We start from the raw sequence: 57,671 nt of genomic DNA on the forward strand, positions 1-57,671 counted from the left end.
AACCGAGCCCAGCCGGTTGGTGGTAGATGTATTCGGGGCTACTTCCAACACCAACTGGATAACCCAGCGCGACGGTTTGCGTGAGCTGGGCGACGTGACCTATGAGCAGGTGCAGCCCGACGTGTTCCGGCTGGTGTTGCACTTGCGCCACCGCCAGAGCTGGGGCTACCACATCGGGTACCGGGGCAATACGCTGGAAATCCGGGTGAAGCGCCCGCCGCAGAAGCTGCGCCTGCGGGGTCTCACGGTGGCTGTGGATGCCGGCCACGGCGGCTCCAACGTGGGGGCCGTGGGGGCCAGCGGAGCCCGCGAGAAAGACCTGACGCTGGCTATTGCCCTGAGGCTACAGCAGGAGTTGGAGCAGGCCGGAGCCCGCGTGCTGATGACCCGCACCACCGACGCCACCGTGGACAACGGCGACCGGGTGCTGCAGCTGCGCCGCCGCAACCCCGATGTGCTGGTGAGCATCCACGTCAACTCGGCGGGCAGCCCGGCTACCCACGGCACCAGCACGTTCTACCGCTACGTGGCGTTCCGGCCCCTGTCGGTAGCGCTGTACGAGCAGATGCGCGGCACCGGGCTGGCGGGCTTCGGCAACGTGGGCAGCTTCAACTTCGGGCTGAACGGCCCCACCGAATACCCCAACGCCCTGGTGGAAACGGCCTTCGTGTCGAACCCCGAAGATGAAAAGCGGCTGATTGACCCGCAGTTTCAGCAGCGGATGGCCGAAGCCATGCGGCAGGGGCTGGCGGAGTTTCTGAAACGCACCCGCGCCAAAGGTCCGCGCGGCTGGCTGCTGAAGCAACCTGCCTTATAACCGCCCCGTAGCTGCCATAAAAGCCGAAACCCCTACCAGGGCTTCGGCTTTTGCTTTTTGGTGGCTAGCTGACGCAAAAGGACGGGCTATATTTTTTTAGCAAAAAATAGTTCGGCGCTAGACTACAAAGCGCAGCAGCAGCTTCTACCTTATTGGCGGTCAACTCGTACAGATGTGCTGCATGTAGACTGCTCGTTCTCATTCTCTCCCCAAACACCCACTTCGCATTTATGGCAAACGACTCTTTACTGGACCGGAGCCGCACCGTGGCCGGGCCGGGCTACAACCGGTGGCTGGTACCACCGGCGGCCTTGGCCATTCACCTCGCCATTGGGCAGGCCTACGCCTTCAGCGTGTTCAACAAGCCGCTGGGCGCGCTCATCAGCGGCGACGTAAACGCCCCGGCTCCCGATGACTGGACGCCCACCCAAATCGGCATTACCTTTTCCATTGCCATTGTGCTGCTGGGCCTTTCGGCGGCCATTTTTGGCAAGTGGCTGGAGCGCGTGGGGCCCCGCAAGGCCATGCTGGCTTCGTCGCTGTGCTTTGGCGGGGGCTTTCTGATTGCCTCGCTGGGCGTGCACCTGCACAACCTCTGGCTGGTGTATTTCGGCTATGGGTTTGTGGGCGGCATCGGGCTGGGCATTGGCTACATCTCGCCGGTGAGTACGCTCATCAAGTGGTTCCCCGACCGCAAAGGCGTGGCCACCGGCATGGCCATCATGGGGTTTGGGGGCGGGGCCATGATTGGCTCGCCGCTGGCCAACAACCTCATGAACCATTTCAAGGATTCGGCTCCGCAGGGCGTGGCCCCCACGTTTATTGTGATGGGCATCGTGTACCTGCTGTTTATGCAGTTTGGGGTGTGGACCATCCGGGTGCCCGCCGACGACTGGAAGCCGGCCGGCTACGTGCCCAGCACCGAGCACAACGACCTTATCACCACCGGCAACGTTTCGGCCGATAACGCCATCAAAACCCCGCAGTTCTGGCTGCTGTGGGTGGTGCTACTCACCAACGTGACTGCCGGTATCGGGGTGCTGGAAACGGCCTCGCCGCTGGTGCAGGAAACGTTTTCGGATGCCGCAATGGGCGCGGGCCGGGGCGTAACGGCCGCCGCCGCCGCAGGCTTCGTGGGCCTGATTAGCCTGTTTAACCTGCTGGGGCGCTTCTTCTGGTCGTCGGCTTCGGATAAGCTGGGGCGCAAAATGACCTACGCCATCTATTTCGGCCTGGGCATTCTGCTGTACGCCCTCATTCCAACGCTGGGGCAGAGCCTGCAGCTCACGCTGTTTGTGGCCGTTACCTGCGTTATTATCAGCATGTACGGCGGGGGCTTCGCCACCATTCCGGCCTACCTCTCCGATTTGTTTGGCAAGTACCAGGTGGGGGCTATCCACGGCCGCCTGCTTACGGCCTGGAGCACAGCCGGCGTACTGGGCCCGCTGATTGTGCACCTGCTGCACGAGCACGCCAAGGAGCAGGGCCTGAAGGGGGCCGCCGCCTACCAGAACGTGTTTTACACCATGGCCGGTGTGCTGGTGCTGGGCCTGCTGGCCAACCTGGCCGTGCGCCCCGTGAAAGAAGAATACTACGAAAAGGGCCCGGTGACCATCGAAGCCGGAGGCCACTAATAACAATTTCTAGTTGCTGGTTTTCAATTTCTGGTTGCAATCCAACAGTTGAAACCAGAAGCCAACGCCATAACCTCCGAAATCATCATGGATAAGAACCCTTCAATTACTCCTGCGCTCGAAGCCCCTTCTATAGGAGCATCGGCAGTATTAGCTTGGCTGTACGTGGGCATTCCGTTGCTGTGGGGCGTGTCGCAGACGTTCATCAAAGCGCTGGCGCTGTTCAAGTAGCCCCTGCCCAACTTTTTTCTGGCGCGGAAGCACCCATCGGGGTGCTTCCGCTGTTTATAGCCCACACGGCCGCCTGCCTCTGCCTATGCTCCCCGACTCCGATGCTCCCGCCAACATCGTCCTGCTTGAGTCGTTCACCGATTTCGTGGCCGCGCACCTAGCCAAAAACCAGCTCGACGCGGCCGGTATTCCCTGTTTCCTCAGCAACGAGAGTAGGCCCTATGGTCCGGTGCTGGGCACGGTACGCCTGTTTGTGCGCCAGCCCGACGTAGCCGCCGCCCAGGCCGCCCTGCACCCCCAGCACGCCCACCTACACGCCGTCGCCACCGACTCCGACGAGGCCCCTACCGACGCGCCCCGCTGCCCCCGCTGCCACCACCGCGACGTGGTGTGCCGCCATCAGCCCCAGCCCCAGGACAACCTGTTTGTGAAGCTACGCCTGTGGCTGCTGGCCCCCGAGCGCCCCCAGTGCCACTGCTTCCAGTGCGGGTTTGACTTTGAGGGGTGATTGAAATAAACGCCCGTGACTTAGACCTCATAGATGCTCTATGCCAAGACCTATTCCATTACCTAATTACGAAACCGTAGAAGCTCGTCAATGGGTGGCCGATCAATTAGGGCTTCCCTATCATGATGACATGCAGGATTGGCCTTGGGAGGTATCTATTCCCGAAGGTTTAGAAGATTACATTCAACTATATAGCCGTGCTTCAGACGAACAGCGTGTAGTAATTATGGAAATGATTTTAAACGCAGCAGCTTGGCAGCCGACTTCTAGTCAGGTTCATTCGGCTTGGATCAGATTAAGGCCGCTTTTAGATCAAAACGCTGATCTGCACAGTTCGACAGCACAATATTGGTGTCTCTGGAACTACAACGAACAAGACTTGTTCGAACATGGCTTTTCCATATCGCCTTATCTACGTGCATGGTGGATCGAGAACTATCCTATTCCAGTAGATTCGTCGTTGTCATAAGGCTATTGCTCGCTAACGAAACCGCCACACCGGCAGCACCGTGCCAGCCGCAAAAAACTCCTGTTCGGGGGGAAATTCCAGGAAGCCGGCTGAGGGTAGCAGGCTGGCCATGTCGCCGGAGCCGCCGGCCCGCTCGGGGGTGGCCAGCAGGCGGCCATCGGGGCCCGGGGCCAGGCTCACCAGCTTGAAGTGCGTGATGCGCGGTTTGAATACCACATCTTCGGTAAGCATGGCCGAAATGGGCCCGCCTAGGACCGCGCTGCCGAAATCGGCTCCGGCGGGTTGCTGCACGGCCAGTAGCCAGGGCCGGGCGTAGCGGTAGAAGTTCACGAACGTGGACACGGGGTTGCCGGGCAACGCAAACACCACGGCCCCGCCGGGCTGCCGCCCAAACCAGAACGGCTTGCCGGGCCGCTGCCCCACTTCGTGAAACAGCTGCTCCACGCCCAACTCCCGCAGCGTTTCGGGCAGAAAATCGGCCTTCCCCTTCGATACCCCGCCGCTCAGCACCACGGCATCAAACCCGGCCAGCAGGGCGGGCAGGCCCTGGCGCAACGCGGCGAGGTCGTCGTTGAAGTGGAAGGCTTCGGCCTCGGCCCCGGCCTGCCAGGCGGCGGCCTGCAGCATCAGCCCATTGGAGCGTCGAATCTGGTGGGACTGCGGCTGCTCGGTGATGGGCACCAGCTCGTCGCCGGTACTCACCACGGCCACCCGGGGCCGGCGGGCCACGGCCACGGTAGCGGCCCCCACGGTAGCGGCTACGGCCAGTTCAGCGGGCTCCAAGCGGGTGCCGGCGGGCACCAGCAAGTCGCCCCGGTGGCGGTCGGCAGCCTGGGTGTGCACGTTGTGGCCCGCATGGGGCGCGGGTACCTGCACGGCCGCCCAGCGCTGGCCGGCGGCATCGGTACGAAACGTGAGGTCTTCGTAGCGAATCACCGTATCGAGGTTGGGCGGCAGGGCCGCGCCGGTCATGATTTCCACGGCCGCCGTGGCATCCTGCGCCGGCACGGGTGGCTGGCCGGCAAACTGGGTGCTTTCGATGCGAAACTCCGTTTGGCCCGCTGCCAGGGCCGCGTAGCGCAGGGCAATACCATCCATAGCCACCCGGTTGAAGGGCGGGAAGTCCCGGTCGGCCCGCAGGTCTTCGCGCAGTACGCGGCCGGCTGCCAACGGCAGCGAGAGATACTCGGAGGGCAGCGGCTGTACGGTGGAGGCCACTAGCCGGGTTGCTTCGTCAACTGAAATCATAGGCACGAATGTAGGGCAAGCCGTAGCTTGCGCTGTTACCCAACGGGGAAACCGGTAGGTTGTTTGGATGAGAAGTGGCCGATGTAGAGACGCGACACTTCGCGTCTCGGCGCGTTGACGATCTAAAACCGCGTCTATGAAACGAACCTGATTCAGAAGCCTTTATATGTCATGCTTCGGCTGCGCCTCTGCATGACGTTCATACGTGGCCAGACAACTTCCTGCACCACTCCAACGTCAGCAACGAGGAGACGCGAAGTGTCGCGTCTCTACACGGGCTGTTACCTTCGTACAGCCTGCTTATTCCTCACCTTTCCTCAACCGGCGCAAGCTAACGCTTACGCTACCGTGTATGCCCGACTCTGCTAAACTCACCCACCTCAACGACGCCGGCCAGCCGGCCATGGTGGACGTGGGCGCCAAACAACCCACCCGCCGCGTGGCGCGGGCCCGCAGCCGCGTGGTACTCGGCCCCGAAATTATGGCGCTGGTGAAGGAAGGCGACCTGCCCACCCGCAAGGGCCCGGTGTTTCAGACAGCTATTCTGGCCGGCATCATGGGAGCCAAGCGCACCTCCGAGCTGATTCCGCTGTGCCACCCGCTGGGCCTGGATAACTGCCAGGTAACCATTGAGGTGGATGGCCCCGACGCCGTGCTGATTGAATGCACGGCCACCGTGACGGGCAAAACCGGGGTGGAAATGGAGGCTCTCACCGGGGCTTCGGTTGCGGCCCTCACCATCTACGACATGTGCAAGGCCCTCTCGCACGACATTCTCATTCAGGAAACCCGCCTCATCAGCAAAACCGGCGGCAAACAGGATTTTCACCATGCCGGATAACGCCCCCGCCGACAAATCCCGCAGCAAGCACGCCCAGCTGGCCCGCCCCCACGGCGGCGAGTTTGGCCGCCACGAGCTGGCCATTCTGGGGGCCCCCTGCGGCCGCATTAAGGAGCTGGCCGCCCGCCTGACGCCGCTGCTTTCCGACACGCTGCGCGTGGCCTACGTGGACGCCGACCACGCCGCCGGCGACGACGCGGCCCAGGGCGGCAGCGGCGGCCAGGATGCCCTGCTGCAGGCCGGCGCGGCCGCCGAGCTGACTGATAAAATCACCTTCACCCGCCTCGACGTGAAGCGGCCCCTTGACCGGTTCAGTCAGCCCGAACTGCTGCAGCACCAGAGCTTGGTGCTGGTGAACGGCAACCACTTCCGGGCCGCTCAGCAGCTAGTCATTTTGGACCCTGCCAAACCGGTGGAGAAAAAGCTGGACCGCCTCACCAACGTGCGGGCCCTGCTGCTGCCCGAAGGCGTAACGGAAATACCCGCCTATCTGCAGGCGCACCTGGGCGAAACCAGCGTGCCGGTGCTGCCGCTGCACGATACTGACGCCATTGCCCAACTGATTCTGGATGAATGGCGCGCCGCCGCGCCGCCGCTGCGGGGCCTGGTGCTGGCTGGGGGCCGCAGCCAGCGCATGGGCCAGGATAAGGGCAAGCTGCAGTACCACGGCCAGGAGCAGCGCGCCTACGCCGCCGAGCTGCTGGCTCCCTTCTGCCAGGATGTGCACGTATCCTGCCGCCCCGACCAGGTGGTGGAGCTGGAATACGCCGGCCTGCGCCCCCTGCCCGATACCTTCGCCGACCTGGGCCCGCTCAGCGGCATCCTCTCGGCCCTACGCCTCGACCCCAACGCCGCTTGGCTGGTAGTGGCCTGCGACCTGCCTCTCCTCTCAGCCGATACGCTGGCCCACTTGGTGCAGCAGCGCCGGCCGGCCCGACTGGCCACGGCTTTCCAGAGCCCCGAAAATGAATGGCCCGAGCCGCTGATTACCATCTGGGAGCCGGCCAGCTACCCGCAGCTGCTGCGTTTCCTGAGCCTGGGCTACAGCTGCCCCCGCAAAACCCTCATTAACTCCGATGTGGCCGTGCTGCCCGCCCCCGCTCCCCAGGAGCTGCGTAACGTGAACACGCCCGAGGAGGCTGAGCAAGTGCGCCAGGAGCTGGAGTAGCGCGCAGCTCCGCTTTGCGCACAAGCGACGTGAGTAGCCACGCGTATGCACGCCCGGCATCAGAAAATAAATACGGTAGAGTCAGGGAGTTGCCGCTACTTTAGCGCCACTTCCTGACTCTATTCCGTTATATGAAACGCACGTATCCTCTTGTGGCCTTGGTGGCCGCTGGCTTTTCGGCCCAGGCCCAGCAGCCCAACGTTAATCTTAACCTCGATTTTGAACAGATAGTCCGGCAGACGCAGCAGCCGGCCCGCTGGTGGTCACCGGGCGCCAACGGTTACTCCGTGGAGGCCGATTCGGTGGTGAAGCATCAGGGCCGCTACGCACTCTGCCTACAGGGGCCGAGCCAGCCAAGCACCATCAAAGGCGCTTCGCCGGTACTTGGAGTAGCTTCGGTGCAACTGCCCATCGGGTTTCGGGGCCAGACGGTAAAACTGACCGGTTACCTGAAAACCGACAACGTGCAGAACGGCTACGCGGGTTTGTGGCTGCGCGAAGATGGCCCTAATGGCACTCTGCAACTGAATAACATGAGCAAGCAGAATCTGCGGGGCACTACCAGCTGGCAGCAGTATTCCGTTACGCTTCCGCTGGAGCCAGACGCCAAATCCCTCCTAATTGGTGGCCTGCTCACGGGCACCGGTACGGTATGGCTGGATCAGCTGGAACTGACCGTGGACGGCAAGCCCTGGTGGCAGGCCCCGGCTAAAGTGATGCAGCATTTCAAGGCCGAACAGGATACTGCCTTCCGCCAAGGTTCCGGCATCAGCCTCCAGAATCTGAGCAAACAGCAACTGGAAAACCTGGCGGTGCTGGGCCGGGTGTGGGGCTTCGCCAAATACTACCACCCGGTGGTGGCCCGGGGCGAGGTGAACATGGACGCCGAGCTGTTCCGGGTACTACCCAAGGTACTGCAGGCCTCCAACCTGGAAGCCCGCAGTCAGGTATTGAGCATCTGGCTTACCAGCCTGGGCCCGGTGCCAGCCTGCCCTACTTGCCGGGAACCGAAACCCAAAGACGTCCGGCTGCAACCCGACCTGGCCTGGCTCACCGATAAGCGGCAAGTAAGCCCGGCCCTCAGCCAGCAGTTGGTGTATCTGCGCCAAAACCGCAACCAGGGCCTGCACTACTACGTGCGCAGTGCCCCTCACGTGGAGAACCCGCTGTTTGAGCACGAGGAAACGTACCCCTCGGCTCCCGGCAGCCTACCCGACGACGGCCTGCGCGTGTTGTCCCTGTTCCGGTACTGGAACATGATTGACTATTTCTTCCCCTACCGCTACGCTATTGGGGAAGATTGGCAGCAGGTGTTACCGGAGTTTCTGCCCAAAATGGTAGAGGCCCGCACCCCAGAGCAATACCGCCTTACGGCCCTAGCCCTCATTGCCCGCCTCAACGACTCGCACGCCAGCGTCTTGTCCAATGACCAAGTGCTAACGGCGTACTGGGGCAACTACCATGCACCGGCGCAGGTTCGCTTTGTGGAGAAGCAGCCAGTTGTCACTGGTTATTTCCACCCGGAGCTGGGTCCGGCTTCGGGCCTGCAGCTGGGTGATGTGGTGCTGTCGATAGATGGGCGGAAGGTGAAGGATATTCTGACGGAGCGCAAACCCCTCACGCCTGCTTCCAACGAGCCTACCCAACTGCGCAATATGGCCCGCGACCTGCTGCGCGGCCGCACCGAGCAAGTGCAGCTCGTCGTCCGGCGCGACGGCAAGGAACTACCCCTTAGCATCACGCGCTACCCCGCCACCAAGCTGAACCTAGCCCTGAACAGCGGTACCCCCGGCCCCAAAGCGCCCGCCTGGCACCTGCTGCCGGGCAACATCGGGCACCTCTCGTTGGGCACCATCCAGACGAAAGACCTACCGGCCATTATGCAGGAAGCCCGGGGCACCAAGGGCCTCATCATCGACATCCGCAATTACCCGTCCGATTTCGTGGTGTTTTCCCTGTCCCGCTACCTGTTGGCCAAGCCCCAGGAGTTTGTGCGCTTCACCAGCCCGCAGATTGCCTACCCCGGTATGTTCCTGCTCTCGGAACCACTGCAGGTGATGCCGGGTAAAGAAGCGCCGTATGCCGGCAAGGTGGTCATTCTCGTGAATGAACTGTCGCAGAGCCAGTCAGAATACACCACCATGGCCCTGCGTACCGTGCCGGGGTCCGTGGTAATGGGCAGCACCACCGCCGGGGCCGATGGCAACGTGTCGGCCATTACGCTGCCCGGTAACCTGGGCACCCGCATTACTGGCTTGGGCGTGTACTATCCCGATGGCCGCGAAACGCAACGCATTGGGATTGTGCCGGACATTGAGGTGAAACCCACCATTACCGGCATCAAGGCCGGCCGCGACGAGGTGCTGGAACGGGCCGTAGCACACATTGAAAAAGCGTAGCCGTTAAATAATGGCATTTTCAGTAGCGCGCAGCTCCGCTTCGCGCACGAGCGAAGCGAGTATCTATGCGTGTAGACTGTGCACTCCGGAACTCGCCTGCGGCTCGTGCGCGAAGCGGAGCTGCGCACTACTTTACGGGTGCGCCGCTACCCACACGTCACCGTCCTCATAGAACTCCTTTTTCCAGATAGTAACTACCTGCTTTAGGGTGTCGATGATGTACTGGCAGGCGGCAAAGCTCTCAGCGCGGTGCGGGGTAGACACGGCTACTACCACGGCCACGTCGCCGATGTAGAGGGTGCCTTTGCGGTGCACCACGGTTACGCGCTGCAGCATGGGCCACCGCTCCACGGCCTGCTCGGCTACTTTGCGCAGCTGGTGCAGGGCCATGCTGTCGTAGGCTTCGTACTCCAGGCGCACCACGGCGCGGCCGGTGCTCCGGTTGCGCACCGTGCCAATAAACGTGTTGATGGCCCCGGCCCCATCAGCTTCCACGCTTTGTAGCGCGGCCGAAACATCAATAGGCTGGTCGGTTAGGTCGATGTGAATCAAAGGAAAGGGAATGAGGAAGTGGGGAAGGAAGAACGTCATGCTGAGCCTGCGAGGAATGACGTTCTGGTTTACTTGGCAACCGGCAACCGAAATTACCCGCCGCTCACGGGCGGAATGAGGGCTATTTCGTCCCGTTCCTGCAGCAGGGTATCGTCGGCGGCGTACTCGTTGTTGACGGCTACGGCCAGGCTGCTGAGGCGGGCCAGTTCGGGGTAGCGGGCGTGCAGGTCGCGTAGCAGCCCTTGGGCCGACTGACCTTCCGGCGCGGCTACTTCCAGCGTAGACTGCCCTACGATTTCGCGGGCAATGCCGAACAAAGCAATTTTCAGGTTCATGGGTTGTATAAGTAATGGCCTTCGGGCTTCCGTGCGTCGAAACAATCAATGACCAACACGCTTCTGTAGGAGTTGACGAAAGTATTGCTCCGAACGGAAAAGCCGGATTTACGTTGTTTGTTTGGGTGCGCCCGCCCCGCCCGAATCTTTTGCTTCCTTTGTCTATGTCTGTTGCTGTACCCTCCGTGCTGTTTGATAACCACGGCCGCCCGCTCGAATACCTGCGGCTGGCCGTTACGGACCGGTGCAACCTGCGCTGTTTCTACTGTATGCCCGAAGAGGGCATCAAGTACTTGCCCAAGCAGGAGCTGCTGACGTACGAGGAAATGGAGCGGCTGGTGGCCATTCTGGCCGGGCTGGGCGTGCGAAAAGTGCGCCTAACGGGCGGGGAGCCATTTGTGCGCCGCGACTTAGTGCCATTTATGAACCGCCTGAGCCAGATTCCGGGTATTGAGGAGCTGACTATGACCACCAACGGCGTGCTCACAGCGCCTCATGTATCGGAGCTGGCCCGCATCGGCGTAAAGGCCGTGAACCTTAGCCTCGACACCCTGGACCGGGCCCGCTTCGCCAGTATCACCCGCCGCGACGAGCTGCCCCGTGTGCTCGACACGCTGTATGCCTTGCTGGCGGCCGGCATCCGGGTCAAAATTAATGCCGTGGTGATGGACGGGCAAAATACCCAGGACCTCATTCCGCTGGCCGAGCTGACCCGCGACTTACCAGTGGACGTGCGCTTCATCGAGGAAATGCCTTTCAACGGCGGCAGCCACGACGCCGCTGCCCTACCCTGGAACCACCGCCGCATCCGGGAGCATCTGGAGCTGAACCTGGGCGAGCTGACCCCGGTGGCCGCCCGTTCCGGCGACACGGCCTCCCACTACACCGTGGCCGGCCACCAGGGCCGCCTGGGCATCATTGCGGCCTACTCGCGCACTTTCTGCGGCACCTGCAACCGCATCCGCCTTACTGCCGAGGGCGGCCTCAAAACCTGCCTCTACGACCAGGGCGTGCTCGACATCCGGGCTTTGCTGCGTGGCGGCTCCTCCAATGAGCAGATTGCTGACGCGCTGAAATCGGCCTTCCGCAACCGCGCCGCCAACGGGTTCGAGGCAGAGAGCCAGCGCCCGTTGCACCAGCTCAGCTTTGAGTCAATGAGCACGATTGGGGGGTAGCCGGCCCAAAAGTTTTTTACTCAGAGGCGGTGATAGTTGCGCATACTGCGGATTAACCAGTATATCGCCTTCTGCTATGAACTGCTCCGTCACCTCTGCGCCACCCGTTTCAGCCCCGGCCACCGAGCTGGCGGCGGCCCTGCGGGCCAATCGGGAACAAACGCTTACCCGCCTCTACGCTCAAAGTTTTCCGGCCGTGCGGCGCTATGTTCAGCAGCGGGGCGGCTCGGCGCAGGATGCCAAAGACGTATTTCAGGATGCGTTGGTACTGTTTTACGAGCAGGCCGTAAGTGGCCAGTTGCAACTCTCGGCTTCGGCCAGCACCTACCTGTTTGCCGTGAGCCGTAACCGGTGGAAGCAGGAGCTTAGCCGCCGCACCGCCCGACGGACCAGTCCGCTCACCGAGGACCACACCCAGCTACCGGAAGCTCCGGCCGCTGATGCTTCCAGCCCTGATATGACGGCGGTAGTGCTCCAGCATCTTACCCAACTCACGGCAAAATGCCGGAGCATGCTGCTGGCGTTCTACTACTTCCAGCAGCCCCTGGAGCAGATTGCCGCCGAGCACCAGTACGGCAGCGTCCGGTCGGCGACGGTGCAGAAGTTTAAGTGCCTGGAGCGCCTGCGCAATGCTGTACGCCCGCTTTTCCGCGACACCTTTGCTTCCTGACTATGCGCCCCGAATTGGAACGTTTGCGCCGCATTGAGCAGCACCTGCTGGGCACCTCCCCGGCACCCGACTGGCAGTTGCAGCAACTACTCGATACTGATGTAGCCGCCGACACTGAACTGCAACGCCAGCTGTACCAGGGGCTGTATCAGGCCGGGCAACAACAGCTGCGCCAGGAGCTCAACCAGATTCATCAGCAACTGTACCGGCGGCACGGCTGGTTACAAGCCGCTACTGGCCGGCTACGCCAGGCCTGGCACCGGCTGCGGCGGTAGGCTCCGCTCAATAATCCCAACCACTTCTTCTATAAGCAACCAGGCCTGCGGCGCGCAGTGCCCTGGCAGCGCCTTGCCTGCCTTTTTCGAATCAATTTACTCCGTACCCCATGCTTACTACCCACGAGTTCCGCAAATTTGCCGTGCACGGCCAGGGCCTGAACGGGCTGGCCGTTGACCAATACGTGCAGCACACCCAGGCCCGGGCCTGGCCCTACGTCACGGGCATGACCCGCTCGGTAATTGAGGAGCGCCCCACCCGTTTCGCCGAAATCGACGTGTTTTCGCGCCTGATTATGGACCGGATTGTGTTCCTGGGCACGGCCGTAGACGACCAGATTGCCAATATACTGACGGCCCAGATGCTGTTTCTGGAATCAGTGGATGCCCGGAAGGATATTCTGCTGTACGTGAATTCCCCGGGCGGCTCGGTGTACGCGGGCTTCGGCATTTATGACACCATGCAGTACGTGCGGCCCGATGTGGCCACCATTTGCACCGGGTTGGCGGCTTCCATGGGTGCCTTTCTGCTGAACGGCGGGGCCTTGGGCAAACGCTCGGCCCTGCCCCACGCCCGCATCATGATTCACCAGCCCTCGGGTGGAGCGCAAGGCCAGTCGTCGGACATCGAAATTACGGCCCGCGAAATTCTGAAGCTGCGCCGGGAGCTGTACGAAATCTACGCGGCCCGCACCGGCAAAACCTACGAGCAAATCCACCACGACTCCGACCGGGACTACTGGATGCGCGCCGACGAAGCCCGCGAGTATGGCCTGATTGACGAGGTGCTGGAACGTCAGCCAGCGTAGTGATGATGGATTACACCACGAAAGCCCGTATCCTTGGCCCGCACTGCCACATTCCCGGCAGCCCGCCTCCCACACCATGACCGTACTTCTGAGCTGCCTGCTGTTCTTTAATCTGCTGTGCTTTCTGCTTTTTGCCCTCGATAAGCGCAAAGCCCAACGCGGCCAGCGGCGCATCCCGGAAAAAACGCTACACCTCGCCACGCTGCCGGCCGCGGCCCCCGGTGCCTGGGCAGCCATTCTGCTGCTGCACCACAAAAACCGCAAAGCCGCCTTCTGGAGTATTACGCTGCTGCTGACGCTGCTGCAGGGGGCGGTTCTCTATTTCACGTGGCCCCACTTGCAGGCGTTGGTTTGATGTCGAGAGTAAATGCCCCGCACCAACTCAGTTTTGAGTTGGCGAATACGATTAGGGATGGAAACAACTGAATATATTAGCCTATTTATTCGGGCTATGTGTATCTGTACAAACCGCCTTGCGGGTTTTATTGGAATTTTCTTCGTGCTACTGAACAGCTCAAGTTGCCAGCAACTCAGGAGAACGTTAGGTCGGCGAAAATTTGATCAGGCCACACACATTGCTCAGGCCACGGTACGCGGTGGGCGCAAGATAGTACCAGGCAGCAGCCACGTTTTCTCTTATAGTCGACTGAAAATCTTACCATACGTAGGCTCTCACAACCGTATTTATACGCAGATTTATCTAAGCGCCCGGAATGTTGGTGATTTGCCGTTTAATCGGCCAGTAAATCTCTCGGATTCGATTGTGGCAATTTCCGGCTTTGTATCCCGGGACTGGCCCTTCGATATGGAAAATATTGTGGGCACGGTCACACGCTTGTCAACCGATACGCTTAGCCCGACGCTGCTCCTGCACCTAAAATACACAGTGCGGAGCGACCGAAGAGCTTTGCGGCGACGCCTGGAATTTCAGACTGACACAGCCTACTTTCAGGTAAAAAACTAACCCAAGCCGCGTCGACCCGATGAAGCTACTTCTCTGGATACTGGGGCTGGGGGCGGCGCTGTACGTGGCAGTATGCGTGCTCCTGTATTTTCAGCAGGAGCGGCTGTTATTCTTCCCCACCAAACTACCCGCCGATTATCGTTTCCGATTCAGCAACCGGTTTGAGGAAAGGTGGATTTCGACGGCCGACGGCACCCGCCTGCACGGCTTGCTGTTCCCGGCCGATTCAGCAGCCAAAGGGTTGATTTTCTACCTGCATGGCAATGGCGGGGCCTTGGATAGCTGGGGCGAGGTTGCAGCTACCTACACCCGATTGGGCTACTCGGTGTTTCTGCTCGACTACCGGGGCTACGGCAAAAGTGGGGGCCGCATCAGCAGCCAGGCGCAGCTACTCGCCGACGTAGACACGGCCTACCAGCAGCTCACGCGCGAGTTTCCGGAAGAGCGCACGGTGCTGCTGGGCTATTCGCTGGGCACGGGCGCGGCGGCGTGGCTGGCCGCCCGGCACCACCCGCGCCTGCTAGTGCTGCAGGCCCCCTACGCCAGCATGCGGGCTATGGCCCGGCAGCACTACCCCTGGATGCCGCCCTTCATTGTGCGCTACCCGCTGGCCACCGATGAAGTACTGCCCCACGTACAGGTCCCCATCGTCATCTTCCACGGCGACCAAGACGAGGTTATCAGCCCAGTATCCACGGCCCGGCTCCGGCAGCAGCTTAAGCCCCACGACCAGTTCATCACCCTGCCCGGCGCGGGCCACAACGGCATGACGGATAACCCCGACTATCAACGAGCTATCCGGCAAATACTGGCTCAGCATTACTAGGCACACGCGTAGAAGCTGACGGGAAAAAGCCCCAGCCCGCAAGGTTCAGGACGAGGTGTTGGCTATCTTCGGGCCGCTATGCCGCTTCGCCCTGCTCCCCTGGCTTATTGCTTGCTCCCCTTGCTTGGTAGTTTGAGTTTAGTACCCGCTGCTCAGGCCCAGACCAACGCCGTGCCCAACTCTCAATGGGGCACCTGGCACGTTGCTACGGTGGTATTGCCCGGCGGGCCCAAGCACTGGGGCGGCTACGTGGAGTTGCAGGCCCGGGCCAATGGCCTGTTTCGGCAGTACTTCTACACCGAGCTTAAAGGCGGAGTAAGCTACGATGTGGCCAAAAACTTTACCCTGATGCTGGCCGGTGGCCGGTATTCCACCGCCGACTACCGCGACCTGAGTGCTGGCCCCTTGAACGTGGAGCGGCGCTTGTGGCAGCAGCTCACACTTACGCAGTTTGCCGCCCGCCTCAAGCTAGAGCACCGCTACCGCATGGAGGAACGCTGGTACCGTTTCCGGGACGATATAGTACCAACCGGCCTCTCGCGCTACCGGACGCGCATGCGCTACCGCTTTAACGCCTTTCTGCCGCTCAACAAGCCTACGTTCACCAACAATACGGCGTTTTTGTCGGTGTATGATGAGGTCTTTTTTAATCCGCGGGGGCCGTTTTTTGAGCGAAACCGGGTATACGCCGGCGCGGGCTATCAGTTTGATGCGCACTGGACGGCGCAGGTGGGCTGGCTGAACCAGGCTAATTACTCCCCCGCCAGCTACCGGCAAAACGTATTCACCCCCCAAACCACCGTGGCCAAGAACAACGTGGTCCTCTCGGTGATATACCGTATCAGCCGCAAGGCCGCCACCGCCCCCGAGTTTGTGCCCTCTCAACCCGACTAAGCGGCGGCCGGCACGAGGTGCAGCGTGAGCGTATGGCGAGGCTCCCCGGAGTACAGCATGTGCAGTTCCAGCGTGAGGTGCTGGTCGGAGAGGGTTTTGATGAGCAGGTACAGCGCCGATTCGTTGCCGGGGTGCACAATTTTGCCGGCCTGTTTCACCCAGCCCGTAGCGGTGGGCCCGGCTTCCGGGGATTGAGTAAGCGTGCTGAAGTCGAACTCCGCCCCCTCGCCCATGCTCCAATACCCCTGAAACGGCTGCGGGCCAGCTTCAATGCGCACCGTTTTCCAGACCTGACAGAGTATTCGTTCTTCCATACGCAGTTATTTCCCGAGGCCTACCCAGCCGCGCTGCATGGCGTAGTACAGCGCCGTACCCACTAACAGGCCCACAAGGTACCCATACGGCAGCCCGCTACACAACAACCCCACCAGCAAAGCCAGCAACAATTCAGTGCGGGAGCCGGCAATATCACGCAGCAACGTGGCCAGCGTGAGGGCCTCAAACAGGAGCAGCACACCCAGAATAGGCAGCGGAAAAATTTGGACTACCTGCTGAAAACCCTGGCTGAACAGCAAGCCTAGCGTCAAGAATAACACCCCGTACAGCACCACCGAGCCGCCCGTACGCCCCCCAAACGTGTAGTGCCCTACCATGCCGCCCGAGCCGTGGCACACCGGAAATCCACCCAGGAAGGGGTTCACCAGGTTCATGAGGGCGTAGGTGAAGCTGATTTGGCGCACCGTGAGGGGCCGCTCCGGGAAATAATCCTCCACCACCTGTCGGGTAGCCAGCACCGAGTTGCCCAGGGAAAGCGGAATCTGGGGCAGGGCCAGTAGCACGGCCCCGGTGGCAATATCGGGCCACTGCGGTATGTGCCAGGAGGGCAGGTGCAGGCCGATGGCCCGGTGCGCGGTGGCTACATCCAGCTTAAACACAAGCCCGTAGGTGACACCCAGCGTTAGCACCACCAATGCCGCCGGCCAGCGCCGGTTACCCAGCAGCACTACCGTTATCAGGAACGCCGCCGCCGCCAACACAAAGCCCGCCACACCATCGGCCGGCACGTACTCTTTGAGCGCCAGGGTGGCCAGCTGCAGGGCCAGCCCAAACTGAATGCCCCGGATAACCGGCTTGGGTACCAACCGGGCCAGCGCGTCAATCAGCCTCGACACTGACAGCAAAAACATACCGATACCAATGGCCAACCCACCCCCAAAGATGATGCGGCCGGGGATTTTCTGGGCAATGACCAGAGCGGCAAAGGCCTTGAGCGGCTGCACCGGCATGGGCATACCGTACCACAGCCCCGAAAACACCTGCATCAGCCCAAACATCACCAGCACCCCGGCGCTATCTACCCCCGAGGCCGCAATGATGCCAATGAGTAGCGGCAAATCAGTACCCAAATCACCAAACGCGCCCGCCAGCTCATTTCGGTCGAAGCGGATACGGGGGCGGGATGGCGGGGTAACGGTAAGCGGCATGGGGAACTGGCAGAAGGCATAGAGACGCGTATTCGCGTCTGGTCGTTGTGTAAGCTGCTTAATTGGCACCATTTGGCGTGGTCCCAATTGATGTGGAGCGTCATGCTGAGCAAAGTCGAAGCATCTCTACCGCTTCGTTGAATTACTACCAAAATGTCAGCACGCGAGATTCCTCGGCTGCGCTCGGAATGACGTTCTTATTCCCTCAATCATCTCACCACCTCATCCCCCATAGCCGCATCCTCCCAGGCCAGAATACCGCCTTCCAGATTCACCAGGTTGGGCAGGCCAAATTCGGTTTGCAGCCGCTCGATGGCCTGGGCGCTCCGGCGGCCGGAGCGGCAGTACACCACTACCGGGTGCTGCTTGGGCAGGGCGGCTACCCCTTTGGCCAGATTGCCCAGGGGCAGCAGCGTAGCGTTGGGCAGGTGGCCCGCGGCGTACTCGTGCGGCTCCCGCACATCCAGCAAGAACGGTGGCTGGCCCGACATCAGCTGGGCCTGCAGGTCGGCAGCCGAAATACTGCGCACTGCGGCTCCACACAGGTCGGCGTAGTCGGCCGTATTGGCGGTATCCAGGTTGATGGCCGCTTGTTCTGGGCGACGGGCAAACTTGAGGGTGCGCGTCTGGAAGGTCAGCGCATCAAACAGCCACAGCCGGCCACTCAATACTTCCCCGATTCTCAGAATTACCTTCAAGGCATCCGTGGCCTGAGCCGTGCCTACTAAGCCGGGCAGCACCCCCAGCACGCCGGTTGCGTCGCAATTAGGGGCCTCAGCGGCGGTGGGAGGCTGCGGAAACAAGCAGCGGTACGAAGGCCCGCCCTGGTAGTTGAACACCGAAACCTGGCCCTCAAACTTGTAAATGGCCCCCGACACCAGCGGCTTGCCGTAGCTCACGCAGGCATCATTGAGCAGGTAGCGCGTGGGAAAGTTATCGGAGCCATCAATGATAACATCGTATTTGCTTACCAACTCCCGCACGTTGCCCAGCGTGGCCCGGCAGCCGTACACCTCCGTGTGCACCAACGGGTTGATGCGCCGCACGGCGCGGGCGGCCGTTTCGGCCTTGGGCTGCCCTAGGTCGGCGGGGCCGTACAGAATCTGCCGCTGCAGGTTGCTGCGGTCCACTTTATCAGCATCCACAATCCCCAAGGTGCCTACACCAGCCGCCGCCAGGTACTGCAGCACGGGGCAACCCAGGCCGCCGGCACCTACCACCAGCACGCGGGCCGCCTTTAGTTTCTCCTGGCCGGCCTCTCCAATTTCGGGGAGCTGCAGGTGGCGGCGGTACAGGTGGCGTTCTTCGGGGGTGAGCATAGAGAGGAAATGAAATGACCCACAGAGTGGGCAGGGTTAGCAAAGTGCATGGCCAACCAGCAGGCCTGGCCGTACAGCTTCTGAGGTTCAAACTTACTTCCGGCCCCGAAGGTTAATCCAATATACCACCACCTGCGCTGGCAGCCCGTACAGGCTGCCGGTTTCACCTGATTTTCCGCCGTGTCTGCTCCCGTTTTTCTGCCGCCCACCAGCTACGAATACGCCACCGTGCAGCGCGTGCAGGGCGCAACCGTCACGGAAGCTTCCGATGTACTGGCCGCCGAGGAGCCCCTGGAAATCAGGGTGGGTTATGGGCCGGCCGGAGAACGGCAGCACCGCCCCCTGAGCATTACTATGCGCACCCCAGGCCACGATTTTGAGCTGGCTGCCGGGTTTCTGTTTTCAGAGGGCATCATCCGCAGCCGCCAGGAGCTGCAAGGCATCATTTACTGCCCCAATGTGGAGAAGGCCGAAGAGCGGGAAAACGTGGTGCGGGCCGAGCTGGCCCCCTCTGCTCTCCCCGACCTGCCCCGGCTGGAGCGCCACTTCTACACCAGCAGCAGCTGCGGAGTATGCGGCAAAACCAGCATCGAAGCCGTGCACGCCGCCGCCTGCCCGGTGCTGCCCACGGAAGGTCCGCGTATTGCGGCCTCCGTTATTCACCAACTGCCCGAGCGGCAGCGGCAGGCCCAGGCGTTGTTTGAGCAAACCGGCGGCCTGCACGCGGCGGCCCTGTTTTCGCCGGAGGGTGAGCTGCTGCTGCTGCGCGAAGACGTGGGCCGGCACAATGCCCTGGACAAAGTGATTGGCGCGGCCCTGCTGCAGGAAATGCTGCCGCTCCATAATACCGTGCTGCTAGTGAGCGGGCGGGCTTCGTTTGAGCTGGTGCAGAAAGCGGCTGTAGCGGGTATTCCGGTGCTGGCCGCCGTGGGGGCGCCCTCGTCCCTGGCCGTGCAGGCCGCCCACAATTTTGGCATGACCATCTGCGGATTCGTGCGCCAAAACCGTTTCAATGTATACTCGCACCCCTGGCGGATTGTGAATGAGGCTACTGATAATGAATAAGCAGATAATACCGTCATGCAGAGCCGGAGGCGAAGCATCTCGCCTGCTGACGACTGAATAGTATTACAACGTCAGCACGCGAGATTCCTCGACTCCGCTCGGAATGACGTTCCTTTCCATTCAGCCTACCTCCCACCCGCTCACCCTCCTACCCCGCCATGAAACTCCGTTTCGAAGACAATACGCTCCGCCTGCGCCTTGATCCGTCTGAGGTAGAGGCTTTCCGGCAACAAGGGCGTCTGCAGACCACGGTGCCCCTGGGCCCGTCCGCCGCCCAGCAACTTACGTATAGCCTAGAGCGCAGCGCCGCGGCATTGAACCTTACTGTACAGTATGAGGCAGGCCACATTCGGGTGCTGCTGCCGGCGGCCGTCGCCGATGACTGGACTTCTACTGATGAGGTTAGTTTGCGCGGCACGGCAGAAGTTGTTGACAACCAAGTATTGCATATTTTGGTAGAGAAAGACCTGGGCTGCAAGCATTAACGCCCGTTTCGCCTACCGCACACAGCCATTCCCACACCCGCACCATGGAAGAGTCTCCCGCCCACGACCCCAGCAAAGCTGGCAAATCGGAACAGCAAAAGGCCGAAAATAAACCCAGAAGCGGGGAACGGCCCGACCAAGGGGCAGCCCCGGCCCCCGACCATTACCGCCCCGACCCCCAACACGAACGTGACGAAAGCGTGATACCAGCCCCCGACGTAGCCAACGCCAAATACCTCCACCCCATTCTGGCCCAGCCGCCGGAGGCTCTCACCGGCCTGCGCCTGGAGGAGCGCGCCAAAGTAGCCGCCGGCGTTACAGCGGTTATCAAATCCATGGAATTCAGCTGGAGCGAGGGCGGCGTGAACCGCGGCACCCGGGGCCTGCTAAACATGAACCAGAAGGACGGTTTCGACTGCTCCAGCTGCGCCTGGCCCGACCCGGACGACCACCGCTCGGTGGCCGAGTTCTGCGAGAACGGGGCCAAAGCCACCGCCTCGGATGCCGACGATAAAGCCGCCGGCCCCGAGTTCTTCGCCCGTCACAGCCTGGCTCAGCTTTCCCAGATGACCGACCGGGACCAGAACAACGCCGGCCGCCTTACACACCCCATGGTGAAGCGCCCCGGCGACAACCACTACTCGCCCATTGCCTGGCCCGACGCCTTCCAGCTGATTGCCGACAATCTGAACTCTCTGGCCTCGCCCAACGAAGCGGTGTTCTACACCTCGGGCAAGGTGCCCAACGAGCCGGCCTTCCTGTTCCAGCTGTTTGCCAAGCTCCTGGGCACCAACAACCTGCCCGACTGCTCCAACATGTGCCACGAGAGCAGCGGCGCGGCTCTAAGTCCCACGCTGGGCCTGGGCAAAGGCTCCGTCACGCTCAACGACATTCACGAGGCCGAGGTAATCCTCATCATCGGCCAGAACCCGGGCACCAACCACCCGCGCATGCTCACGGCTTTGCAAAAGGCCAAGCGCAATGGGGCCAAAATCATTTCGGTGAACCCGCTGCCGGAAGCCGGCCTGCTGGCCTTTAAAAACCCGCAGGATTTTATGAACCCCTTCAAGGCCCTGGGCGCGCTGCTGGGCGACGGCACGCAGATTACCGACCTGTTCCTGCAGGTGCGCGTGGATGGCGACATGGCCCTGCTGCGCGGCATCATGAAGCACCTGTTTGAGGCCGAGGACCGCAACCCCGGCCAGGTAATTGACCGGCCCTTCATCGACAAGTATACCACCGGTTTCGAGTCGTTCGAGCAGAACATTCGCAACACCAGTTGGGAGGATATTGAGGAACTGAGCGGTATTTCGCGCGGGCAACTGCTGGAAGCCGCCAACATCATTGCTACCAAGCAGAAGATTGTAACCTGCTGGGCTATGGGCGTTACCCAGCAGCGCCAGGGCGTGCAGACGATTCAGGAAATTGTGAACCTGCAGCTGATGAAGGGGGCCATTGGCAAGCCCGGCGCGGGCACCTGCCCGGTGCGCGGCCACTCCAATGTGCAGGGCGACCGGACGATGGGCGTGTGGGAGCAGCCCACAAAGGAATTTCAGGACTCACTGGGCAAGGAATTCAACTTCCAGCCGCCCTATGAGCATGGCTACGACACCGTGGAGGCCATCAAGGCCATGTACAAGGGCAAAACCAAGGTGTTCTTCAGCCTGGGCGGCAACCTGCTGGCCGCCGGCCCCGATACTGAGGTAATTGCCGAGGGCATGCGCAAGCAGAAACTCACGGTATTCGTAGGCACCAAGCTCAACCGGGGCCACCTCACCACCGGCGAAACCAGCCTGCTGTTGCCCTGCTTCACCCACGCCGACGTGGACATGCAGAAGTCGGGGCACCAGATGACTTCCTGCGAAAACTCCATGGGCGTGGTCAGCCAGAACAAAGGCGTATTGGTACCTCTGGAAGGCCAGATGATGAGCGAAGTAGCCATCCTCTGCGGCGTGGCCATTGCTACCCTGGGCAACAAAATCAACATCGACGACTGGGTGGCCATGACGGAGAACTACGACGTCATTCGGGACCACATCAGCCGGGTAATTCCGGGCTTCGAGAACTTCAACGAGAAGCTGCGGCGGCCCGGCGGGTTCTACCTGCCCAACGGCCCCCGCGACCGGCGCTTCACCACCAAAAACGGCAAGGCCAACTTCACCACTACTGAGTTGGAGAAGTACACCCACGAGCCCGACCAGCTGATTCTGATGACGGTGCGCAGCCACGACCAGTTCAACACCACCATCTACGACTACAACGACCGGTACCGGGGCGTGCACGGCGAGCGGCGGGTGCTGTTCATGAACGAGCAGGACATGGCCGACCGGGGCCTTAAGGCCAAGGACCTCATCGACATTACCAGCCACTTTAAAGGCGAGCAGCGCACCGTGGAGAAGTTCCTGGCCATTCCCTACGATATTCCAAAGGGCAACGTGGCCGCCTACTTCCCCGAGGCCAACCCGCTGGTGCCGGTGGGCAGCGTGGCCAAAACCAGCAACACACCCACTTCCAAATACGTGGTAGTTACCGTGGTGCCCGCTCACAAAACGGTAGGCGCGCCGGTAGAAGTGCGTATGGCGGCGGAGGCATAAGCAGCAAGTGTAGCCACAATAAAAAGCCCGACTACATTTCTGTAGTCGGGCTTTTTATTGTGGCTTGAACTATGCGCGGCTAGAACGGGTAGCCAATGGCAATATTCAGGCGGCCGGCTCCCAGGTCGGTTTTGTTGAAAGATTGGTTAAGGCTGGGTCGAACTACCTCCACGTTGTTGTAAGGCACCCGCAACGGATAGGCATAGTCGAAGCGGATAACGAAGAACTGCACGTCGATGCGGATACCGGCACCCGCGCCTACGGCCAGTTCTTTCAAAAAAGTACTGGGCGAGAACTGCCCGTTTTTACCATCGGGGTTGCCGTCCTTATCTACGGTAATGCGGCTGGGGTCTTGGTTGATAAGCCAGATATTACCAGCATCGATAAACAGAGCACCCTTCACGTACGGGAACAGGTCCTGACGGTACTCGGCGTTGGCCTCGATGCGCATGTCTCCTACCTGGTCGTAAAACGAGCTATTTTCGGAGGATACGGGGGCCCGGTAGGTACCTGGCCCTAGGCCGCGGGCGGCAAAGGCCCGTACGCTGTTAGGTCCGCCAATGCCGTACTGTTTCAGATACGGCAGTACCCGGGAGTTCTGGTAAGGCAGGCCAGCCCCGATGAGCAGGCGGGTAGCCAGCTTGTTGCCGCTGCTGGGGTTGGAGCTGGTGCGGAAATAGTTACGGAACTCCAGATCCACCTTGGTGTACTGGGCAAATTGCTGGCTGAGCAGCGTATACGCCTGGCTCCCGTCTTCATTGGTTTCGCGGGGTTGCCCGGTTCGGGAGCTAATCAGATAAGCCAGATTACCGGCCACTTCAATGCCTCCGCTAAAATATACCTGGTTGCGACGTTGCTCCAGCGCCTGCTGGTTGTAGGTGTAGCGGTAAGAGCTGGCCAGTACAAACTGCTGCCGGAAGGAATTAGCCAGAAACGGCCGGGCTTTCAGTAAGGAATCGAAAGCGGGTTTAACGTCGCTCAGACGCAGGTATTGCACATCAATCGGGCGAAGCTCGTGCTCATTAGTAAGCTTATTTTTCCAGGTATAGCCATAATTGACGTTAAAGGCCTGCTGGGTGAAGGCATCCCGGCGGGTTACGGTTTTGGCCCCTACCCCAAACGTGGTCCGGGGCTGAAAGTCAGAGTTCTTAAGGCGAATATCGAAGGGCGGGGTGATAAGGCGGGGCACCACCAGCTGGGCATTGGCCCCCAGCTCGTAACTGGTCAGACCAATAGTGTTGGTGTTGCTGCGCGTCTGGTTTTCGAAGGTACCCGTTACGTTCACCAGCAGCTGCTCGGCCCCGCGCAGTGCCGAGCGGTTGCGGAACTGTATTTGGAAGCCTGGCCCTGTAAAGCCGTTCGATTTGCTGACCAGTAGTACCTCGGCCCGCAGGCTTTTCTTGGGCAGCTGGGTCATGCGCACGTAGGAGTTCAGGAAGCCGTAGCCGGCCGAATCCGCCTTCTGACGGGCAGGCCGGAAGCCGATATCCACGTACTTGAAGGTGCCCAGGCTCATCAGGCGGCTCAGGGTCTGGTCCTGGCGGCGGCGACGGTACAGGCTATCCGGGTACAGGAACACGGCGTTGGTAATAGCCTTGGCCTTAAACACCTTTTCATCGGGGTAGTAGATGTAGCCCTGGTAGCGGATGGGCCGCTCGCTCACCGTCGTATCATTCAGGGTATAATCGGTATTCAGCCGAATACGGTCCAGAATGTACGGCTTAGCGGCCTGCTCCGGCGTTTTGGCTTTGATTTTCAGGTACACATTCACTTGGTTGTTCAGGGTGCTGTCTACCTGAAACAGGATGTAATCGGGGTTGAAATAGTGGAACCCCTGGTTCTTCACGGCTTGGTCGATGCGCAGCCGCTCGTTGGTGAAGGTTTGCAGACTATAGGGGTCACCCACTTTCAGCAGCGAGGCCGCCTGAGTGGCGCGCACGGCCCGGGGCAGCAGGGAGTCGCCCTCGGGGAAGTGAATTTCCTTGATGGTGTAGGGCCGGCCCACGATAGCAGTGTAATCCACGGAAGCAGCCTGGCCCTTTACCTGTACTTTGCTGTGCACCACCGGCTGGAAGTACCCGTTGTTGTACAGCCGGTTTATCATCAGGCCCTTTACCTTCTGGGTATCAACCTGGCTTAATAGCACGGGCTTCTCACCGTACTTATTAGCCAGCCAGTGGCCTAGGCCCTTGGTTTTGCCCTCGCCCATGTGCCAGAAATACAGCTTGGGCCGCAACCCCAGAAAGGAGGCGTTGGGCTTAGGCGTAATCACGCCTGTCAGCTCCGTGGTCAGTTCCGCTTCTTTGGGAATCGGGCTTGCGGACTTCACCTTCACCGTGCTGCCGGTATAGAGCTTGCTGCCCTCTGGAATGAACTTCGTACCCGAGCAGGCCGCCAGCAGCAGCCCGCTGCCCAGCATCAGCCACCGCCGAAGCGCCTTCCCCGGCCCATATTCCGCTGGGGAACAAGCCGGAGCCTGACGATTGGTATCGGCAGCTTGCGTGGTCGATGAAGAAGCAGGTCGGTGAAAAAGCATGCGGTACACGTTCAGAACGAAGAATCGGTAGGCTCCTGTTAGGAGCCGGAATAAGGTTATCGGCGGGTAGAATCGGGACGGGAAACCGGGCGACTGGCGCGCCGGGCCGAATCGGGCCGGGTGGCGGGGCGCTGGCGTAATGAGTCGGGCCGTGGGGCAGGGAAGGCGGCGGAAGAGTCGCGGGCGGTGCGGCGTTCCTGCCGACGCTGGCGGCGGTTCAGCTTGATGTCTTCCTTCACGTTGTCGTCAATGCCCTTGAACAGGTCGGCCAGGGTCTGGTAGTCGCGCTGGAAGATGAGCGAAGCCCCGGTGCGCACAAACTGCCCGTCAATGTCGCCGTACGCGTTGTTGCGGAAGGCCCGCAGGCGGATGCGGCCGTTGGCCAGCACGTTGTACTCCACGCTCACATCCCCGGCGAAGGCGCTTACGCCGGCCCCATTCTGGCCGGTGCTGGCCTGGTTGCCGCCGCCCAGGGGCACATCGGTACCCAAGCGTACGGTGAGGCGGTTGTTGAGTAGCTGGCGACGCACGGCCACGTTCAGGTCGGTGCGGGTTTTCTCCTGGCCACTGCTGAAGTCGGCATAGGAGTTCACGCCCAGCTCCACACCCAGGTTGGAGAGGTAGGAGCCGGTGAGGTTATTGAGCTGCTGGGTAAGCACCTGGCTAGCCGAGCCACGCAGCTGCTGGGCCACCAGGTTGCCACTGCTGCTCCGGAAGGGGTCATCGGCCAGGAAACGGCCCAACACCAGCAGGGAGAATACCTGCTTGTTCAGCTCGCTTTCCTGGGAAGGCTGGCGCAGCTGGGTGAGGCGAGCCTCAATGGGCCCGCGCAAATCGGAGCGGGCCTCCTCGGGCAGCCGGATATCAAACCCGATAACCGGCTTGAGCAGCTCGCCGGTTACTTTCAAATCCACCACAAACGGCAGCGGATTGCGGCCGATGGCGTTCAGGGTTTCGTCAGTAGTCCCCTGGGCCGAAATCAGCTCGGCGGGGGCGGCGCGTACGTTGTAGAGGGCCGTTACGTTGGCCTGCCCGTTGTAGGGGTCCCCGCTCCAGGTAATGGAGGAGCCGGGTGCAATATCAAATTCCCGCGAAGCCAGGTCGTAGAGCGACATCTGGTACTTGCCCTTGGCCACATCAAGGCGGCCGGTGAGGGTGATAGTGCCGGTAGGGTCGATGGCCGTGTTGAGCGTGCCGTTGGCCTGCACCTTCAGGTTGTCGCCGGAGGCCTCGTCCACTACAATGGTGAAAGGCGTGTTGTCGGTTACCGTTACTACGGCCTGAATATCGTAGCCGGCGGCGGTTTGGGCGGTGTCCAGGGCCAATTGCCGGGCCAGCATGGTATCAATGGGTGCGCTCTTGTCGATGAACTCCACAATGCCGTCGCGCTCCACTTTCACCGGGTCATCGGTGGGGATGCCCACGAACAGGTTAGAGCCGTCGGCCACGCGGGCCCGGGTGCGTACCACTGGCAGGTTCAGGGAGCCGGTAATGCGGGAGTCTGAATCCACAAACAGCTTGCCCCAGAACAGGTTATTCTCGCGGCGGGAGCTTTGCACGGCCAGGAAGTTGTCGGTAGTAGCCTCCAGGTTGAAGCGGAAATCCGACACGTAATCCGTAGTCAGCACCTGCCCGTTGATGAGGGCTTCACTGCCCAGCGAGTCCGTCACGGCGAAGTCATCGAACCCGATGCCCTGGTTGGTAAACGCAATTTCCTGCGACTTCAGGAAGAAGGGCGCCCCCAGCTGGCTGAGCGTGAAGGTAGCATCAGGCGTAGTGGTGAGCGTGCCGTTGATATCGGGGCGGCTTACCGTGCCCGTTACCGCCAACTGCCCGGTTACGCCCCCGCCCATCTGCTGGAGTTGGCCCAGGGAGAAGGGCTCGATGATTTTCAGGTCCAGCCGGTTCACGTTCACGTCAAACTGAATGGGCGAAGGCGGGGTGGCCAGGTAGTAGCCCACGGCGCGCACATCCATGCCCTGCTGGTTGGTGAGGCGGGCATCCACGTTGAAGCGGTCGGGGGTGGGGTTGGTAGCCTGCACGGCCACGTCGCCAATCAGGGTTTTGTTAAAGGCGAAGCCGCCCAGGGTAGCGTTGGCCGTGAAGGCCTGCTTGGGCTGGCCCAGGCTGTAGGCCACGGCCTGCCCGTTCAGCGTGCCCGCAATCAGGGAGTCCTGGAAGCCGGCGGCCCGGCCCAGGGCGTTGATTTCGAGGTTCTGCATGTTCACCTGCAGCGGGAATTGAGGCCCGGTGAGCGACTCAAGGCTGAGGCGGCGCTGGTTGCGCGAGAAGCTCACGTTGCGGGCGAAGATGGCCCCGGTACTGGTAGTGTAGCGCAGCTCGTTGTCGGCGGGCGTGTCCCACTGCTTGCGGTCCAGCATCAGCTTAGGGTCGAAGCGGAATACGTAGGCTTCGCCCTGGTTCAGCACCCGCAGCGCCCCGGCCAGGTTTAGCCGCTCGGCGCTGTCGGATTCGGCAATGCGCAGGCGAGTCCCAATTTCATTATTCTGGATGCTACCCGTCAGGCTGGGGTTCGGAATCTGTAGAGTAGTATCCTGGCTTACCTGGCGCAGGCCTAGGGCATAGTCCAGCTTCTGGGGGTCCGATTGTACAGCCAGCTTCAGCGAGTCCATAGCATAGCCCATGTACACAATGCGGCGGATGGCCGTGTTCAGGCGCAGGTCGGCCTGGCGACTGTCGTAGCTGCCGGTGAGCTTGAAGGGCGTAAGGCGCTTGAGGTCGGGCACCAGCTGCTGAATCAGGCGGGGCTGCTTCACGTTGGCCTCGAACGAGAACTGCCGGTACTCACCCCCCGGCCGGAACTGCACGCCCGGCAAATCAAAATACCGGTCGATGTGCTGCTGCAACGCCGTGGCAATGTCGCCGAGGCGGGTATTGCCGCGCAGGGTCACGTCGGCCACCGAGCTGGCAAAATCCACCTCGGTGCGGCCCGTGCGCTGCACAATGCGCCCGCTCACCGAATCCAGCGCAAACGGCTGGTTGTTGCTCACAATGACGATACGGTTGCCGGAGAACGTGCCGTTCAGGGTATTCAGGTCCGAACCGCTGAGGTTGGCCGTCAGGTCGCCCTGCACGCGCAGGTCGCCGCCGGAGTAGAAGCCCAGGGCGGTAAGGTTGGCCCCGCGCAGGTTCAGGCGGTCCACAGTGTAGGTGGGGTTAGCGGCGTTGCGCAGGTCGATGGTGGCCAGCACGTCCAGGTTCAGGTTGGGGTCGTCCTTGCTGCTGGCTTCTACCACGTAGCGGTTCCGATCAATGTCCACGTTGGCAGTAATGCCACGGTAGGTGTAGCCGTTGTAGGTAGCCTGCTGTACGTTGGCTTTCAGCTGGCCCCGCAACTGGTTGGGGTCGAGGCCGCCACGGCCGGTGAGGATGCCGTTGGCGGTTACCTTGCCAATGGTGGGGTCGTTCAGAAACTTACCCACGTCCAGGCCCTGGGTGCTGAACACGGCCCGCACCGGCTCCTGGCCCACGGGCCCCTCGCCCACGTTCACCTTGGCGGCTAGGTTGCCGTAGGTGGTGCGGGCCTTCAAATCGGTATCGAACACCAGCGCCGTGGGCCGGCCCCGGAACGTGCCGGTGGCCGAAATGCGGGGCGGCAGGTTATAGCCCGCCGGAATAGTGCCGGCCGGCAGAATCCCGCGTATATCGGCGGCGGTAGAGGTGAACTCCTTAATATTGAAATCCACGAACAACCGGCGGTCCGTGTTCGGCAGGCCTACCAGTCGACCGGTAGTCCGGATGCGGGTACCCTGCAGGCCCTGGAAGTTGATGTTGGTGAGGGCCAGGTTGCTGATGCGGCCTTTCACCTGCCCGCTCATCGTCATGGGGGCGTTGGGGTTGATGCCCAGCTCCGGCAGCGTACCCTTAGGCAGTAGGCTGCGCAGGTCGTTTTCGGTGGTGCGTACGTAGCCCAGGTTCAGGTCCAGAATCAGCCGGTCGTCGGTGTTGGGCAGGCCCTGAATCCGGCCCGAGCCCCGCACGATTGAGTTGCGGAAGCCCACGAAGTCTAGGTTCTGCACCCGCAAATCACCCAGCCGCCCACTCACCAGCCCGCTTATCAGAAACGACTGATTGGGCCCGCTGCTGAACGGGGGCGTGTCAATCAGGCTGGGCGTGATGTATAGCACGTCGCGGAAGCCCAGGCGGGCCTCGCGCAGGTCGCCGTTCATGCGCAGGTTGGGCAGGTCGTCGGGGATGCTGGCCAGGCTCTTGTAGCCAATGCCCATGCGGCGGCGCAGGTGGCTGTGGGGCGTGAGCAGGTCGAGGTTGTTGAGCTGGATGCGGTGGTCGTCGTAGTGCACATCGGCGGCGGCGCGGGTTACCACAAAGCCGCTCTGCTCCTGCCCCGCTAGCTGCGTAATGCGGCCGGTGGTGCTGTCGGCAGAGTAGCGCAGGTTTTCGGTGTTCAGCACCAGGTTCGTGAACTTCAAGTGGTTGTAGTCCATGCCCTTGATGCGCGTCTGCTGCCGGGGCTCGTTGAAGTTATCGAAGGCCACGTCCACCCCGCTGATATCCGACTGCTTGAGCGTGACTACCCAGCTGGCTTCCTGGCCGGTGGCGTTTTCCACGGAGGCGTTCAGGTCGCGCACGGCTTCGGCGGGGTTCACCACGCGCTGCTCCACCGGCACGTTTTCGTTTTGGGCGTAGGCGAAGGTGGTGTTCTTAAGCTTGAGCGTGTTCAGTGCCACCCGGCTGTTTTTCAGGTCGATGTTGTCGGCCGTCACGTCGGCCTCGCCAATTCGGGTGCTGATGAACTGGGCCGAGGGGTCGTTCTTGTAGCTCAGGCTCACGTTCTGGAGCTGGGCCCGGTTCAGTCCAAATTCCAGCTTGAGGGCGGCCGTATCCTGGGGGGTGTCCGGCGGCACTTTGGTTTGCACGATGTTGATGCCCGTGTTACGCAGGGCCGCCTGGTCTACTTTATAGGTGGAGCCATCCACATCCACTTCGTCCATGCTCACGGCCAGCTCGCCTACCCGGGTGCGCACATTCATGCCGTCCACCTGGTCGTTGTAGGTGAGCAGGATGTTGGTCAGGCGCAGGTCGCCGATATTGTACTTAAAGCCCGCCCCGGTGGTGTCGGCGGCCGTGGTTTTTACCGTGGAGGTGTCGCCGCTGGCGAAGGCCTTGATGATGAAGTCGTAGTTGCTGATGCTGTCGGGCTCGGTGCGCTTGATGGCCAGCCGCCCGTCGTTCAGTTCCAGGCTCTTCAGATTCACCTGTGAATTGAGCAAATCCCAGATGCCCAGGTCTACGCCCAGGTGCCCTACCGACAGCAAGGTGTCGCCTTTCTGGTCTTCCAGGTACACCCCATCAAAGCTGATGGCGTGCTTGAAGTCAGACCGAAACTTGCCGATGCGTACCTCGGTCTGCAGCTTGTCGCGCAGGTAGCTTTCGGCCTTGCGGGCCACAAAGTCCTGGCCCGAGGGGGTCTGGATATACACATACAGGCCGGCCACCAACAGCAGCACCAGCCCAATCAGGCCCAGCAGGCCATATAAAATACGACGTAGAGTAACTGGCAAAAGGCAGAGCGTAGAGATGAAACTCAGTGTGCCAAACGGAAAAATTCGCGCAGGGGTTGGGAGTGTTCTTTTACACCCACGGGCAAATAGTTTTTAGCAATTCTCGAAGCTCAACCGTATACCAAGGTGGTGGCATGACCGAAGAATTGTATTTTCCGAACGGCTTTGCCATTCCGCTCCATTCTTCTACTTCAACCATCTCACCTACCATGGCACTCTCCTTCTCTTCCGTTAACCTGCGCCGATTAGCCTGCCGGGCGGGGCTGCTTGTTTCCGCACTGCTGCCGTTTAGCAGCGTGGCCCAGACCACCGCCGCTACCTCTCCCTCACTGGTAGAGTTTACCGGGGCCGTGTTCAGCGACACTGGCCATCAGCTGGCCGGCGCTACCGTGGCCGTTGAGGGCAAAGCCATGCAGGCCGCCAGCGCCAACGCCGAAGGGTTTTTCCTACTACGGCTGCCCGCCGGCCAGCCCGCCCGGTTGCTCGTAGCTTTTCCCAGCCACGAGTCGCAGGTAGTGGAGCTGAAAGCACCTGAAAAGGAGAAAAACCTGGTTATTACGCTACACCAAGTGGCTAAATATCCTGCCGGAGCCAAAGCTCTGCGGGCCCGACAGAAAAAGTACCAGCGCACGGGGCAATAGGGCAGCCTCAGTGGTTGGTTATTAAGCACTCACTTCGGCCTGTGCCCAGCCACATCAACTCGGCATCAACAGTTCATCAATATGGCATTAGTGTTCAAAAAATCGGACTGTTTAGCTGCTCGAACATCTATAATCCAGGGGTTTTCCGGTGCTATTTTAGCGCATTAAGAGTTATCTTCGAGCCCCAATTTTTACTCGTCAGCACCCGATGATTCTTCGCTTTACGCTACCCTTCCGCACGGCCTGGGGCCAGCGCCTGGTAGTATGCGGTTCTTTGCCCAGCCTGGGCCAGTGGAACCTCGACCAGGCCCTGAACCTCCACTACCACCCCGATTCCGGCCTCTGGGCCCAGGAAATCAGCCTACCCGATGATCAGCTGGGCACTGTGGAGTACAAGTATGTGCTGCTGGACGAGCGGGATGGGGGCAAGCATTGGGAATGGGGCCCCAACCGGACCATCGGCTACGATGCCGGCCAGTTTACCCGCATTGTACTGGAAGACTACTGGCGAGCCCCGGCCCTGCCCGAAAACGAGTTGCACACTGCCGCTTTTACCAAGGCGCTGATGCGCCGCACCGCCACTACCACCCCAGCCGCTAAACCGGCCCGGCTGGCCAGTTCGGTGGTGCGCTTTCAGCTCTCGGCTCCACGCGTAGATTCTGACCATCAGTTCTGCGTACTGGGCTCCGACCCGGCCCTGGGCGCCTGGGACGCTAAGAAGGCGGTACTTCTCTCGGATGCTGATTACCCCACGTGGACTACCGATGTAGCCCTGGAGAACCCCGAGCGCACTGCTCAATATAAATACGGTATCTGGGACCCACGCGCCAAGCAGATTCTGCAGTTGGAAGCTGGTGAGGACCGCCTGATTACGGCCTCTCAGGATAAGCGCACCCTGCGCGTGAAGGCCGACGACCAGTTCCGGTACCCTACCGGCAACTGGCGCGGGGCGGGCGTAGCGCTGCCGGTGTTTGCCCTGCGCAGCCGCCAGGGCCTGGGCGTGGGCGAGTTCCCCGACATCAAGCTTTTGGTGGATTGGGCCGTGGCTACCGGCCTCAAGCTGGTGCAGGTGCTGCCCATCAATGATACGGTAGCCACCCACACCTGGGTGGATAGCTACCCCTACGCCGCCATTTCGGTGTTTGCCCTGCACCCGCAGTATCTGAACCTTGATGCCGTAGCCGAGTTGCAGGACGAAGCCGCCCGCGAGGAGCTGGCCCGCCTGCGCGAGGAGTTCAACGCCAAGGACTTTGTGGATTACGAGCCGGTGATGAACGCCAAGTGGAAGTTCATCAAACAGCTCTACCAGCAGGAGAAGACGGCCTTGCTGGCCGACCCGATGTACCAGCTGTTCCGCGACGAGCAGAAATCCTGGCTGCTGCCCTACGCGGCCTTCTGCGGCCTGCGCGACCGGTTTGGTACGGCCGACTTCACGCAGTGGCCCGAGGAGTTCCGCTCACCGGCCGTGGCTGCGGAGCTGGTGCGCGAGGACAACCCTGAGTTCGACGAGTTTGGCGTGCATCTGTTCACGCAGTTCCACCTTGACCGGCAGCTGCTGGACGCCGTGGACTACGCCCGCCAGCACGGCGTGGTAGTGAAGGGCGACCTGCCCATCGGCATCTACCGCCACTCAGTGGACGCCTGGACGCAGCCCGAGCTGTACCACATGCACCAGCAGGCCGGTGCCCCGCCCGACGATTTCTCGGTGACGGGCCAGAACTGGCGTTTCCCTACCTATAACTGGGAGCGGATGGCCGAGGATGGCTACCAGTGGTGGCAGCAGCGCATGGGCCACCTGGCCCGCTATTTCGATGCCCTGCGCATCGACCATATTCTGGGCTTTTTCCGCATCTGGGAAATTCCGGGGCACTCGGTAGAAGGGTTGCTCGGGCACTTCTCGCCCGCCCTGCCCCTGCACCGCCACGAAATTGAGCAGCGCGTGGGCTGGTTTGATTACGGCCGCATGTGTGAGCCGTATATCCGCTGGCACACTCTGCAAGAAATCTTCCACGGCCAGGCCCAGAGCGTGTTCGATGAGTTCATGGAAGACGCCGGCCACGGCGCTATCCGCCTGAAGGAGCACGTGCGCACCCAGCGCCAGATGGAGGCCGTGTTTGCCGAGAAAATCCAGCAGGACCCCGCCAACACCGAGCACTATACCTGGCTGCGTACCGGCCTGTATAAGCTGGCCAACGAGGTGCTGTTCGTGCCCGACGACCAGCAGCCCGATTTCTACCACCCCCGCATTACGGTGTACCTGAGCCGCTCTTTCAAAGAGCTGGACGAGCAGACCCGCCCCCGCATGCACGAGGTGTACATCGACTTCTTCTTCCGCCGCCACGAGGATTTCTGGCGTCGCCAGGGGCTTGTTAAGCTGCCCGCCGTTCGCTGGGCCACCGATATGCTCATCTGCGGCGAGGACCTGGGCATGGTGCCCGAGTCGGTGCCGGGCGTGATGAAGGCCTTGGGCATCCTGGGCCTCAACATTCAGCGCATGCCCTCCGACCCGAATGTAGAGTTCGGGCACCCCAATGCGGCCCCATACCTGAGCGTGGTAAGCCCCGGCTCGCACGATATGAGCACCGTGCGCGGCTGGTGGGAGGAAGACCGGGAGAAAACCCAGAAGTTCTTCGAAACCATTCTGGGCCATTGGGGTGAGCAGGCTCCGCAGTACTGTGAACCGTGGGTAGCCCGCGAAATAACCGTGCAACATCTGTATTCCCCAGCTATGTGGGCCATTTTCCCGCTGCAGGATTTGCTGGCTATGGACGCCCGCCTGCGCCGTCAGGACCCCTTGGCCGAGCAGATTAACGTGCCGGCCAACCCCACGCACTTCTGGAAGTACCGTTTCCACATTCCGCTGGAGGATCTGCGCCAGGAAGCCGGCTTCAACCACGAAGTGCAGCAATTGGTGAATCAGAGCGGCCGCAACCAAGTGTACTAGGCTTTCATTTACAGACTCTTCGAGGAAACAAAAGCGCCCGGCCATATGGCCGGGCGCTTTTGTTTATGCCCTGCTCAGACGAGTTCCACTGCTTCTGTATAGCTTATTGAAGCATATGCTAATAAGCCTGATATAGCTCAGCTTGCTTCCATACAGAGCATATTACGACACAATTTTTTTGTGTTTCATTTTTGGAAGCGGTAGTCATGGTGAATCAGCAAACAAGAAGCCATCAAGCTCAATAGCAGCCAGGCAATTGTGTTACTATGAGCTGATTTTCAAGTGAATAAAATAGCATATTTCGATTACTCACGCTGCGCTGTATTCTCTTCTCAATTTGATTCAAATTGGGGCGAATTCCCAATTTTAGAATGTATGTGGTTCATTATTAGATGATTGAACCAATTACCCTGGTCCCTGCGTAGGTTCACACAGCATTAATTGGCTTTTGTCGGAAACGAAGAGCTGCGCAGGTAGAATCGGGCGGTAACTGATCAGATAAATGCTCCCGAGTACCAGTATGCGTGCTCCGTCCTGCAAGGGCCGGTTGAGGCTGTTTCAGCAGCGTTTGTACCATATCTATTTACTCATGAGGAAAGCTTTACGTCTTTGGGGGGCGCTCCTGCTTAGCGCCGGCCTGATAACACCCGACGTGCAGGCTCAGCGCACAGTACCGGCCACCACCTTACCGGCTGTAATGCCCAGCATCAGTGACTTGCAGCCTCCATCGTTCCGGCAGCAGCGCCTGGAAATTGTAAACACCAAACCGGTTACTACCTCCGTTGTGGGTGGCCCGGTAGCCGGCAAGCCCACGGCAGCGCCTACGGTAGCCAGCCAAACAGTAACCATTGGGGGCACAACCAGCACGTATTACATTGCCAACCTGAACGTTACCAACAACGGTGGCTTCCCCATTACGGCGTACCGCTTTTTTACGGTACCGGACCCGGCGGTAATTGAGTTGTACGCCTATAACTCTGGCTCTGGTGCGCTGCGGCAGATTACCACGGCACCCGATGAGGTGCTGCTTTCCCAATACGACCAGATTATTTTTCGGCCTACCAACAACGCTACGGCCACTACGTCATTTCAGTGGCGAGCCCGCAACAGCAATAACGAACTGTCGACGGCTTCGGCCACGTATACTATCAACGTTCAGCAGACCCCGGTAGCGGCTTCGCTTGTGTCGCAGATTCTGCCGGCCGGGGCTCCGGCTACGCCGCTCAGCATTCCGCTTTCGGTGGAGCAGGGCAGCATTGCCGCCACTGATTTTGTCATCCTGTCGTTGCCGACTGCGGCGCAGGGCGTACTAGCCCTGAATGGTACAGCCGTAACTGTTAACCAAGTAATACCTGCTGCTCAGGCCAACCAACTCACGTTTGACCCGACTTCGGGCTTTTTCGGCACGGCGGTGTTCAACTACCGGGGGCGCAACGCCAATGGCACCAACGGCAGTCAGGCCAGCTATGGTATTCCGGTAGCCAAGGCCATTTGCGGGCAGGCCAGTACCCTCAACTTTGCTAACCTCACGGAAGGGCAGGATTTCCAAACTACCCAGTCGGTGCTGGTAGAGGGCGTGACCATTACGGCCAGCAACTACACGGCACCCAGCGGCCAGACTACCCTGCGGGTGGAGAATAACCCGTCGTTGCCCGGCAAAACGCTGGCGTGGACGGCAGATTATACTTCGTCGAGCAATGCAGCCTCGTTCGTGGATTTCTCTTTCAGCCGGCCGCTGGACAACTTCTCCATTGCCCTGGCAGATATTGACCAGGTAGACAATGTGTGGCGCGACCAACTGCAGCTGACCGGTACCACGGCCAGCGGGCAGACAGTTTCCCTATCGGCCTCGGATGTGGCGCTGGCGCCCAACAACTCCAATAACTTCTCCTCGCCCAACACCATAACCGGCCAGGGTAACTCCAACAACTTCGGCCCTAACAGCAACGTGGTGGTCACGTTTCCGCAGCCCATTGTGCGCCTGCGCCTCACCTACCGCAACGCCGAGCCCATTGCCGACCCCGGTGGGCAGCTTATCGGCATCAACTCTATATCGTGGTGCTCGGTAGTGGATGTGTACACGCGCTTTACGGCCGGACCGGTAGCAGCCAACGTGGGCAACTCGGTCAGCTACACGGTGGAGTACGGCAACAACGGCCCCGACGCCGCCCAGCAAGTAACCCGCACGGTTACGCTGCCTGCCGGCGCTACCAACGTGGTTATTCCTACCGGGGCTACTTACGATGCCGCTACCCGCACTATTGACTTCGGCACGGCGGCTTCGGTAGCCAGCGGCAGCCCCACTTCTTTCACGTTCAGCTTCACCGTGCCTTCGGCAACGGGTACCTACACCCTCACGGCCAACACCAGTACCCCTGGCAACGAAAACGGAGCTACGGCCAACAATACCGCCACTCGCAATCTGACGGTAAGCGACTGTAACCAGGTAAGCACACTGGATTATGCCGCTGCCGCAACGGGCAGCCGCAAAACCGGTACCGAAACGCTCGGTGGCACCACGTACACGTATAGCTACGCCCAGAACACGACTGCCGATGTGTTCAGCGTCGGAACGGATGGAAATTTGTCAGGCCAGAGCCTGGTATGGCAGCTGACGACCAATACGGCAACCCGGACGGCTACGGCCACGCTGTTGTTCAGCCGGCCGGTTGACAACCTCACGCTGGCATTGCAGGATATCGACACCGGCACGCAGCTTACAGAAGCGGTGCAGTTCAATGGTTTTACCACCACTACCGGCGGAACAGCGGCCGTTTTATCGGCGGCTAACTTCACCCTGGGCTCTTCAGTTTCGTTTACTTCTGCCAATACGGTGCAGGGCACGGCAGCAGTAGCGGCGGGTTCGCCCAACGGTAATGCTACGGTACGCTTTACTACTCCGGTCCGGCGGCTGGAAATTGTGTTTTCCAATGCCAACACTTTGTTCACCGCGGCCCGCACGGCTACTATCGGTATCAATAGTCTGAGCTTCTGCGCCCAGGCCGATCTGGCCACTGCCGTAACACCCCAGACTACGCCCATCAACGCCGGTACCCAGGGGCAGTTTAACGTGACCTTCACCAACAATGGCCCCGATGCTTCCAACAATGTGGTGCGCCAGGTGCAGCTACCAGCTGGTCTATTGGGTGTAAATGTGACCAACGGGGGCTCGTACAACTCCACTACGGGCCTGGTAACGTACCCAACGTTGGGCTCACTGGCTAGCGGTGCTTCTCAGAACTCCGTCATCACCTTCACGGCTCCCAACGCGGGTGGCTCGGTAACGGCTTCGGCCATCATCAGTGGCGACGCCAGCGAAGGAGGCAACACGGCCAACAACTCAGCCAGCGGCACGGTGGTGGTAAACCCGGTAGCCGACGTGACGACGGTAGTAAGCGGCCCTACCAGCCTGTTGGCCGGGCAGCCCACGGGCACGTACACGGCTTCTTTCAGCAACACGGGCCTGAGCAGCGCCAGCGCGGTGGGGCAAACGGTGACGCTGCCGGCGGGAGCTACCAATGTGGTTATTCCGAATGGGGCTACCTACAACTCCACTACCCGGGTAATTGACTTCGGCACGGCGGCCACGCTGGCAGCCGGGGCTACCAACACGTTCCAGTTCAGCTTCACGGCACCCACCACCACTGGCACCGCCAACCTAGTAAGCAACACCAGCACTACTACCGGCCAGGGTACCAACACCGGCCCCGACCAGTTTACGCTGGCGTTGGATGTACAAGCGGTGGCCGATGTGGCCGTGAGCATTACCACCACGGCCAGCCCCATCAATGCCAACACCCAGGGCCAGTTTAACGTGACGTTCAGCAACAACGGACCCAACACGGCTACCAACGTAACCCGCCAAGTGCAACTGCCGGCCGGGTTGACGGGGGTATCGTTGCCGGATGGTGGCTCTTATGACGCGACTACGGGCCTGGTGACGTTCCCCACGCTTTCGACGCTGGCCAGCGGGGCCGCCAACAGCTTCCGGATTCTGTTCACGGCTCCCGCTACCGGCAGCGGCGTAACGGCCACGGCCAGCATTGCCACTCCGGACGTAGAGTTGGGCCAGACTGCTAACAACACGGCTTCGGCTACTATCGGTATTACGCCGGTGTTTGACTTATTGACGCGCATTACGGGTCCCACTTCGACGGTGGCCGGTACGCTCACTACATTCAGTGTTATTACTCAAAACAACGGACCTTCGGTGGCCTCGGACGCGGTACAAACCGTGCAACTGCCGGCTAACCTGACGGGCGTGTACGTGAGCAACAACGGCACTTACAACAGCAGCACCGGGGTAGTGACGTTCCCGGCTATTGCGACGCTGACCAGCGGAGCCAGCCAGAACAACACTATCAGCTTCCTGGCTCCCACTGCGGGCTTCACGGCTACGGCCAGTGTAACGCCTACTTCCGGCGACGCCAATACGGCCAATAACTCAGCTACGGCCGCGGCTACCACCGTAACGGCGGCTCCGGCGGGCAGCGCCAACCTGTTCACCACCATCTCGCCGTCGGTTACGTCGGTAGCGCCGAACGGGTCGGTAACCTACACCATTACGCAGGGCAACGACGGCCCGAATGCGGCGGCCAACGTGGTTACCTCGGTATCCTTGCCCGCCGGCCTGACGGGCGTAACGGTATCGGGCGGCGGCACCTACAACAGCACTACCGGCGTAGTGACGTTCCCGACTATTGCCTCGCAGCCATCGGGCAGCAGCATCGCCTACACGGTAACGGTAAATGCTCCGGCCAGCGGCACGCTCACGGCGGCGGCCTCGGTAGCCTCGGGTACTACCGACCCCATGCCGGCCAACAACCTCTCGACCACCCAAGTGCGCGTGAACCCAGTGGCTGATGTGGCTACCACGCTGAGTGGGCCCACCTCGGCCACGGCCGGGCAGGCGGTTACATACACCGTAACTACACTCAATGCTGGCAGTGCCCTGGCAGCCGGAGTAGTACAAACCGTGCAAATTCCGGCCGGCCTGACGGGTGTGACGGTTTCGGGTGGCGGCACTTATAACAGCACCACCGGCGTGGTAACCTTCCCCGCCATTGCTTCGCAGCAGCCGGGCGCTTCTGTCACCAATACCATCACCTACAACACGCCCGCCAACGGGCCACTCAGCAACGTGGCGGCCGTAACCACCACCACGCAGGACGCTACCATCATCAACAACCGCTCGGCGGTGAGCACCGCCGTAACATCGGTGGCCGACCTGGCCGTGAGCCTGACGGGCCCGGCAACGGTAGTAGCTGGTAACCCGGTGGTATACTCGGTTACCACGACCAACAACGGCACTTCGGCGGCGGTGAACTCCGTGACGACGGTGCAGTTGCCCACGGGCCTGACGGGCGTGACGGTATCGGGCGGTGGCACGTACAACAGCACTACCGGTCTGGTGACGTTCCCTGCCATTGCCTCGCAGCCGGCTGGCTCCGTTACTAACACCATCAGCTTTGTGGCGCCAGCTACCGGCCAGCTGATTGCAACGGCCAACACGGCGGCCGACAACGAGGAAGTGGTAACCAACAACTCCGCCACGGCTACCACTACGGTTGCCTCGCCCACTGCCCAAACGGTGGATGTGGTGACTACCATTTCGGCTAATACCACCACCCGCACCCCTGGCCAGCCGGTTACCTTCACCGTAACGGCTACCAACAGCGCGGGCAGCGCCACCGCCGCCACCAACGTGCAGCCGGTAGTGTACTTACCAGCCGGCCTCACGGGAGTGGTATTGCCCAACGGCGCTACTTACAACAGCACTACCGGCGTGGTAACGCTGCCGGTTAGCACTTCGCTGGCCGCGGGCGGCGCGGCATCGTACATTATTACCGTGAATGCCCCCGCCAGCGGATCATTCACGGCCCTGGCCTTCACCAGCGCCAACCAGAGCGAAACCAACACGGCCAACAATTCGGCCTCGGTAGACGTGACGGTGACGCCGCAAGCCGATGTGGTAACTACCGTAGCCGGTCCGGCTAGCATCAGCCACGGCGCGTCGGCCACCTACACGGTGGTAACGCAGAACAACGGTCCGTCAGCCGCAGCCGGCGTCCAGCAAACAGTGCAGCTGCCCACGGGCCTGACGGGCGTAACGGTATCGGGTGGGGGCTCTTACAACAGCGGTACTGGCCTGGTCACTTTCCCGACGATCAGTGCGCTGCAGCCGGGTTCGGCCAACCAGATTACCAATACCATCAGCTTTACCGCCCCCACGACGGCCTTCACGGCCACGGCACAGGTATCGACAACCACCGCCGAAACCAATACCGGCAACAACAGCTCCGTGCAGAACACGGCCATGGCTAACCAGCCACCCACCGCCATTGCGGTGGTTAGCGCCCAGGTTGCCCCCATTGGCAACACGGCCGGTCCCATTGCCCTGTCGGCCCTGCGCGGCCGTGATGCTGATGGTACCATTGCCTCCTTCACCATCACCAGCCTGCCACCAGCCGGCCAGGGTGTGCTGTACTATCAGGGCAACCCAATAACCGTGGGGCAGAACATTCCGGCCGCCGATGCAGCCCTGCTCACCTTCGACCCAGCAGCCGGATTTGTGGGCAACGTGTTCTTCACCTACACGACCACCGATGATGGCAATGCCACCTCTACGGCCGCGCTGTATACCATTCCGGTGAGCCAGGATGTAAATTCGGTGTATACCAACTCGCCCGTGAAAGGCGGCACGGTAGCTACCTCATACCAGAACAACGACCCCATTGCCACGGTGTTCGATGTGAACGGGGGCAAATATAGCTCGGCGGGGGCCGTTACGGCCAATGGCCTCACGGCGGCCTCCACCAACACGGCGGGCACCACTCAGCTTACCTCGCTGGGCCTGCAGCTCAACCCCACTACGGGTCTGATTTCGGTGCAGGACCGCTCGAAGCTGAAGGCTGGCACGTATACCATTCAGGTAACTACCGTGGATGTGTACGGCGGCACAAATACCCAACCGGTAATCTTCACCATTGGGGTGGCGCCGCTGCCCGTTACGCTGGTTAGCTTCACGGCCAAAGCCGTTGGCCTCGATGCTCAGCTTAACTGGAGCACCGCGCAGGAGCTCAACAACAGTCACTTCGTGGTAGAGCGGAGCCTGAACGGCCAGCAGTTCGAGGCCATCGGCGAGAAGAAAGGCCAAGGCACCAGCTCCACGGCCACGCCCTACAGCTTCACCGACCAGGGAATTGGCCGCAAAGTGACAGGCACCGTGTACTACCGTCTACGCCAAGTGGATGTGGAAGGCACCAGCAGCCTCAGCGCCGTGCAAACGGTGAGCTTCACGGCTATGCCGAAGGCAGAGGTTGCGGTGTATCCCAACCCCGCCACCGACCAAACCGAAACCTTCCTGGATTTGTCGGGAGTGCCAGCGGGCAGCTACACCATCACCATTCTGGATATGGCCGGCCGCCAGGTACGCACACTGCGCAGCACTGGTGCCACGCAACAAGCCCTAAATACCGTAGGCCTGCCCAAAGGCAGCTACATCGTCAAGCTGGAAGGCAACGGGCAAGTGATTAACCGTCCGTTCACCAAAGCCGACTAACTCCCTGGCCACCTCTGTTAGGCCGCTTGAGCCCGGTTACCAGCGCGTGGTAGCCGGGCTTTTTGCGTCAGAATACACCTAGCGTCTACCTCACCCAGTCAGCACCGTGGAAAATATTACAGTTTGGTAATCCTTGGAGAAATCTGGCGACGAATTGCATTACGTGAGGAAATCAACTCGCCGCGGGGTAGCTGGGCAGACTACAGTTAGGCTACTGCAAACGGGTGCTCACTATTTAAAGCAGACGGTTCACCGCCGAAAAAGCACTGTTTGGCGAGAACGGATCATGTGGTTTTGAGCCCACTATACTTTTGTGCCAGCAGTAACTCGCTCTTCTTCACCCCACTGCGCTTTCTGTATTCACCTTACATATTCCCGATGAAAACACGCTTACGATTAGCGGCTTTACTGCTAGCCTGGGTTGGACTAGGCGGTTCCGCTGGCTGGGCTCAGCTTGTGCGTCCTGGAAGCTCTGAGTGGTGGGCAAAGGTTGAAATTGCGCCGCTCTCCTTCCCGTCTGGCACTTCCACAGCCAGTCGCCCCTTAACCATTCCGGTAGCGCGTACCGAAACTAGCCAGATTATGCTCAATAGCTTTGGGCGAACTGCGCTGGGCCGGTCGTTTTCGGCTACCGATGCTGATGGTAACACCATTGCCAGCTATATCATCAATACTTTACCGCCCGCAGCTTCCGGCATACTGGAGCTGAGCGGCACTGCTGTTACCGCTAACCAGGTAATTCCGGCGGCCAACATCGGCAACCTCACGTTTGACCCGGCCGCCGGCTATTTCGGGCTGGCTAACTTCACGTATTCGGCCCGGGACAACGCGAATGAAACGTCCGCGACGGTTAACTACGCCATTCCGGTCAGTAACCAGTCGTGCACCCAAAATTCGCCGCTGAATTTCTTCAGCCGGACGCTGAACGAGGACTGGACCACCAGCCGCTCGGTGACAGTTCAAGGCACTACGGTTACATCCAGCGGCTACAGTGCTCCCGCCGGTACTACCTCTTTTTCCATACGTGATGCACAGTCAGCAATTGGCCTGACTTGGGTAGCGGATTACACTTCTACCAATGCTGCTACCTCCAGCGTGACATTCAACTTTGACCGCTCTGTATCAGGCTTTTCGTTTGTAGTGCATGACATCGATAAGCAGGTAGCAAACAATGACGCAGCTGCCACTTGGACGGACGAGCTTACCGTGGCCGGTATACGCCCTGACGGTTCTACTATATTCCTGGCTTCAACTGACGTAAAAGCAGCGTCTAACAATACCAACGTATACAGCGGGAACAACATCATTACCGGTACCGCCAGCAATAATTCCTCGGCCGGCGACGTGCTGGTGACATTTCCGGAAGCCATTAGCAGACTGGTTCTGACCTATAAAAACATCCAGAACACCTTTGCCGACCCAGGTAGCCAGTTCGTTACCTTTTCTTCTTTCTCCTGGTGCTCCCGGGCAGATGTAGCCACCAACATTACGGGTCCGGCTACGGCCACGGCTGGCAGCACCGTTAGCTACACGGTTACCACCACCAACAACGGTGCCGACGTACCGGCTACTATTACGCCCACCGTACAGTTGCCGGTTGGCCTGTCGGGGGTAACGGGCGGCTCGTACAACTCCTCCACAGGCGTACTCACGCTGGCCGCCGTCACCAACTTGGCGGCGAACAGCTCCTCTACCAGCACCATCTCCTTCACCATGCCGAACAGCGGGGTGACGGCTACTTCTGGTTTCACCACTACCATTGAGGATGTGGTAACCAGCAACAACACGGCCTCCGTGAATACGGCAGTGCCTACTGGTGCCGCTGGCACCGCCGGTCCGTGCGCCACTGCCGGCCGCGACGGCTCGGCTACTATTACCACCAACCCGGTTGCGTACTACCCAGCTCCTGCCCAAACGGTAAATACCGGCGCTACTGCTATTACCGTAGGGGTGGCTACCGGCGCGGCCACTAATATTGCTACTGGCGACCTGTTGCTCGTTATCCAGATGCAGGGTGCCGATATCAACTCGACTAACACCCCTGCATATGGTTCTGGCACGTCGGGCTCACCGTCGAACGGCAACATTGTTACGTCCAACTTCACGGCGGGTCAGTATGAGTACGTAGTAGCGGGCAATAACATCACGGCTACTGCGGGTGGTACGTTGCAGGTTTCGGCGCTGAAGAACTCGTACCAAACGGCAGCGTCTACTACTACCCAGGGCCGTCGGTCCTTCCAGGTAATTCGGGTGCCGCAGTATCTGAACCTCACGCTCGGCGGCAATATTGCACCCAAAGCCTGGGACGGCACTACCGGCGGTATTATGGCATTGGACGTAGCGGGCCAATTAAACCTGGCAGGCTTTACGATTGATGCTTCGGGTGCCGGCTTCCGCGGTGGTGCCGGCCGGCAATTGGGCGGTGATAAAACCAACCCGACTACCCTTACTAACACTGACTACCGGGCGGCAGCAACGCTAAACGCGAATGGTGTGAAGGGTGAAGGTACAGCCGGTACTCCGCGCTACGTCAACAACGCTGGCAACTTGCTCGATACGAATGATGCCTACCCTAACGGCAGTGCTGGGCGGGGTGCCCCCGGCAACGCCGGCGGTGGTGGTACGGATGGTGACCCGGTAAACAACAACCAAAACTCTGGTGGTGGTGGTGGTGCCAACGGCGGTGCCGGTGGCCGGGGTGGCAACGCCTGGGCCTCTAACGCCGCTATTGGTGGTGAGCCAGGGGCAGCTTTCCCCGCAGCTTCCAGCAGCCGGGTAGTACTGGGTGGCGGCGGCGGTGCCGGTTCCACGAACGATGGTACGGGCACCCCAGCCAACGGCTTTGCCAGCAGCGGCGCGGCCGGGGGTGGTATTGTGCTGGTACGCACGGGCTCAGTTGCCGGCTCGGGTAACATTCTAGCCGATGGGGCCAACGCCAACAACACCGTTGACCGGGACGGCAGCGGCGGCGGTGGTGCCGGTGGCTCTATCGTAGTGACTGCTAACGTGACCAGTGGCTTGAGCGGCCTTACGCTAAGCGCTAAAGGTGGTAATGGTGGCACTAATACTGGTGCTGGTGACCCACACGGCCCGGGCGGCGGCGGCGGCGGCGGGGTAATTTTTACCAACGCAGCAGCCGGTACTGCTACTACAACAGCAGGTCTCAACGGTACGACGGTTGGCGCCAATGCTTTCGGCGCTGAGCCAGGCAAAACAGGTATTGGCAACCAAGCTATCAGCAACAGTATTGCCAACAGTACTGCTGGCATCAACTGTATTGCTGATGTGGCTACGGTTATCACCGGACCGGCCACAGCCAATGCCGGCTCCACGGTTTCCCTGAACGTAACCTTCGCTAACAACGGGGGCCAGGCAGCGGCCGGCGCTACGCGCACCGTAACCCTGCCTGCAGGCCTGACCAACGTAGTAGCTTCGGGTGGCTCCGTTAGTGGTACTGCCGCCACTGGCTACACCATCACGTACACCGGCACACCATTGGCGGCGGGCTCCAGCAGCAGCTTCACCATCACGTACACGGCTCCCGGCACGGGTCCGGTAGTGGCGCAGTCGAACACTTCCACTACTACTTCGGAAGGTGCTTCCCCTGGCCTCACGGGTAACAACACCTCGTCGGTATCCACGGCCATTAGCACCATTGCGGATGTGGTAACCACCCTGAGCACTACGCAGACGAACGTAGCACCGGGAGCTTCCATCACCTACACCGCGCAGGTAACCAACAACGGGCCTTCGCCAGCGCTTTCGGTAGTGCCTACCGTGCAGCTGCCGGCCGGCCTAAATCTGGTGGCCGCCAACCTGCCCGATGGGGGCAGCTACGACAACAATACGGGGGTGGTAACCTTCCCCACCACGTCGTCGCTGGCCAGCGGGGCCTCTACACCCTACCGTATTGTGTTCACGGCGCCCAACTACAACACTACCATTACGGGTAAAGCCAGCAGCACCTCCACTACCACGGACCCCGCCACTGCCAACAACGACGGCAGCCAAGCCAATGCCAACGTGGCTACTACGGTAACGCTGCCCGCCAACGGCTGCGCCGGTTCCCAGTATGGTCCCACCCGCAGCAGCGGCCTGTACGGCGAGTACTTTAATGGCTATTTCAACGACGACCTGACTTTCCTGAATGGCAAAACGGCCGGTCTGGCCCGGTACGATGCTACGCTGAACTACCCTTCAACGGCAAGTTGGGGTAACCTCACCCCCACGGCTGCCGGTACGCCCAGCAACCCCGATACCTACACGGCACGCTACCGCGGCAGCCTCAACCTTGCCACGGCCGGTTCCTATACGTTTTACTTGACTTCTGACGACGCTGCCTACCTGTGGCTGGATGGTGCTGCACTGGCTCCCACCATTGCCAATGCTTCTATTAACAACAGCGGGCAGCACGTGGCACAGGAAAAAACGGTTACCCTGACGCTCTCAGCTGGCGTGCACAACCTGCTGGTGATATACGGCGAGAACTTTGGTGAAAACGTGCTGCGACTGGAATATGCTAGCAATAATGCCAACGTAGCCCGTCAAGTTATTCCCAGCTCGGTGCTGTGTGCCAGCGCCTCGCAGCCGCCGGTAGCCAGCAACGTTACCAACTCGCCGACGATGCCGGACAGTAACGGGCCTACGGCCATTGCGGCCCTGAGCGCCTCCGACCCCGACGGGCAGATAGACAGCTACACGATTCTGACGCTACCGACTGCCTCCTCAGGTATTCTGTACTTGGCCAACGGCTCTACGCTCACGGCTGTTACGGCTGGCCAGGTAATTACGGCCGCCAACGCCGGCAGCCTGCGCTTCGACCCGGCTGTGGGCGCTACTTCGGCCAGCTTCACGTACTCGGCCACTGATAACAGCGGCACGGTATCCAACACGGCTACCTATACCATTCCGGTAGGCGTGTCGCCAGTTGCTGTGAACGACCAGAATTTCACGGCTCCGAATACGGCCGTATCGTTCAACGTGACCACCAACGATACGGGCGCGAAAGACGTTGCCACGGTTGACCTCGACCCGAATACGCCCGGCATTCAGACGACCAGAACGGTAGCCGGCCAGGGCACTTTCACGGTGGATAACGCTGGCCTGGTAACCTTCACGCCCGTGAACGGCTTCACTGGCACTGCCGTTATTCCCTACACCATCAACGGCACCTCGGGCGCGGTATCCAACCAGGCTGACATTGCCGTGACGGTTCGCTCCCTGGCCGACGTATCGACGACCATCAGCGCCAACGCCAGCACGGTTACGGCCGGGCAGCAGGTTACGCTGACGGTGGTAACGGCCAACTCCGGCGCGGCCGGCTTTACTACGGCTACCGGCGTAAACCAAACGGTGCAGTTGCCGGCTGGCCTGGGCACGGTTACTGTTTCTGGCGGAGGTTCTTACAACAACTCCACCGGCGTGGTAACGCTGCTCAGCAACGGTACCCTGACGGCTGGTGCTTCCAACTCATACACTATTGCATTTGCAGCACCGGCCAGCGGCCCGGTAGTGGGTACCGCTCAGGTTACGACTACCAGCAACGAAACTGTGTTGACCAACAACCTGAACTCGGTTTCGGTGAACGTGACGCCTACCTACGACCTGACCACCCGCATCAGCGGCCCGGCCACGGTAGTAGCGGGTCAGCCGGTAACCTTTAGTGTCTCGTCGTTGAACCTCGGCACTGGCCTGGCCAGCACCGTGGCGCAGACCGTTACGCTGCCGAAAAACCTGACCAACGTGTACGTATCGAACAACGGTACCTACGACGCTGCCAACGGTATTGTGACGTTCCCGACGCTGGCGACGCTGCCCAGCGGCCAGAACGTAAACCACGTGATTAGCTTCGTGGCTCCGGCCGCCAGTGCTACGCCTATTTCGCTGGTTGCCAGCATCTCGGGCGCGGGCAATGAATCGCCCACGAACAACAACCAAGCTACGGCTTCGCTGACGGTTAGCGCCGCCACCACGACCAACCAGGCCAACCTGTTCTCGACCATTACGGCTTCTACCTCAGCTCCTGCCCCTGGCGACGTGTATACCTACACGGTGAACTTCGGCAACAACGGTCCGGCCACGGCTACCAACACCAGCCTGCGCATTCTGCTGGCACCTGGCCTAACGGTTACGGGTCTGCCCACGGGCTACTCGTATAACTCCACTACGGGTGAGATTACGCCCTCGGCCGTAACGGCTACAATGGTAAGCGGCTTCTCCAGCAGCTTCACCTTCAACGTAACGGCTCCGGTGGCTGGTACCGTACTGGCTACTTCTTCTATTGCCGGCACCACTATTGATCCGGTACCAGGCAATAACCAGACGGAAGTTTCGGTAACCGTAACGCCTCGCACCGACCTGGTAACTACCATTGCGGGCCCCAGCAGTGCCACGGCCAACCAACTGGTAACTTACAATGTGACGGCTACCAACAACGGCCCAGCTGCTGCTGCCGGCACCACGCAGGTAGTGCGTATCCCCGCTTACCTGGGCGCCAGCAACGTGACCATCTCCGGTGGCGGCACTTACAACAATGCCACGGGTGAAGTAACCTTCAGCCTGGGTACCGTGGAGGCTGGTCAACAACTGCAGAACACGGTGAGCTTCTACATGCCCACTGAAACGCAGATTACGGCTACCTCCTCGGTTGCTACCGGTACCCCGGAAAGCACTCTAACTAACAACACAGCTTCGGTAACCACTACCGGCCAACGTTCTTCGGATGTGCAGGTATACCTGGCAGCACCGGCCAGCCCCATCGTGACAGGCATGCCGGTTGTCTACTCCGTAACCACGGTAAACAACGGCGAGTCGCCCGCAGCTTCGGTAACCACTACCGTACAGCTTCCGACTGGCCTGACGGGCGTGACAGTATCGGGCGGTGGTTCGTACGACGCGGCCACCGGGGTAGTAACATTCCCCACGCGCACCGATGTAGCTGCTGGCAACGATGGCACCAGTACCAACACCATCAGCTTTGTGGCGCCGGATGCCAAGCGCCTAGCGGTAGTGGCAACGGCCAACGTATCCAACGCCACCAACGACCTGGACCTGAGCAACAACGTGGCCCTGTCGAGCATTACTGTAAACCAGCCCACTACCTCTATCAGTGACCTGGCAGTGACCATCAGCGCCAACGCCACCACGTACGCGGCGGGCTCGCCCATTACGTACACCGTAACGGTAACCAACAACGGCACGGCTACGGCCACCGATATGCGCACCCGCATTGCGCTGCCCGGTAACCTCACGGGCTTCACCAGCACCACGGGCTCTTCTTACAACAGCAATACGGGCATTGTACTGGGAGCAGCTGCTTCGGCTAATATCTCCCTGGCCAGCGGTGCCTCTACCACGTACACGTTCAACGTGAATGCTCCGGCAGCGGGTCCGGTACTGGCTGTAGCCAGCGTATCCTCGGATGTATCGGATAACGTGCCGGCCAACAACATCAGCCAGACCAGTGTGAACGTAACCGCCCTGGCCGATGTGCAGACGATTATCAACGGGGTAAACACTACCACGGCCGGCAATACGGTATCGTACACGGTAATTACCCGCAACAACGGCACCTCGCCGGCCAGCAACGTGCAGCAAACCGTGCAGCTGCCCGCGAATCTGACGGGCGTGACCGTATCGGGTGGCGGCTCTTACGACAGTGGCACTGGGCAGGTAACCTTCCCGGCTATTACGACCCTCAACTCAGGTACAGGCCAGGCAGTGACCAATACCATCAGCTTCCCCTTCCCCACGGCCTCGTATACGCTGACGGCCAACGTGAGCACCAGCACCACTGAAACGGTTACTGGTAACAACCGGGATACGTACACGACCAACATTGCCAACCAAGCCCCGGTAGCCCGCAACGTGGTGAACAGCATCACCGCCCCCGATGCCACCAACGCCGCCGTAGCCCAGCCCATTTCTGCGCTGGCCGCCACGGATGCCGATGGTACTATCAAGTCGTTTACCATTAGCAACTTACCCAACACGAATACACAGGGTACGCTGTACGTGAACGGAGTAGCCGCCACCGAAAACCAGGTTGTGCTGCTGGCTGATGCGGGCAAGCTGTCGTTCATGCCCGTGAATGGCTTTGTTGGCAATGCTTTCTTCTCTTACACGGCCCTCGACAACAACAACCTGGCCTCGAACAACACGGCAGTGTATACGCTGCCGGTAGCTTCGGACAACAACTCGACCTACGCCACCACGCCCGCTAAAGGTGGAGCTACCCGGTACCAGAACAACGACGTACTGGCCTACGTGGTGGACCCCAATGGGGCCGTGTACAGCAACACGGGCGCTGTGTACGATGCCACCACCGGTGCTTTGGTAACCAATGCCTCCAACGGTCTGCCCACTTCCGGCACCAACGCTACTCTCTCTACGGCCGACCAGAACAAGCTGAGCGCCGTGGGCCTGGCCCTGAACCCGACTACCGGCCAGGTGTACGTACTGAACCGCTTGTTGCTGAAACAGGGTACTTACTCAGTGAGCATTACTACCACGGACATCTACGGTGGGGTTACCACCCAAACGGTGAACGTGCCGGTTGGTGCCAATCCGCTGCCGGTAACGCTGGTGAGCTTCACGGCGCAGGCCGCTGGGCAGGACGCCAAGCTGGCCTGGACCACGGCCCAGGAAGTCAACAACGACTACTTCGTGGTGGAGCGCAGCTTCGACGGCCAGCAGTTTTCGGCCATCGAGCAGGTGAAAGGCCAGGGCACCAAAGCCTCGGCCACGCCCTACACGGCCATTGATGCCCGAGTAGCGGCTAAAGCCCAGGGCCGGGTGGTGTACTACCGCCTGCGCCAGGTGGACACGGACGGCACGGAAGCCTTCAGCGCCGTGCAGACGGTGAGCTTTGCCACGTCGCTGCCCGCTGCCGTGCAGGTGTACCCCAACCCGACCTCCGGCCAGCAGGATGCCCGCCTCGACCTGAGCACGCTCAGCCCCGGCTCCTATCAGGTCACCATCACCGATATGGCCGGCCGCGTGGTGCGCTCGACCGCCCAGCAAGGCGGCAGCACTCAAGCCCTACAGGTAACGGAACTACCCGTCGGCAGCTACCTCATTCAGGTGCGCGGCTATGACCAGACTTTCACCAAGCGCTTAGTAAAAGAGTAACACAGACTTACACACAAGAGCAGAAAAAAATCCTTCTCATATCGGGAAGGATTTTTTCTTGCCTGTACAAACTGGTTCAACGAGGTGCATACCATCAGCTTATCCCAAATACAGGATTTAGCATAGTAAAATCTTGTTAAATGTCAATATTTGGTGTGCGCTAAATATGATGGAACCAAGTAATTTTACGTCGAGCTTTCTCAATATGGAAACGCCTGTTTTTTTGGCTTTTACTAAAATTTCATACGCATGCAAACACTCTTACGCGCCTTGGCACTCTCTGCGTGCTGGACTGCCGTTGGGCTGGCATTGCCTAGTACTGCGCAGGCACAACAGCTACCGCAGCTACGGGCTCCCAAATCCCGCACGGCTTCCGAAGCCCTAAAGCCCGCTGCTGAACAGCAGGCGGCGCTGAATGCCTCGCGGGTGACAGATCTTCTGAGCCAACCGATGGCGGAACTGCTGCGCCCCAGCAGCTTTCGGACATCGATGAAAGGCTCCGTGGCGGCCCGCCCGGCGGCTGCTCCGGTAGCTACGGATGTGACCGGCACAGTACCGGTCATTAACAACGGCAGCGCGGCCTACTTCAATGAAGGGCTGGCGGCAACGGACGCGGATAACAACCTGACGGGCTTCCGGTTTCTTTCTCTTCCCGCCAGCGGAACTCTGTACGTTGCTGACGCAGCGCTGGCAAACTATACGCAGGTAACTGTAGGGCTGAACGTTTCGGTGCAGCAGGCACAGTACCTAGCTTTCGTCAGCAACACCGGCGCGGCGGTTGGTACCCGCACTTTCACTTTCGATGCAGTTGATGCTCTGGGGGCGCGCTCCAACGTAGCGACGTACTCCTTCCAGGTATACAACAGCATTCCGCCTACTACCTACGACTTTACCACTGCCACGCTCATCAGCAATGGTTTGCGGCAGCCGCTGCGGGACCTGGCAGCCTGGGGTTTCTCAAACGGCGACGGTACCGTCAGCTCGTTCACGTTTACGCGACTGCCCGCCGCCAGCACCGGCACCCTGTACGTGGACAATGCGCCGGCGGTGGCTAACCAGAGCTACCCCGTGGCCAACTCGTCGCTGCTTTCGTTCCAGCCGGCAGCAGGCTACTCGGGCACTTCGGCCATTGCTACCTTCACGGCTACCAACAACCTAGGGGCGACTTCCGCCCCCGCCCGCCTGGGCATTCCGGTTAACAAGGCCACCTGCGGGCAGGCTTCCGTGTTCGACTTTACGACCCGGCCCAATAACGAGGACTGGAAAACCAACCGCTCCGTTACCGTTACGAACAGTGCCGTCACCATCAGCAACAACCTGAATGGGGTCAGTGGCTATTCATCAAACGCGGCCGCCGGCGAAACCACGCTGACGACGGACCGTCGGGCGGGCAGCCCCGGTTACGCCCTGGACTGGTTTACGGACTACACCAGCACGGCCAATACCACCAGCACGGCCAATTTCTATTTCAGTCGGCCGCTGAAGAACTTCAGCTTCACGATGGGTGACCTGGATAAAGGCACCGCGGCGGAAGGCAGCGCCTTTGTGGACGACGTGACGTTTAACGGCTACCGGGCCGATGGCACGGTGGTGCAGCTGGACCCCGGTGACGTGTCGCTGGCGCCCAACGGCAATAACTTCTTTAATGGCAACAACCGCATTACGGGCCGCACCAACCCTGCTACGGGCTCGGGCAGCACCGTGGGTCCCGATGGCAACGTGACCATCACGTTTACCGATGCCATTGTGCGCTTGGAGCTGATTTACAAAAACCTGCAGACGGAAATTGCAAACCCCGGCACCCAGGCCGTATACATTTCCGCCTTCACCTGGTGCGAAGAGGCCGATGTGACGACCACCATTACGGGTAACACCTATGCCAACGTGGGCGGTACCGTTACGTACACGGCTACCACCACCAACAACAGCGGCCTGGACGCCGCCAACAATGTGGTGCCCACCATCCAGCTGGCGGCCAACCTGAGTGGCGTGAACGTGACCAACGGCTCGTACAACTCGGGTACCGGTCTAGTAACGTTCAACGCTACTCCTCTGCTTGCCTCGGGCGCTTCGGTTACCAACACCGTGAGCTTCACCATGCCCAACAATACGGTAACCGGCACGGCCCGCAACACGGCCAACACCTCCGACCCGATTATCGGCAACAACAACGGCACGCAGCCGGCCGCCCAGATTACCACGGTAGTGAATGCTGCCCCTACGGCGCAGAATGTGACGAATACGACCGTAGCCCTCGGCTCCGGCAACCAGCCCATTCTGCCCCTGCGCGCCACTGACCCGCAGGGTAACTCGACGGTAGCCTCCTTCAAGATTCTGTCTCTACCCGGTAATGGCAACGGCACCTTGTTTTTCAATGGCACTGCAGTTACTGTTAACCAAGTTATTCCGGCTGACCAAGTAAGCCTGCTCAGCTACACGGCTCCTACTACTGGTACTACCACTCGTTCGTTCACCTATTCGGCTACGGATGATTTGGGCTCGGTATCCAACACCGCAACGTATAGCCTGCCCGTCACGGCTTCTAACATTACAGCCGCTGACTTGGCCGTTACGCAGCGTGTGACCCTGGGCCCCTACCGCGTAGGGCAAACGGTAACGTACACGGTAGTAGCCTCCTCCGCCGCAACTGCTACCGCAGTTACCGTAGATTTCCCGCTACCTACGGGCCTCACGTTTGTTAGCTCTACCCAAACCGGCGGCACCTACAACTCTGGCGTATGGAGCGTAGGTACTTTGCTGGGTGGTGGCAGCGCCACGATGACGCTGGTAGCCCGCGTGGCGCAAACCGGTGACCTCACCACTACTGCCACCATCAACAGCACCACCAGCCCGGACAACAATACGGACAACAACGTGGCTGTTCAGACGATTAACGCAGCCGATAACGCCACTTTCTCGGAGGATTTCGAAGGCCGGATTATCGACTACTGCGCGGCCGTTTCGGGCCTTACTATTTCTGATGGTACAAACATCAACGGCCGGGAATTCCTGACGTCAGCCTCGGTTGCCGCTGGTACATCCGTTTCGTACACCACTCCGCTGCTCCAGCTGACTGGCGGTACGGTTTCCTTCAACATGCAGTCTAGTGTGGTTGGAGGTACCGGCACTAACCGTCCTCAATACACGATCAACTTCCTGAACGAGAACGGTACGGTTGCCACCACCGTTGGTCCTACGTTTGTTACGCTCACGGCCAATACTACAACGCCCATTTCGGTACCATACACGGCTACCGGGGTGCGAAATGTACAGATTGTCTTGGTTCGGAACGGGGGTAATACCACCTTCCGCCTCGATGACGTGCAGGTAACCAATGCCACGGTTGCCACCCGAGCTAAGGACGGTAGCAACTGTGCTTCCAACGCAGCTCCCACGGTAGCCGATATTACAACTCCCCGCATGTCGGACCGAGCCGCTGCTACCGCCATTCCGGCCCTGTCGGGCACCGATTCGGATGGCAGCATCGTTTCGTACGTGGTTACCTCCCTGCCCGATGCTTCGCAGGGCGTTCTGCGCCTGAACAACGGCGCGCCTGTAACCAGCGGCCAGGAGCTGACGCCAACGCAGGCGGGTCAGTTGACGTTTGACCCAACGGCCGGCTATTCCGGCGACGCCAAGTTCACGTACCAGGCCTACGACAACTCGGGGGCCATTTCCTCCAACACGGGCACCGTCACTATTCCGGTAGTGATTACCAGCGATATTGTCGGCACTGTGTTCGATGACGTGAACTACGGCGGCGGTGCCGGCCGGCCTTACGCCACCGCCAATGCTGCCGCCGTGGCTTCCGGCTTTGCCCAGAATGCCATTGGCCGCACCAATGCCCGGGTAGAGCTGTACAACGAGAGTGGCACGCTGGTGGCCACCACCACCACTACCACGGGTGGGGCCTACACCTTTGCTGACCAGTTTCCGGGTAACTACACCATTCGGGTAGTAAACAGCACCGTAACGTCGGTACGCGCCACGGGTAGCACCCCGGCGGGCCTGCTGCCGGTACTCACCTACATTGCGGAAGATGTAAACCGGGTAGGCGGCGAGAACCCGCTGCTGGCCGACGCACCCGCCAACTCCGGCTCCCAAGCGCTGAGCGCACTCACCAGCAGTACGGCCACGCCCCAGTCCATCAGCCCTGCTCAGGTGCTGAACCGCCCGGTGGGTACTACCTCGTATGAGTTCGGCTTCAACTTCGACGTTATTGTTAATACCAATCCTTCGGGTATTGGCTCGCTGGCTCAGTTCATTACCAACTCCAATGGCCTGGCTAACACTAACCTCAGCCAGGAAGGCCTGACGGCTGGTCGGGAAACCTCCGTCTTCATGATTGGCGACGGGCGGACGACCAATGTGCCGAGCGGCATGCGCAGCGGCCTCAACGGTGGCGCCAGCAACGGCCAAGCTACCATCACGCTGACGGCCGCCTCCGGTGCGCTGCCCGCCGTAACGGATGCTGGTACTACCATCGACGGCAACCAGCAGACGCTGCGCACCGGTGATACCAACGCCGCTGTGGCCGAATCGACTACCGGTCCGGAAGTAACCATCAACTTCAACGGCCAAGCTGGCCGTAATGGCGGTGGTCTGTACGTAACGGGCAGCAACTTCACCCTCAACGGCCTGGGCCTGACGGGTGCCACCAACGGCACCGACCAGGGTCTGCGCCTCGACGGGGCTAGCGTAACGGGCGCGGTTATTCAGAACAGCACGTTCTACAGCAACGGAGCCAACATCGGCCTGAATGCCCTGAGCGGCGTAACTATCACGGGCAACGTGATTCGCAACTCCACCCGTGCCGATGCCGATGGCATTGAGTTTACCGGGGTTACGGGGTCTACCATCAGCAACAACCAGATTGTGAACAACGCTGCTATGGGTATTGACTTCATCAGCGGTACCAATAGCAACAATACCATCACGGGTAACCTTATCAAAGGCAACGGAACCCTGAATGGTGTACAGAAGGCCGGCTTGGCTATTCGTACCGCTGGTACGGGTAACGTGGTTAGCCTGAATACGTTCACAAACAACGCCGGCGACGGTATTGTGGCTATTGCCGGTTCCAACAACTCGTTCACGCAGAACTCGTTCAGCGGTAACGGCAACCTGGCCATTGACCTGGCCAACGGTGGCACTGCCGATGGTGACGGCGTGACCAAAAATGCCAGCGGCCGCACTACCGCCAGCGGGGCCAACGGTCTGCTTACGTTCCCGGTTATTACGCAAGCCCGCATCAATGGTGGCAACCTGTTGCTGGCGGGTTACGCTCCGGCCGGAGCACGGGTAGAAATCTACGTAGCAGCTACCGACCCCACGAACTTCGGCGAAGGCCAGACCTACCTGGCGTTCCGCACGGAAGGCACCTCGGATGACGCAGCCACCGGCCGCAAGTCGTACAGCGCCCTGATGAACGGCCTGGATCAGGGCAGCGAAACCAACGCCAACATGTTCCAGTTCTCCATCCCCACTTCTTCGCTGAACTCTGCGCAATTGGCTGCTTTGACCGCTAACGGAGCCCGCGTCACGGCCACGGCTACGGTTGCTAACATGGGTACTTCTGAATTCTCGGGCGTAGCTCCGGTAAGCAACGGTCCGCTGCCGGTAACGCTGGTGAGCTTCACGGCGCAGGCCGCTGGGCAGGACGCCAAGCTGGCCTGGACCACGGCCCAGGAAGTCAACAACGACTACTTCGTGGTGGAGCGCAGCTTCGACGGCCAGCAGTTTTCGGCCATCGAGCAGGTGAAAGGCCAGGGCACCAAAGCCTCGGCCACGCCCTACACGGCCATTGATGCCCGAGTAGCGGCTAAAGCCCAGGGCCGGGTGGTGTACTACCGCCTGCGCCAGGTGGACACGGACGGCACGGAAGCCTTCAGCGCCGTGCAGACGGTGAGCTTTGCCACGTCGCTGCCCGCTGCCGTGCAGGTGTACCCCAACCCGACCTCCGGCCAGCAGGATGCCCGCCTCGACCTGAGCACGCTCAGCCCCGGCTCCTATCAGGTCACCATCACCGATATGGCCGGCCGCGTGGTGCGCTCGACCGCCCAGCAAGGCGGTACGGATGAGTCGCTGCGTACGGCGGCCCTGCCCAAAGGCGTGTACCTTGTACAAGTCCAGGGCAACGGTCAATCTTTCGTGCAACGCTTGGTGCAGGAGTAATTTTCGAAAGCTCCTTATAGCCTACCTAACGGCCCCTTCTCCGCTGGAGAGGGGGCCGTTTCTGTTGTGGTCAGTCCACTCCGGCCAACCCCGCACCCACTTTCAGGGTATAGACCTCCCAACCTAGTATCAGCTCTACTCCCATGCGCCACCACGCCCCCCGCCAGCCACTGACCGATGTTGATGTTGCTATTGTGGGGGCGGGCTCCGCCGGCCTGAGTGCCGCGCTGGTGCTGGGCCGCTGCCTGCGCCGGGTGCTGGTGCTGGATGGCGGCGCGCCCCGTAATGCCCCTTCTCCCGCCGTACAGGGCTTCTTCACGCGGGACGGTACCAAGCCCGCCGACCTGCTACGCCTGGGCCAGGAACAGTTGCAACCCTATG

General features: G+C 60.6%; 32 protein-coding genes (2 of these 32 cut by a window edge). 24 read left to right on the top strand and 8 right to left on the bottom strand.

What is annotated here, in order from left to right:
- The 5 genes from LF252_RS21665 to LF252_RS21690 form a co-directional block, all read left to right on the top strand.
- A protein-coding gene (locus LF252_RS21665; protein WP_226271688.1) for an N-acetylmuramoyl-L-alanine amidase crosses the window boundary here: on the top strand, positions 1–817 show its 3' portion. Its footprint begins 719 nt before the window's first position; only the last 817 of its 1,536 coding nucleotides appear in the window; its start codon lies off the left edge, out of view; its stop codon occupies positions 815–817.
- Between the two features lie 230 nt (positions 818–1,047).
- On the top strand, positions 1,048–2,451 hold the full coding sequence (locus LF252_RS21670; protein ID WP_226271689.1) for an L-lactate MFS transporter: 1,404 nt from the start codon (positions 1,048–1,050) through the stop codon (positions 2,449–2,451).
- Positions 2,452–2,538: 87 nt separating this feature from the next.
- Positions 2,539–2,682 carry an MFS transporter small subunit gene (locus LF252_RS21675; RefSeq protein WP_226271690.1) on the top strand — a complete coding sequence of 48 codons (144 nt, stop codon included), beginning with the start codon at positions 2,539–2,541 and terminating at the stop codon, positions 2,680–2,682.
- Positions 2,683–2,767: 85 nt separating this feature from the next.
- On the top strand, positions 2,768–3,190 hold the full coding sequence (locus LF252_RS22920) for a DUF2007 domain-containing protein (RefSeq protein WP_262905054.1): 423 nt from the start codon (positions 2,768–2,770) through the stop codon (positions 3,188–3,190).
- A 40-nt stretch (positions 3,191–3,230) separates the two neighbouring features.
- Positions 3,231–3,659 (top strand): hypothetical protein, encoded by a 429-nt coding sequence (locus LF252_RS21690; protein WP_226271691.1) that lies wholly within the window; start codon positions 3,231–3,233, stop codon positions 3,657–3,659.
- A 12-nt stretch (positions 3,660–3,671) separates the two neighbouring features.
- Here the strand turns inward: LF252_RS21690 and LF252_RS21695 are convergent, their stop codons facing one another.
- Positions 3,672–4,907, bottom strand: coding sequence for a molybdopterin molybdotransferase MoeA (locus tag LF252_RS21695; RefSeq protein ID WP_226271692.1), 1,236 nt, complete (start codon positions 4,905–4,907; stop codon positions 3,672–3,674).
- Between the two features lie 352 nt (positions 4,908–5,259).
- Between LF252_RS21695 and moaC the strand changes: the two genes are divergently transcribed.
- The 3 genes from moaC (at position 5,260) to LF252_RS21710 (ending at position 9,315) form a co-directional block, all read left to right on the top strand.
- Entirely contained in the window at positions 5,260–5,748 is a 489-nt protein-coding gene (gene moaC / locus LF252_RS21700) for a cyclic pyranopterin monophosphate synthase MoaC (protein WP_226271693.1), read from the top strand.
- Positions 5,738–6,916, top strand: coding sequence for an NTP transferase domain-containing protein (locus LF252_RS21705; protein ID WP_226271694.1), 1,179 nt, complete (start codon positions 5,738–5,740; stop codon positions 6,914–6,916). Before moaC ends, LF252_RS21705 begins: the two co-directional genes overlap by 11 nt.
- A 131-nt stretch (positions 6,917–7,047) precedes the next feature.
- Positions 7,048–9,315, top strand: a complete 2,268-nt coding sequence (locus LF252_RS21710; protein ID WP_226271695.1) for a S41 family peptidase — start codon at positions 7,048–7,050, stop codon at positions 9,313–9,315.
- A 132-nt stretch (positions 9,316–9,447) separates the two neighbouring features.
- Here LF252_RS21710 and LF252_RS21715 read toward each other — a convergent pair whose 3' ends face one another.
- Positions 9,448–9,867 carry a molybdenum cofactor biosynthesis protein MoaE gene (locus tag LF252_RS21715; protein WP_226271696.1) on the bottom strand — a complete coding sequence of 140 codons (420 nt, stop codon included), beginning with the start codon at positions 9,865–9,867 and terminating at the stop codon, positions 9,448–9,450.
- Between the two features lie 92 nt (positions 9,868–9,959).
- A complete protein-coding gene (gene moaD, locus LF252_RS21720; protein WP_226271697.1) occupies positions 9,960–10,202 on the bottom strand; it encodes a molybdopterin converting factor subunit 1 in 243 nt (80 codons plus the stop codon).
- Positions 10,203–10,387: 185 nt separating this feature from the next.
- Between moaD and moaA the strand changes: the two genes are divergently transcribed.
- The 7 genes from moaA (at position 10,388) to LF252_RS21755 (ending at position 15,815) form a co-directional block, all read left to right on the top strand.
- Positions 10,388–11,377 carry a GTP 3',8-cyclase MoaA gene (gene moaA, locus LF252_RS21725; protein ID WP_226271731.1) on the top strand — a complete coding sequence of 330 codons (990 nt, stop codon included), beginning with the start codon at positions 10,388–10,390 and terminating at the stop codon, positions 11,375–11,377.
- Between the two features lie 76 nt (positions 11,378–11,453).
- Positions 11,454–12,047, top strand: coding sequence for an RNA polymerase sigma factor (locus LF252_RS21730; RefSeq protein ID WP_226271698.1), 594 nt, complete (start codon positions 11,454–11,456; stop codon positions 12,045–12,047).
- 2 nt (positions 12,048–12,049) lie between these two features.
- Positions 12,050–12,322 carry a hypothetical protein gene (locus tag LF252_RS21735; RefSeq protein ID WP_226271699.1) on the top strand — a complete coding sequence of 91 codons (273 nt, stop codon included), beginning with the start codon at positions 12,050–12,052 and terminating at the stop codon, positions 12,320–12,322.
- Between the two features lie 110 nt (positions 12,323–12,432).
- Positions 12,433–13,131 carry an ATP-dependent Clp protease proteolytic subunit gene (locus LF252_RS21740; protein ID WP_262905056.1) on the top strand — a complete coding sequence of 233 codons (699 nt, stop codon included), beginning with the start codon at positions 12,433–12,435 and terminating at the stop codon, positions 13,129–13,131.
- A gap of 76 nt (positions 13,132–13,207) precedes the next feature.
- A complete protein-coding gene (locus tag LF252_RS21745; RefSeq protein ID WP_226271700.1) occupies positions 13,208–13,486 on the top strand; it encodes a DUF1294 domain-containing protein in 279 nt (92 codons plus the stop codon).
- Between the two features lie 628 nt (positions 13,487–14,114).
- Complete coding sequence (locus LF252_RS21750) at positions 14,115–14,921, top strand: alpha/beta hydrolase (protein ID WP_226271701.1); 807 nt, start codon at positions 14,115–14,117, stop codon at positions 14,919–14,921.
- A gap of 132 nt (positions 14,922–15,053) precedes the next feature.
- Positions 15,054–15,815 carry a DUF2490 domain-containing protein gene (locus tag LF252_RS21755; protein WP_226271702.1) on the top strand — a complete coding sequence of 254 codons (762 nt, stop codon included), beginning with the start codon at positions 15,054–15,056 and terminating at the stop codon, positions 15,813–15,815.
- On the opposite strand, the gene LF252_RS21760 is transcribed toward LF252_RS21755, so the two are convergent.
- The 3 genes from LF252_RS21760 to moeB form a co-directional block, all read right to left on the bottom strand.
- Complete coding sequence (locus LF252_RS21760) at positions 15,812–16,129, bottom strand: hypothetical protein (protein WP_226271703.1); 318 nt, start codon at positions 16,127–16,129, stop codon at positions 15,812–15,814. The two genes, LF252_RS21755 and LF252_RS21760, sit on opposite strands and share 4 nt — an antisense overlap.
- Before the next feature lie 6 nt (positions 16,130–16,135).
- Positions 16,136–17,299, bottom strand: a complete 1,164-nt coding sequence (locus LF252_RS21765; RefSeq protein ID WP_226271704.1) for a putative sulfate/molybdate transporter — start codon at positions 17,297–17,299, stop codon at positions 16,136–16,138.
- A 209-nt stretch (positions 17,300–17,508) separates the two neighbouring features.
- On the bottom strand, positions 17,509–18,618 hold the full coding sequence (moeB, locus tag LF252_RS21770; RefSeq protein WP_226271705.1) for a molybdopterin-synthase adenylyltransferase MoeB: 1,110 nt from the start codon (positions 18,616–18,618) through the stop codon (positions 17,509–17,511).
- Between the two features lie 180 nt (positions 18,619–18,798).
- On the opposite strand from moeB, the gene fdhD reads away from it, so the two are divergent.
- The 3 genes from fdhD (at position 18,799) to LF252_RS21785 (ending at position 22,762) form a co-directional block, all read left to right on the top strand.
- Positions 18,799–19,683 (top strand): formate dehydrogenase accessory sulfurtransferase FdhD, encoded by an 885-nt coding sequence (gene fdhD, locus LF252_RS21775; RefSeq protein WP_226271706.1) that lies wholly within the window; start codon positions 18,799–18,801, stop codon positions 19,681–19,683.
- 158 nt (positions 19,684–19,841) lie between these two features.
- A complete protein-coding gene (locus LF252_RS21780; RefSeq protein ID WP_226271707.1) occupies positions 19,842–20,168 on the top strand; it encodes a DUF7009 family protein in 327 nt (108 codons plus the stop codon).
- Between the two features lie 44 nt (positions 20,169–20,212).
- Positions 20,213–22,762 (top strand): FdhF/YdeP family oxidoreductase, encoded by a 2,550-nt coding sequence (locus LF252_RS21785; protein ID WP_226271708.1) that lies wholly within the window; start codon positions 20,213–20,215, stop codon positions 22,760–22,762.
- Between the two features lie 79 nt (positions 22,763–22,841).
- On the opposite strand, the gene tamL is transcribed toward LF252_RS21785, so the two are convergent.
- Positions 22,842–25,298, bottom strand: a complete 2,457-nt coding sequence (tamL, locus tag LF252_RS21790) for a translocation and assembly module lipoprotein TamL (RefSeq protein ID WP_226271709.1) — start codon at positions 25,296–25,298, stop codon at positions 22,842–22,844.
- Between the two features lie 56 nt (positions 25,299–25,354).
- Entirely contained in the window at positions 25,355–30,841 is a 5,487-nt protein-coding gene (locus LF252_RS21795; RefSeq protein ID WP_226271710.1) for a translocation/assembly module TamB domain-containing protein, read from the bottom strand.
- 209 nt (positions 30,842–31,050) lie between these two features.
- Between LF252_RS21795 and LF252_RS21800 the strand changes: the two genes are divergently transcribed.
- The 6 genes from LF252_RS21800 to LF252_RS21825 all read left to right on the top strand — a co-directional run.
- Positions 31,051–31,482 carry a peptidase associated/transthyretin-like domain-containing protein gene (locus tag LF252_RS21800; RefSeq protein WP_226271711.1) on the top strand — a complete coding sequence of 144 codons (432 nt, stop codon included), beginning with the start codon at positions 31,051–31,053 and terminating at the stop codon, positions 31,480–31,482.
- A 208-nt stretch (positions 31,483–31,690) separates the two neighbouring features.
- Positions 31,691–34,426: a 4-alpha-glucanotransferase gene (locus tag LF252_RS21805; RefSeq protein WP_226271712.1), complete on the top strand. Its 2,736-nt coding sequence runs from the start codon at positions 31,691–31,693 to the stop codon at positions 34,424–34,426.
- A 589-nt stretch (positions 34,427–35,015) separates the two neighbouring features.
- The gene (locus tag LF252_RS21810; RefSeq protein WP_226271713.1) at positions 35,016–41,987 is read left to right on the top strand and encodes a T9SS type A sorting domain-containing protein; all 6,972 of its coding nucleotides are present in this window, start codon (positions 35,016–35,018) and stop codon (positions 41,985–41,987) included.
- Between the two features lie 582 nt (positions 41,988–42,569).
- The gene (locus LF252_RS21815) at positions 42,570–51,116 is read left to right on the top strand and encodes a T9SS type A sorting domain-containing protein (RefSeq protein ID WP_226271714.1); all 8,547 of its coding nucleotides are present in this window, start codon (positions 42,570–42,572) and stop codon (positions 51,114–51,116) included.
- Positions 51,117–51,365: 249 nt separating this feature from the next.
- On the top strand, positions 51,366–57,290 hold the full coding sequence (locus LF252_RS21820; protein ID WP_226271715.1) for a right-handed parallel beta-helix repeat-containing protein: 5,925 nt from the start codon (positions 51,366–51,368) through the stop codon (positions 57,288–57,290).
- Between the two features lie 143 nt (positions 57,291–57,433).
- On the top strand, positions 57,434–57,671 hold the 5' end (the start) of the coding sequence (locus LF252_RS21825) for an NAD(P)/FAD-dependent oxidoreductase (RefSeq protein ID WP_226271716.1). 710 nt of this gene lie beyond the right edge of the window; 238 of the gene's 948 nt are visible here — the first part of the coding sequence; its start codon is at positions 57,434–57,436; its stop codon lies off the right edge, out of view.

It is taken from the genome of Hymenobacter pini (assembly GCF_020421205.1).
Lineage (GTDB): Bacteria > Bacteroidota > Bacteroidia > Cytophagales > Hymenobacteraceae > Hymenobacter > Hymenobacter pini.

What these genes read in the sequence shown, in the direction of transcription:
- LF252_RS21670 (WP_226271689.1), top strand. Translation starts at nt 1,048, where the DNA reads ATGGCAAACGACTCTTTACTGGACCGGAGCCGCACCGTGGCCGGGCCG.
- LF252_RS21675 (WP_226271690.1), top strand. Translation starts at nt 2,539, where the DNA reads ATGGATAAGAACCCTTCAATTACTCCTGCGCTCGAAGCCCCTTCTATA.
- LF252_RS22920 (WP_262905054.1), top strand. Translation starts at nt 2,768, where the DNA reads ATGCTCCCCGACTCCGATGCTCCCGCCAACATCGTCCTGCTTGAGTCG.
- LF252_RS21690 (WP_226271691.1), top strand. Translation starts at nt 3,231, where the DNA reads ATGCCAAGACCTATTCCATTACCTAATTACGAAACCGTAGAAGCTCGT.
- LF252_RS21695 (WP_226271692.1), bottom strand. Translation starts at nt 4,907, where the DNA reads ATGATTTCAGTTGACGAAGCAACCCGGCTAGTGGCCTCCACCGTACAG.
- moaC (WP_226271693.1), top strand. Translation starts at nt 5,260, where the DNA reads ATGCCCGACTCTGCTAAACTCACCCACCTCAACGACGCCGGCCAGCCG.
- LF252_RS21705 (WP_226271694.1), top strand. Translation starts at nt 5,738, where the DNA reads ATGCCGGATAACGCCCCCGCCGACAAATCCCGCAGCAAGCACGCCCAG.
- LF252_RS21710 (WP_226271695.1), top strand. Translation starts at nt 7,048, where the DNA reads ATGAAACGCACGTATCCTCTTGTGGCCTTGGTGGCCGCTGGCTTTTCG.
- moaD (WP_226271697.1), bottom strand. Translation starts at nt 10,202, where the DNA reads ATGAACCTGAAAATTGCTTTGTTCGGCATTGCCCGCGAAATCGTAGGG.
- LF252_RS21730 (WP_226271698.1), top strand. Translation starts at nt 11,454, where the DNA reads ATGAACTGCTCCGTCACCTCTGCGCCACCCGTTTCAGCCCCGGCCACC.
- LF252_RS21735 (WP_226271699.1), top strand. Translation starts at nt 12,050, where the DNA reads ATGCGCCCCGAATTGGAACGTTTGCGCCGCATTGAGCAGCACCTGCTG.
- LF252_RS21740 (WP_262905056.1), top strand. Translation starts at nt 12,433, where the DNA reads ATGCTTACTACCCACGAGTTCCGCAAATTTGCCGTGCACGGCCAGGGC.
- LF252_RS21745 (WP_226271700.1), top strand. Translation starts at nt 13,208, where the DNA reads ATGACCGTACTTCTGAGCTGCCTGCTGTTCTTTAATCTGCTGTGCTTT.
- LF252_RS21750 (WP_226271701.1), top strand. Translation starts at nt 14,115, where the DNA reads ATGAAGCTACTTCTCTGGATACTGGGGCTGGGGGCGGCGCTGTACGTG.
- LF252_RS21760 (WP_226271703.1), bottom strand. Translation starts at nt 16,129, where the DNA reads ATGGAAGAACGAATACTCTGTCAGGTCTGGAAAACGGTGCGCATTGAA.
- LF252_RS21765 (WP_226271704.1), bottom strand. Translation starts at nt 17,299, where the DNA reads ATGCCGCTTACCGTTACCCCGCCATCCCGCCCCCGTATCCGCTTCGAC.
- moeB (WP_226271705.1), bottom strand. Translation starts at nt 18,618, where the DNA reads ATGCTCACCCCCGAAGAACGCCACCTGTACCGCCGCCACCTGCAGCTC.
- LF252_RS21780 (WP_226271707.1), top strand. Translation starts at nt 19,842, where the DNA reads ATGAAACTCCGTTTCGAAGACAATACGCTCCGCCTGCGCCTTGATCCG.
- LF252_RS21785 (WP_226271708.1), top strand. Translation starts at nt 20,213, where the DNA reads ATGGAAGAGTCTCCCGCCCACGACCCCAGCAAAGCTGGCAAATCGGAA.
- tamL (WP_226271709.1), bottom strand. Translation starts at nt 25,298, where the DNA reads ATGCTTTTTCACCGACCTGCTTCTTCATCGACCACGCAAGCTGCCGAT.
- LF252_RS21800 (WP_226271711.1), top strand. Translation starts at nt 31,051, where the DNA reads ATGGCACTCTCCTTCTCTTCCGTTAACCTGCGCCGATTAGCCTGCCGG.
- LF252_RS21805 (WP_226271712.1), top strand. Translation starts at nt 31,691, where the DNA reads ATGATTCTTCGCTTTACGCTACCCTTCCGCACGGCCTGGGGCCAGCGC.
- LF252_RS21810 (WP_226271713.1), top strand. Translation starts at nt 35,016, where the DNA reads ATGAGGAAAGCTTTACGTCTTTGGGGGGCGCTCCTGCTTAGCGCCGGC.
- LF252_RS21815 (WP_226271714.1), top strand. Translation starts at nt 42,570, where the DNA reads ATGCTCAATAGCTTTGGGCGAACTGCGCTGGGCCGGTCGTTTTCGGCT.
- LF252_RS21820 (WP_226271715.1), top strand. Translation starts at nt 51,366, where the DNA reads ATGCAAACACTCTTACGCGCCTTGGCACTCTCTGCGTGCTGGACTGCC.